50 protein-coding genes and 1 pseudogene (1 of these 51 cut by a window edge) are annotated in these 56479 nt (G+C 72.1%); 19 read left to right on the forward strand and 32 right to left on the reverse strand.

Going from position 1 to position 56479, the window contains the following annotated elements; genetic code table 11:
* Positions 1-161 precede the first annotated feature (161 nt).
* A complete protein-coding gene (locus BMY97_RS22880) occupies positions 162-551 on the forward strand; it encodes a YybH family protein (RefSeq protein WP_091619389.1) in 390 nt (129 codons plus the stop codon).
* Between the two features lie 12 nt (positions 552-563).
* Here BMY97_RS22880 and BMY97_RS22885 read toward each other — a convergent pair whose 3' ends face one another.
* The 5 genes from BMY97_RS22885 to nadD are packed head-to-tail and all read right to left on the reverse strand — an operon-like array spanning position 564 to position 3785.
* Positions 564-1412, reverse strand: a complete 849-nt coding sequence (locus BMY97_RS22885; RefSeq protein WP_091619391.1) for a DegV family protein — start codon at positions 1410-1412, stop codon at positions 564-566.
* A 4-nt stretch (positions 1413-1416) separates the two neighbouring features.
* Positions 1417-2139: a diglucosylglycerate octanoyltransferase gene (gene octT, locus BMY97_RS22890; protein WP_091619393.1), complete on the reverse strand. Its 723-nt coding sequence runs from the start codon at positions 2137-2139 to the stop codon at positions 1417-1419.
* A 3-nt stretch (positions 2140-2142) separates the two neighbouring features.
* Positions 2143-2757, reverse strand: coding sequence for a histidine phosphatase family protein (locus BMY97_RS22895; protein ID WP_091619395.1), 615 nt, complete (start codon positions 2755-2757; stop codon positions 2143-2145).
* Positions 2754-3155 (reverse strand): ribosome silencing factor, encoded by a 402-nt coding sequence (rsfS, locus tag BMY97_RS22900; RefSeq protein WP_091619398.1) that lies wholly within the window; start codon positions 3153-3155, stop codon positions 2754-2756. Before rsfS ends, BMY97_RS22895 begins: the two co-directional genes overlap by 4 nt.
* 54 nt (positions 3156-3209) lie before the next feature.
* Entirely contained in the window at positions 3210-3785 is a 576-nt protein-coding gene (gene nadD, locus BMY97_RS22905; RefSeq protein WP_245787454.1) for a nicotinate-nucleotide adenylyltransferase, read from the reverse strand.
* Between the two features lie 353 nt (positions 3786-4138).
* On the opposite strand from nadD, the gene BMY97_RS22910 reads away from it, so the two are divergent.
* The 3 genes from BMY97_RS22910 (at position 4139) to argS (ending at position 9451) form a co-directional block, all read left to right on the forward strand.
* A complete protein-coding gene (locus BMY97_RS22910; protein ID WP_091619402.1) occupies positions 4139-6247 on the forward strand; it encodes a RecQ family ATP-dependent DNA helicase in 2109 nt (702 codons plus the stop codon).
* 118 nt (positions 6248-6365) lie between these two features.
* Complete coding sequence (locus BMY97_RS22915) at positions 6366-7655, forward strand: MFS transporter (RefSeq protein ID WP_091619833.1); 1290 nt, start codon at positions 6366-6368, stop codon at positions 7653-7655.
* A gap of 68 nt (positions 7656-7723) precedes the next feature.
* Positions 7724-9451: an arginine--tRNA ligase gene (gene argS / locus BMY97_RS22920; protein ID WP_091619403.1), complete on the forward strand. Its 1728-nt coding sequence runs from the start codon at positions 7724-7726 to the stop codon at positions 9449-9451.
* A gap of 1 nt (position 9452) precedes the next feature.
* On the opposite strand, the gene BMY97_RS22925 is transcribed toward argS, so the two are convergent.
* Complete coding sequence (locus tag BMY97_RS22925) at positions 9453-10715, reverse strand: FAD-dependent oxidoreductase (protein WP_091619405.1); 1263 nt, start codon at positions 10713-10715, stop codon at positions 9453-9455.
* A gap of 92 nt (positions 10716-10807) precedes the next feature.
* Here BMY97_RS22925 and BMY97_RS22930 point away from each other — a divergent pair, with 92 nt between their 5' ends.
* Positions 10808-11428, forward strand: a complete 621-nt coding sequence (locus BMY97_RS22930) for a TetR/AcrR family transcriptional regulator (protein ID WP_091619407.1) — start codon at positions 10808-10810, stop codon at positions 11426-11428.
* Here the strand turns inward: BMY97_RS22930 and BMY97_RS22935 are convergent.
* A complete protein-coding gene (locus BMY97_RS22935; RefSeq protein WP_091619409.1) occupies positions 11418-11996 on the reverse strand; it encodes a TetR/AcrR family transcriptional regulator in 579 nt (192 codons plus the stop codon). The two genes, BMY97_RS22930 and BMY97_RS22935, sit on opposite strands and share 11 nt — an antisense overlap.
* Before the next feature lie 58 nt (positions 11997-12054).
* Between BMY97_RS22935 and BMY97_RS22940 the strand changes: the two genes are divergently transcribed.
* Positions 12055-12771 (forward strand): SDR family oxidoreductase, encoded by a 717-nt coding sequence (locus tag BMY97_RS22940; RefSeq protein ID WP_091619411.1) that lies wholly within the window; start codon positions 12055-12057, stop codon positions 12769-12771.
* Between the two features lie 37 nt (positions 12772-12808).
* Here BMY97_RS22940 and proB read toward each other — a convergent pair whose 3' ends face one another.
* From proB to BMY97_RS22965, 5 genes are all read right to left on the reverse strand, one after another.
* A complete protein-coding gene (proB, locus tag BMY97_RS22945) occupies positions 12809-13918 on the reverse strand; it encodes a glutamate 5-kinase (protein WP_091619413.1) in 1110 nt (369 codons plus the stop codon).
* Positions 13915-15432, reverse strand: coding sequence for a GTPase ObgE (obgE, locus tag BMY97_RS22950; protein WP_091619415.1), 1518 nt, complete (start codon positions 15430-15432; stop codon positions 13915-13917). Before obgE ends, proB begins: the two co-directional genes overlap by 4 nt.
* A 113-nt stretch (positions 15433-15545) precedes the next feature.
* Positions 15546-15812: a 50S ribosomal protein L27 gene (rpmA, locus tag BMY97_RS22955; RefSeq protein WP_091619418.1), complete on the reverse strand. Its 267-nt coding sequence runs from the start codon at positions 15810-15812 to the stop codon at positions 15546-15548.
* A gap of 44 nt (positions 15813-15856) precedes the next feature.
* Complete coding sequence (gene rplU, locus BMY97_RS22960) at positions 15857-16171, reverse strand: 50S ribosomal protein L21 (RefSeq protein WP_091619835.1); 315 nt, start codon at positions 16169-16171, stop codon at positions 15857-15859.
* 182 nt (positions 16172-16353) lie between these two features.
* Positions 16354-19899, reverse strand: a complete 3546-nt coding sequence (locus BMY97_RS22965; RefSeq protein WP_091619420.1) for a translation initiation factor IF-2 N-terminal domain-containing protein — start codon at positions 19897-19899, stop codon at positions 16354-16356.
* A 519-nt stretch (positions 19900-20418) separates the two neighbouring features.
* Between BMY97_RS22965 and BMY97_RS22970 the strand changes: the two are divergent.
* A pseudogene (locus BMY97_RS22970) lies at positions 20419-21860 on the forward strand (S8 family peptidase).
* Positions 21861-21886: 26 nt separating this feature from the next.
* Here BMY97_RS22970 and BMY97_RS22975 read toward each other — a convergent pair.
* The 6 genes from BMY97_RS22975 to ndk form a co-directional block, all read right to left on the reverse strand.
* Entirely contained in the window at positions 21887-22714 is an 828-nt protein-coding gene (locus tag BMY97_RS22975; protein WP_091619422.1) for an ABC transporter permease, read from the reverse strand.
* 61 nt (positions 22715-22775) lie between these two features.
* On the reverse strand, positions 22776-23579 hold the full coding sequence (locus tag BMY97_RS22980) for an ABC transporter permease (RefSeq protein ID WP_091619425.1): 804 nt from the start codon (positions 23577-23579) through the stop codon (positions 22776-22778).
* Positions 23579-24520, reverse strand: a complete 942-nt coding sequence (locus BMY97_RS22985; RefSeq protein ID WP_091619428.1) for an ABC transporter ATP-binding protein — start codon at positions 24518-24520, stop codon at positions 23579-23581. The genes BMY97_RS22980 and BMY97_RS22985 overlap by 1 nt, the downstream gene beginning before the upstream one ends.
* 50 nt (positions 24521-24570) lie before the next feature.
* Complete coding sequence (locus BMY97_RS22990; RefSeq protein WP_425425316.1) at positions 24571-27933, reverse strand: phosphodiester glycosidase family protein; 3363 nt, start codon at positions 27931-27933, stop codon at positions 24571-24573.
* Positions 27934-28031: 98 nt separating this feature from the next.
* Positions 28032-28748, reverse strand: a complete 717-nt coding sequence (locus BMY97_RS22995; protein WP_091619430.1) for a maleylpyruvate isomerase family mycothiol-dependent enzyme — start codon at positions 28746-28748, stop codon at positions 28032-28034.
* Positions 28749-28832: 84 nt separating this feature from the next.
* Complete coding sequence (ndk, locus tag BMY97_RS23000; protein ID WP_091619433.1) at positions 28833-29243, reverse strand: nucleoside-diphosphate kinase; 411 nt, start codon at positions 29241-29243, stop codon at positions 28833-28835.
* A 163-nt stretch (positions 29244-29406) separates the two neighbouring features.
* Here ndk and BMY97_RS23005 point away from each other — a divergent pair, with 163 nt between their 5' ends.
* On the forward strand, positions 29407-29982 hold the full coding sequence (locus BMY97_RS23005; RefSeq protein WP_091619436.1) for a hypothetical protein: 576 nt from the start codon (positions 29407-29409) through the stop codon (positions 29980-29982).
* A gap of 51 nt (positions 29983-30033) precedes the next feature.
* Here BMY97_RS23005 and BMY97_RS23010 read toward each other — a convergent pair whose 3' ends face one another.
* The 4 genes from BMY97_RS23010 to folC all read right to left on the reverse strand — a co-directional run bounded on the left by BMY97_RS23010 (position 30034) and on the right by folC (position 34965).
* A complete protein-coding gene (locus BMY97_RS23010) occupies positions 30034-31587 on the reverse strand; it encodes an alkaline phosphatase D family protein (protein ID WP_091619439.1) in 1554 nt (517 codons plus the stop codon).
* Positions 31588-31691: 104 nt separating this feature from the next.
* Positions 31692-32765 (reverse strand): aldo/keto reductase, encoded by a 1074-nt coding sequence (locus BMY97_RS23015; protein WP_091619441.1) that lies wholly within the window; start codon positions 32763-32765, stop codon positions 31692-31694.
* 185 nt (positions 32766-32950) lie between these two features.
* Entirely contained in the window at positions 32951-33367 is a 417-nt protein-coding gene (locus BMY97_RS23020; protein WP_091619445.1) for a DUF4233 domain-containing protein, read from the reverse strand.
* The gene (gene folC / locus BMY97_RS23025) at positions 33364-34965 is read right to left on the reverse strand and encodes a bifunctional tetrahydrofolate synthase/dihydrofolate synthase (RefSeq protein ID WP_177231518.1); all 1602 of its coding nucleotides are present in this window, start codon (positions 34963-34965) and stop codon (positions 33364-33366) included. Before folC ends, BMY97_RS23020 begins: the two co-directional genes overlap by 4 nt.
* Positions 34966-35157: 192 nt before the next feature.
* Here folC and BMY97_RS23030 point away from each other — a divergent pair, with 192 nt between their 5' ends.
* Both BMY97_RS23030 and BMY97_RS23035 read left to right on the forward strand, forming a co-directional pair.
* Positions 35158-35781: a class I SAM-dependent methyltransferase gene (locus tag BMY97_RS23030; RefSeq protein ID WP_091619447.1), complete on the forward strand. Its 624-nt coding sequence runs from the start codon at positions 35158-35160 to the stop codon at positions 35779-35781.
* Positions 35782-35911: 130 nt separating this feature from the next.
* Positions 35912-36799: an SGNH/GDSL hydrolase family protein gene (locus BMY97_RS23035; RefSeq protein WP_091619451.1), complete on the forward strand. Its 888-nt coding sequence runs from the start codon at positions 35912-35914 to the stop codon at positions 36797-36799.
* Positions 36800-36996: 197 nt separating this feature from the next.
* On the opposite strand, the gene BMY97_RS23040 is transcribed toward BMY97_RS23035, so the two are convergent.
* Positions 36997-39627: a valine--tRNA ligase gene (locus BMY97_RS23040; protein ID WP_091619454.1), complete on the reverse strand. Its 2631-nt coding sequence runs from the start codon at positions 39625-39627 to the stop codon at positions 36997-36999.
* Between the two features lie 59 nt (positions 39628-39686).
* Here BMY97_RS23040 and BMY97_RS23045 point away from each other — a divergent pair, with 59 nt between their 5' ends.
* From BMY97_RS23045 to BMY97_RS23060, 4 genes are all read left to right on the forward strand, one after another.
* Entirely contained in the window at positions 39687-40025 is a 339-nt protein-coding gene (locus BMY97_RS23045) for a hypothetical protein (RefSeq protein ID WP_091619457.1), read from the forward strand.
* Between the two features lie 107 nt (positions 40026-40132).
* Positions 40133-40570, forward strand: a complete 438-nt coding sequence (locus BMY97_RS23050; RefSeq protein WP_091619459.1) for a MarR family winged helix-turn-helix transcriptional regulator — start codon at positions 40133-40135, stop codon at positions 40568-40570.
* Positions 40571-40659: 89 nt separating this feature from the next.
* A complete protein-coding gene (locus tag BMY97_RS23055) occupies positions 40660-41985 on the forward strand; it encodes an MFS transporter (RefSeq protein WP_091619842.1) in 1326 nt (441 codons plus the stop codon).
* 53 nt (positions 41986-42038) lie between these two features.
* A complete protein-coding gene (locus tag BMY97_RS23060) occupies positions 42039-44351 on the forward strand; it encodes an FdhF/YdeP family oxidoreductase (protein WP_091619462.1) in 2313 nt (770 codons plus the stop codon).
* Between the two features lie 11 nt (positions 44352-44362).
* Here the strand turns inward: BMY97_RS23060 and BMY97_RS23065 are convergent, their stop codons facing one another.
* From BMY97_RS23065 to BMY97_RS23075, 3 genes are read right to left on the reverse strand one after another with little or no spacing between them, the layout of a single operon-like run.
* Entirely contained in the window at positions 44363-45814 is a 1452-nt protein-coding gene (locus tag BMY97_RS23065) for an LCP family protein (protein ID WP_091619465.1), read from the reverse strand.
* A gap of 56 nt (positions 45815-45870) precedes the next feature.
* The gene (locus BMY97_RS23070; protein WP_091619467.1) at positions 45871-46617 is read right to left on the reverse strand and encodes an SDR family NAD(P)-dependent oxidoreductase; all 747 of its coding nucleotides are present in this window, start codon (positions 46615-46617) and stop codon (positions 45871-45873) included.
* Entirely contained in the window at positions 46614-47036 is a 423-nt protein-coding gene (locus BMY97_RS23075) for a VOC family protein (RefSeq protein WP_091619471.1), read from the reverse strand. The genes BMY97_RS23070 and BMY97_RS23075 overlap by 4 nt, the downstream gene beginning before the upstream one ends.
* Before the next feature lie 73 nt (positions 47037-47109).
* On the opposite strand from BMY97_RS23075, the gene BMY97_RS23080 reads away from it, so the two are divergent.
* Positions 47110-47793 (forward strand): GntR family transcriptional regulator, encoded by a 684-nt coding sequence (locus BMY97_RS23080; RefSeq protein ID WP_091619473.1) that lies wholly within the window; start codon positions 47110-47112, stop codon positions 47791-47793.
* Between the two features lie 358 nt (positions 47794-48151).
* On the opposite strand, the gene BMY97_RS23085 is transcribed toward BMY97_RS23080, so the two are convergent.
* The 4 genes from BMY97_RS23085 to BMY97_RS23095 form a co-directional block, all read right to left on the reverse strand.
* Positions 48152-49408, reverse strand: coding sequence for an MFS transporter (locus tag BMY97_RS23085; RefSeq protein WP_177231500.1), 1257 nt, complete (start codon positions 49406-49408; stop codon positions 48152-48154).
* Complete coding sequence (locus BMY97_RS23090) at positions 49408-49932, reverse strand: ArsR/SmtB family transcription factor (RefSeq protein ID WP_091619476.1); 525 nt, start codon at positions 49930-49932, stop codon at positions 49408-49410. Before BMY97_RS23090 ends, BMY97_RS23085 begins: the two co-directional genes overlap by 1 nt.
* 80 nt (positions 49933-50012) lie before the next feature.
* Positions 50013-50159: an MFS transporter small subunit gene (locus BMY97_RS47150; protein ID WP_177231501.1), complete on the reverse strand. Its 147-nt coding sequence runs from the start codon at positions 50157-50159 to the stop codon at positions 50013-50015.
* A complete protein-coding gene (locus BMY97_RS23095) occupies positions 50159-51511 on the reverse strand; it encodes an L-lactate MFS transporter (RefSeq protein ID WP_091619478.1) in 1353 nt (450 codons plus the stop codon). Before BMY97_RS23095 ends, BMY97_RS47150 begins: the two co-directional genes overlap by 1 nt.
* 111 nt (positions 51512-51622) lie before the next feature.
* On the opposite strand from BMY97_RS23095, the gene fdhD reads away from it, so the two are divergent.
* Complete coding sequence (gene fdhD / locus BMY97_RS23100; RefSeq protein ID WP_091619481.1) at positions 51623-52447, forward strand: formate dehydrogenase accessory sulfurtransferase FdhD; 825 nt, start codon at positions 51623-51625, stop codon at positions 52445-52447.
* A 4-nt stretch (positions 52448-52451) separates the two neighbouring features.
* Here fdhD and BMY97_RS23105 read toward each other — a convergent pair whose 3' ends face one another.
* Complete coding sequence (locus tag BMY97_RS23105) at positions 52452-53042, reverse strand: TetR/AcrR family transcriptional regulator (protein ID WP_091619484.1); 591 nt, start codon at positions 53040-53042, stop codon at positions 52452-52454.
* Between the two features lie 100 nt (positions 53043-53142).
* On the opposite strand from BMY97_RS23105, the gene BMY97_RS23110 reads away from it, so the two are divergent.
* Positions 53143-54114, forward strand: a complete 972-nt coding sequence (locus BMY97_RS23110) for an SMP-30/gluconolactonase/LRE family protein (RefSeq protein WP_091619488.1) — start codon at positions 53143-53145, stop codon at positions 54112-54114.
* Here the strand turns inward: BMY97_RS23110 and BMY97_RS23115 are convergent.
* On the reverse strand, positions 54111-55472 hold the full coding sequence (locus BMY97_RS23115) for a carotenoid oxygenase family protein (RefSeq protein WP_091619490.1): 1362 nt from the start codon (positions 55470-55472) through the stop codon (positions 54111-54113). The genes BMY97_RS23110 and BMY97_RS23115 overlap by 4 nt on opposite strands.
* A 68-nt stretch (positions 55473-55540) precedes the next feature.
* Between BMY97_RS23115 and BMY97_RS23120 the strand changes: the two genes are divergently transcribed.
* Positions 55541-56233, forward strand: coding sequence for a TetR/AcrR family transcriptional regulator (locus BMY97_RS23120; RefSeq protein WP_091619493.1), 693 nt, complete (start codon positions 55541-55543; stop codon positions 56231-56233).
* A gap of 81 nt (positions 56234-56314) precedes the next feature.
* Positions 56315-56479, forward strand: the start of a protein-coding gene (locus tag BMY97_RS23125; RefSeq protein ID WP_091619848.1) for an alpha/beta hydrolase. Its footprint extends 717 nt past the window's final position; the window shows 165 of its 882 coding nt (coding positions 1-165); its start codon is at positions 56315-56317; the stop codon falls past the right edge of the window.

The following is a 56479-nucleotide window of genomic DNA, read 5'->3' on the forward strand; positions in this document are numbered from 1 at the left end:
GGGTCTGTGGACAAGCGGCCTGGTGGGGACAACTCGACCCGGGGCAGGCGTGCGGACGGGGGTTTCGTCGGTATGGGGTGGGAGACTGGGCGGTCACCTGTGCGGAGTTCTCCGCGCCGGCCCGGACCGGACGGCGCCGCACCGGAGGAAGGGACCTCGCCATGGCCACCGACGAACAGCGGATCCGCACTCTCATCGAGAGCTGGGCCGAAGCCGTCCACTCGGGCGACCTCCCCGGTGTCCTCCGGGACCACGCCGAAGGCCTCGTGATGTTCGACGTCCCGCCGCCCCAGGAAGGGGTTCGCGGGATCGACGCCTACTCCGCGACCTGGCCGCCGTTCTTCGAGTGGCAGGCGCGGGGAGCGTCGTTCGAAATCCTGGAGCTGGAGGTCACCGCGGGCCAGGAGGTCGCGTTCGCCTGGGCACTCCTGCGCTGCGGCACCCCGCAGGACCCGCCCGGAAACCGGTTACGGCTGACGATCGGGCTGCGCAAGGAAGGCGACCGCTGGCTGGTCACGCACGAACACCACTCGTTCCCGCACACCGACTGAAAACAAGAGCGGCTAGGACGCGCGCTGCACGACCACCCCGAGCACCCCCGGCCCGGTGTGCGCGCCGATCACCGCGCCGATCTCCGAGACGACGCAGCCGCCCGAACAGCCCGGGATCTTCTCCTCGAGGCGGTTCGCCAGGTCGACGGCGCGCTCCGGCGAAGCGAGGTGGTGCACGGCCAGCTCGACCGGCCCGTCGCCCGCGGCCTGGACGGCCAGCTCCACCAGGCGCCCCATCGCCCGGTTCATCGTGCGCACCTTCTCCAGCGGCAGGATGCGGCCCTCGGCCATGTGCAGCACCGGTTTCACCGCCAGCGCGGTGCCCAGCAGCGCCGCCGCGGGCCCGATCCGGCCGCCGCGGCGCAGGTGCTCGAGGGTTTCGACGACGAACAGCGTCGACGAGTGCCGGGCCGTCTCGGCCGCGGCCGCTTCGACCTCGGCCGGGGAACCACCGCCGGCGGCCACGACCGCGGCGTGCAGGGCGGCGAAGCCCAGGCCCATCGCCGTGGTCCGCGAATCGACCACGCGCACGCGGTCCGGCCCGACCTCCTGCGCCGCCAGCACCGCGGCCTCCCAGGTGCCCGAAAGCTCGCTCGAGAGGTGCACGGAGACCACCGAATCGGCGCCTTCGGCCAGCGCCGCGCGGAACTCGGTGACGAACTCGGCGGGCGTCGGCCTCGACGTGGTGACGATCTTGCGCTCTCCCAGCGCCTCCGCGAGCGCCGCGGGGCCCATTTCCTTGCCGTCGAGGGAAACCACGCCGTCGACGAGGACGTGCAGGGGCACCACCCGCACCGCGTGCCGCTCGGCGAAGCCCTCGGGCAGGTGGGCGGTGGAGTCCGTGACCACGGCGACCGACACGCCGTCAGCCTACGTCGCTCAGCGCCGGGGCCATCAGCTTCGCCATCGCCGCGCCGACCGCCGCGTGACCGGCCCAGCCCCAGTGCATGCCGTCCGGGTTTCCCGCGCCGCTCAGCACGTGCTCGCCGACGACACCGGCCAGATCGAGCAGCGGGACGTCGGCGCGCGCGGCCCACGAAGCCATCGCCGCTTCGGCGCCCGGGCGCGCAGTGTGTACGCCGCCGTACGCGGCAGCCCGGTGCACGGACGGCAGCATCCCGAAGATCGGCAGCTCCGGCCGCAGCGCGCGCAACGCGGTCACAGACTGGTCGAGGTAGTGCACCGTCAGCTTCGCGGGCAGGACCGCCGGACGGCCCCGCAACGCGACGGAAAGCTTCGGCTGCGCGGCGAGGTAGGCGCCGCGGACGACCCGGCGCACGCCGTCGGGCCGCAGGTAGCGCAGCCCCTGGCGCAGGTAGGTCGGCAGCGGCGACGGCAGGGTGTCCATGCTCCCGATCGCGAGCACGATCGCGTCGACGTGGTGCAGGTCGGCCCACACGCGCGGGTCGCCGGTCAGCGACCACCACACATCGCGGGCGGTCCAGCCGATGCCCGCGACGAGATCGGCGTGCCCGCCCAGACCGGCGGCGGCGACGTTCGGCCACAGGCGCGGGTCATCGGCGGGACAGGGCCCTTCGGGACCGTGGAAGCTCAGCGAATCGCCGAAGACGAGCAGGTGCGGCGCCATCGATCAGCCGGTGATGCCCGCGTTGTACGCGTGCAGCCGCCACTTCCCGTCACGGCGGCCGAGCTCCACCCAGTGGCAGTTCATGATGCCGCCCAGCGACGGCCAGATCTCGACCGGCAGGCCCAGCAGCTTCGCCGTGAGCGCGACGATCAGCCCGCCGTGCGAGGCGAGCAGCACGGCGTCGCCGACGTCGGAGTTGGGCTGCAGCAGGTCGTTGACGACCTCGCCCGCGCGCCCGGCGACGTCCACTCGCGACTCCCCGCCGGGCGGCGCCCAGGCGGCGTCGGTGCGCCAGCGGTCGCGCTCACCGGGGTACGCGGCGTCGACCTCGGGTCCGGTCATGCCCTGCCACTCGCCCAGGTGCGTTTCACGCAGGCGCTTGTCGATGCGCAGCGGGACGCCGATGGCCTCGGTGAGCACGGTGGCGGTGTCGGTGGCGCGCCGGAGGTCCGACGCGATCACCAGGTCCGGGGAGAACCGCGCGAGCGCGGGGACGGCGAACCGCGCCTGGTTCCAGCCGACCGGGGTCAGCGCGGAGTCCAGGTGCCCCTGCATGCGGCCGGCGGCGTTGTAGTCGGTCTCGCCGTGGCGCCAGAGGAGCAGCCGTCGGGGGCTCACGCGTCCAGGCCGTCCGCGTCGTCTTCGGCCGGGGGCTGGTCGAGCCCTTCGACCTCGATGCGCGGGCAGTCCTTCCACAGCCGCTCCAGGCCGTAGAACGAGCGCTCCTCCTGGTGCTGGACGTGCACGACCACGTCGACGTAGTCGAGCAGGACCCAGCGGCCCTCGCGGGCGCCTTCGCGGCGGACCGGCTTGTGCCCGCCGATCCGCAGCTGCTCCTCGACGTTGTCGACGATCGCGCCGACCTGGCGCTCGTTGGGCGCGGAGGCGATCACGAAGGCGTCGGTGATCACGAGCTGCTCGGACACGTCCAGCACGACGACGTCGCTGGCCTTCTTGTCGGCGGCCGCGTGTGCCGCCGCCACGGCCAGCTCTCGTGCCTGGGACGTCGCTGCCACGGTGCTCCTTCAGGGTTCGGGGTACGCCCGACGAGGGTACCCGTGCCCCTGAAGTCACTCACCCTGGTCCTTGCGGTAGAGGTCCTTCTTGGCGATGTAGCGCACCACGCCGTCGGGCACGAGGTACCAGACGGGCTCGCCGCTCTCCACGCGCTCGCGGCACGCGGTGGACGAGATCGCCATGGCCGTCACCTCGACGAGACTGACCTTCCCGCTGGGCAGGTGGCGGGAGTTGAGCCGGTAGCCGGGCCGCGTGACGCCGATGAAGTGCGCGAAGTCGAAGAGCTCGTCGGCCTTGTGCCAGGTCAGGATCTGCTCCAGCGCGTCGGCGCCGGTGATGAAGAACAGCTGGTCCTCCGGGTACTCCTCGTGCAGGTCCCGGAGCGTGTCCACGGTGTAGGTCCGGCCGCTGCGGTCGATGTCGACGCGGCTGACGGAGAACACCGGGTTGGACGCGGTGGCGATCACCGTCATCAGGTACCGGTCCTCGGCGCGGGTGATGCGGCGCGCGGTCTTCTGCCAGGGCTGTCCCGTGGGCACGAAGATGACCTCGTCCAGCGCGAAGCGCGACTGGACCTCACTGGCCGCGACGAGGTGGCCGTGGTGCACAGGGTCGAACGTGCCGCCCATGACCCCGATGCGGCGTGGTGACATAACGCGTGAGCCTATACGCGCGGGCGCGCGGGGGCCTGCCGCTCGGCTTTGAGGCGCGATGGAGGTGGCGCGGTGCACGGCCCGGCCTCCCCGCTCCCCGGGAGAAGCCGGCCGCGCACCGCACCCGGCGGTCAAGGGGGTCCATCGCCGGGCGACCCGCCGCCTCCCCCGAGAGGGACCGGTCGCCCGGGAGAGTCGCGAGCCCGGCCGTCCTTACGCGGGTCTCGATGGTGATTGGAGTCACAACACGGTGGGTTTCCGGGTGTGAGCGGACCGTTCACGACACCGCCGGTTCCCGGACTGTCGGGGTGATGGGGTAGACCGGGGGCGTGGACACCACCGAAGCCCTGCGCGAACGCGCCGAGACCCTGCTCCGTGCGCTCGCGGGCGACAACGCGACCCTGCGCGAGGACCAGTGGACGGCGATCGAGGCGCTGGTCGCGCACCACCGGCGCGCGCTCGTCGTGCAGCGCACCGGCTGGGGCAAGTCGGCGGTGTACTTCCTGGCCACGGCCCTGCTGCGGGAAGAGGGCGCGGGCCCGACAGTGATCGTCTCGCCGCTGCTCGCCTTGATGCGCAACCAGATCTCGGCCGCCGCGCGGGCCGGGATCCAGGCGGCCACGATCAACTCCGCGAACGCGCAGGAGTGGGACCAGGTGCAGGCCGCCGTCGTCGCGGGCGAGATCGACGTGCTGCTGGTCAGCCCCGAGCGGCTGAACAACCCGGACTTCCGCGACACCGTCCTGCCCAAGCTCACCGCGAGCGCCGGCCTGCTGGTGGTCGACGAGGCGCACTGCATCTCCGACTGGGGCCACGATTTCCGGCCGGACTACCGGCGGCTGCGCACCCTGCTGGGCGACCTGCCCGACGGCGTGCCGGTGCTGGCCACCACCGCGACGGCCAACGACCGGGTCGCCACGGACGTCGCCGACCAGCTGGGCATCGGCAACGGCGGCGACACGCTGGTGCTGCGCGGCCCGCTCGACCGGGAGAGCCTGCGGCTGGCGGTGGCGGAGCTGCCCACCGATCAGGCCCGGCTGGCCTGGCTCGCCGAGCACCTGGCGGAGCTGCCCGGGTCCGGGATCATCTACACGCTCACCGTCGCGGCGGCCCACGACGTGGCGGCGCTGCTGGGCGAGCGCGGCTACCCGGTCGCGGCGTACACCGGCAAGACCGACCCGGCCGACCGGCAGGCCGCGGAAGACGACCTGCTGGCCAACCGCGTCAAGGCGCTCGTCGCGACCTCGGCACTGGGCATGGGGTTCGACAAGCCGGACCTCGGATTCGTGGTGCACCTGGGCGCGCCGTCCTCGCCGATCGCGTACTACCAGCAGGTCGGTCGTGCCGGGCGCGGGGTCGAGCGGGCCGAGGTCGTGCTGCTGCCCGGACGTGAGGACCGGGCGATCTGGGCGTACTTCGGGTCGCTGGCGTTCCCGGACGAGCTGCGCGTCTCGCAAGTGCTGGAGTCGCTGGCGTACGCCGACCGTCCACTTTCGACAGCCGCGCTGGAGCCGACGGTCGAGCTTTCGCGCTCGCGGCTGGAAATGGTGCTGAAGGTGCTGGACGTCGACGGCGCCGTGCGGCGGGTGCGCGGCGGGTGGGAGAGCACGGGGCAGCCGTGGGAGTACGACCGTGAGCGGTACGCGCGGGTCAGCTCCGCGCGGACGGCCGAGCAGGACGCGATGCTCGGCTACATCGCGACCACGGGCTGCCGGATGGAGTACCTGCGCCACCAGCTCGACGACCCGGAAGCCGTGCCGTGCGGCCGGTGCGACAACTGCACGGGGCAGCACTGGGACACCTCGGTGTCGGAGGAGGTCGCGGGCGCGACACGCGAACGGCTGGACCGGCCGGGCGTCGCGGTGGCCCCGCGCAAGCAGTGGCCGAGCGGGATGAGCGGCCTCGACGTCCCGCTGTCGGGCCGCATCGCGGCGGGCGACCAGGCCGAGGCCGGACAGGTGCTGGGCCGGCTGACCGACGTCGGCTGGGGCTCCCGGCTGCGTGAGCTGCTGGGCCCGGGCGCGGCCGACGTCGAGGTGCCCGAGAACGTGTTCCAGGCCTGCGTGAAGGTGCTCGCGGGGTGGCAGTGGGCGGAGCGACCGGTGGCGGTGGTCGAGGTGCCGTCGGTGACGCGCCCGCGGCTGACGCACAGCTTGGCCGCGAAGCTGTCGGAGGTCGGGCGGCTGGAGTTCCTCGGCTCGCTGGAATCGGCCGGCCCGCCGCCCCGGCAGGCCAACAGCGCCCAGCGGCTCGCCGACCTGTGGCGCCGCCTCAGCCTGCCCGAAGACGTCGCCGCCCGCGTCGCCGCGACCGCGGGCCCGATCCTGCTCGTCGACGACGTCATCGACACCGGGTGGACGATGACCCTGGCCACCCGGCTGCTGCGGCGGGCCGGGGCGAAGGCAGTGCTGCCGTTCGCGTTGGCGAGCACGGCCTGAAGCGCCCGGGAAGCCGCACACCGGCAGCCCGCCCGGCGGGAAAGTCCCGCCCGGATCTACCGATTCCGGAGTCTTTCTGGCAAAGTGCCGTTCCACGCTCGTGGACGTGGAGGTCACCATGGCCGGACCGACGACGGATGTGCAGGCACGACACCGGCTCCCGGTGCGCAAGCTCTTCGCCGCCAGCGCGGGAAACGCCCTCGAGTGGTTCGATTGGACGGTCTACGCGACGTTCAGCATCTACTTCGCGGGCGCGTTCTTCCCGTCGGGCAACGACACCCTGGCCCTGATCAACACCTTCGGCACGTACGCGCTGGCGTTTTTCTTCCGGCCGCTCGGCGGGGTGCTGCTGGGCCGGTTCGCCGACGTGCACGGCCGCAAGCCCGCGATGATCCTCACCATCGTGGTGATGGCGGGCGGCTCGGTGGCGATCGGCGTGCTGCCGACGTTCGAGCAGGTCGGCTGGCTCGCGCCGATCCTGCTGCTGCTCGCCCGGGTGGCGCAAGGGCTTTCGCTCGGCGGCGAGGTGTCGAACGCGTCGGCGTACCTCGGGGAGATCGCGCCGCCGAAGCGCCGCGGGCGGTACTCGTCGTTCTTCTACATCTCCACCGGCTCGGCCGTGCTGGTCGCGACCGTGCTCGGCTTCGTGCTGGCGCGCACGATGGACAAGGCGGAGCTGACTTCGTACGGCTGGCGGATCCCGTTCCTGCTCGGCGGGGTGCTCGGGATCATCGGCCTCTGGCTGCGCCGTAGTCTCGCCGAGACCGAGCTGTTCGAGAAGAACAAGGCTGCGGCGAAGCGCGTCGAACGGCCGTTGCGGACCACCCTGACCCAGCACCCGAAGGCCGTCGGCCAGCTCATCGGCTTCACGATGCTCTCGACCCTTTGCTACTACACATTTTTCAGCGCGCTCACCTCTTTCGCGGTGAAGACGCGCGGGGTCAGCGACGTCGACGCGTTCCTCGCGCTGTCGATCGCCACGGCGCTGTTCGTCCTGCTGCAGTACCCGATGGGCGCGCTCGCCGACCGGGCCGGGCGCAGGCCGCAGCTGCTGGTCTGGGCCGGGGTGACGGCGCTGGTGATCGTCCCGCTGTCCTACCTCGTGCGGCCGGGGCTCGGCGGGGTGCTCGTGATGTTCTGCGTCGGGCTCGCGCTCTACACGGCGATGACGTCGCTGGCGCCGGCGATCATGAGCGAGCTCTTCCCCACCGAGCTGCGCGGGCTGGGCATCGGCGCCTGGTACAACCTCACCGTCGCCGTTTTCGGTGGCACCGCGCCACTTGTGCTGAGCTCGCTCTCCGCGGCCGGCGCGTCCGTGGTGTTCTTCTGGTACGTCGCGGTCGCCGCCGCCATCGCGTTCTTCGTGATTTTGCGGATGCCCGAGACCAAGGGCAGTGAGCTGCGGTAATCCCCTCGGTCCCGCGCGGGGCGGGTCGCTAGGCTTCAGCGACTCGACCGACGCGAAGGAGGGACACCATGCAGGCGACTGAGGTGAGCGAGGAACTGGCGCGACGCGTGGTGGACGCCATCGGCCGCGCCCTGGACGTCGAGATCGCCCCGGAGGACGCGCTGATCGCCGTCTCCACCCGCGAGGGCGTCGATTACCAGTGCAACCTCGCGATGAGCCTGGGCAAGCGGCTCGGCCGGCCGCCGCGCGAGGTCGCGGGCCTGATCGTGGCGCACCTGGAACTCGACGGCGTCGCGGAGCCTCCGGAGGTCGCCGGGCCCGGGTTCCTGAACTTCGTGCTGCGCAAGGAATGGCTGGAGCAGCGCGTGACGGCGCTGGGCGGCGACGACCGGCTCGGCGTCGCGCCCACGGCCGCGCCGCGGCGGATCGCGCTCGACTACAGCAGCCCGAACGTCGCCAAGGAGATGCACGTCGGGCACCTGCGCTCGTCGGTGATCGGCGACGCGATCGCGCGGCTGCTGCGGTTCGCGGGCCACGAAGTGCTGCCGCACAACCATCTCGGCGACTGGGGCACGCCGTTCGGCATGCTGATCGAGCACCTGCTGGACGAGCCGCCCGCGGGTCGCAGCGGCATCGGCGACCTCAACGCGTTCTACCAGGCCGCGCGCCGGAAGTTCGACTCCGACGAGGCGTTCGCGACGCGTTCTCGTGAGCGCGTGGTCAAGCTGCAGAGCGGCGACGCCGAGACGCTCGCCGTGTGGCAGGAGCTGGTCGACGAATCGACACGGCACTTCAACGAGGTCTACCGGCTGCTCGGCATCACGCTCACCGACGCCGACGTCTACGGCGAGAGCTTCTACAACCCGTACCTCGGCAAGGTCGTCGACGAGCTCGAGGCCGACGGGCTCACCGAGCTCAGCGACGGCGCCGTTTGCGTGTTCCCCCAAGGCTTCCACAACCGCGAGGGCGACCGGCTGCCGTTGATCGTCCGCAAGCGCGACGGCGGCTACGGCTACGCGGCGACGGACCTGGCGACCGCGAAGTACTGGACGACCGAGCGTGGCGCGACCGATCTGCTGTACGTCGTCGGCACGCCGCAGGCGCAGCACTTCGCCATGCTGTTCGCCGTCTGCCGCGCGGCGGGCTGGCTGGACGGCGTGCGCGCCGAGCACATCGGCTTCGGCTCCGTGCTCGGCGCGGACGGCAAGGTGATGCGCACGCGGGCCGGCGAGACGACCAAGCTCGCCGACCTGCTCGAAGAGGCCGTGACGCAGGCCGCGGCCGTGGTCGCCGAGCGCAGCGAGCTGGGCGCGGACGAGCAGCGGGCGGTGGCGCGGGCCGTCGGCATCGGCGCGGTTAAGTACGCGGACCTCTCCGGCGACCGTGAGCGCGACTACGTGTTCACGTGGGACCGGATGCTGGCCAAGGAGGGCAACACCTCGGTCTACCTGCAGTACGCGCATGCGCGGATCGAGTCGATCCTCGCCAAGGCGGGTGCGCAGCCGGCGGAGGCGCCCGTGCTGCTGGGTGAACCGGCCGAACGCGCGCTGGCCCTCACCCTGCTTCGCTTCGGCGAAGCCTTGCGTGCCGCCACCTCGGGATACGCGCCGCACAAACTGTGCACCTACCTGTACGAGACGGCGGTGACTTTCTCGCGCTTCTACGAGCAGTGCCCGGTCCTCGCCGCCGCGACGCCGGAGCTGCGCACGTCGCGCGTCCAGCTCGCCACGCTGACCTCGCGAACGCTGGTGCTCGGCCTGGGCCTGCTCGGCATCGAGGCCCCGCGCCGGCTCTGACTCACGATTCGCCGTGTTCGGCGAACATGCGGCGCTTCAGCGCGGGCACCGAGCCGACGACCGCGAACATGCTGCGGGACATCGCGCGGGCGAAGCGGTTCTCGGTGACGAAATCCTCGGCGCTGCGGGCCGAGGCGCGCACCGCCTGAAAGCCGTACTCGCGCATCCGGTGCTCGTAGTCGGCGACGGCCGCGCTGCCGTCCGAGGCACCGATCAGGTTGCGGCACAACAACTGCGCGTCCCGCAACGCCGTGTTGGCGCCGATCCCGCGGAACGGCGTCATGCTGTGCACGGCGTCGCCCAGCAGGGTCACCGGGCCGGTTTCCCACGGTTCGACCGGCACCGAGGTCTTGATCGGCAGCCGGCTCACGGTGCCCTCGGGTGAGAGCTCCACGAGCCGCGACAGGCCCGGGTGCCAGCCCCGGATCTGGTCCAGCACCACGGCACGCAGCCCGGCACCGTCCAGTTCGGCCAGTCCGGCCGGGAGGCGCCGGGCCGACGCGCCGTACGCCCAGGTCACGTAGCTGCCGGTGTTGTCGAACAGCACCGGGTCGACGGCCGCGGTCTCGTCGTTCACCTCGGCGCCGGCGAACTCGTGCGGCGCGGTGAACATCGCGCGGCCGCGCGGCGGGAGCACGAAGTTCGGCCCCGCCGTCAGCCGGGCGGGCACGAGGCCCCGGGTCTCGGCGGTCAACGGGTACTTGCCGACGATCGCGGTGATCCCGGTGTCCACCCGCCCGGCGTGCGGCAGCAGCTGCGCGCGCACGCGTGAATTCGCGCCGTCGGCCCCCACGACCAGGTCCGCCTCGGCCGTGGTGCCGTCCGCGAAGAAACACGTGACACCCTTCGGCCCGGTTTCGTAGCGGACGAACTCCTTGTCGTACCAGAGGATTCCGTCGAGCCCGGTGGAAAGCACCTGGTGCAGCGAAATCCGGCTGACGGAGTGGTGCGCGGCCGCCGGGTCCGCCCCCGTCTCCTCGTCGATCACGGCCAGCTCCCGCAGCTGCTCGGTGACGAACGCGAAGTCGCCGGTCCCCTTCCCGCGCGTGGCCAGGAACCGCTCCCACGCCGGCGCCGGCAGGCATTCGTGCAGCGCGGCCGAGCCGTGCGGGTTGATGTGCAAGCGGTAGCCCTGCAAACGCTCGGTGCGGGTGCGGCTGCGCTCGTACACCGCGACCTCCATCCCGGCCGCCGCCAGTCCGTGCGCCAGGCACAGCCCGCCGGTCCCCCCGCCGATCACAGCCACCCTCAGGTTCTCGCCCATGGTCACTCCCCTTCGTCGTGGCGTCCATAATTATCCGAATGGATGATTAAGTCAACCATGAAGATGATTGAGTCACCGGCTAGGCTGAGCCCGTGCCCGAGAACAGCCCCCGCCGCTCCCCCCGCCCCGGTGAACGCCGGCGCGACCGCGAACGCACCCGGGCGCGGATCCTCGAAGCGGCGAAAGCGGAGTTCGGCGCCAAGGGTTACGCCGCGGCGCGCGTGGGCGAGATCGCCGACCGAGCGGGCGTCAACAAACAGCTGATCTCGTACTACTTCGGCGGCAAGGAAGGCCTGTACAACGAGCTGAACAGCCCGGTGTACCAAGGATTCTCCGCGCTCGCGGCGACGGACCGGCCGCTCGCGGAGGTCGCGGCCGACTTCGTGCGCACCGGCCTCGCCGACACCGATCTCGGCCGGCTCTTCCTGTGGGAGAACCTCACCGACGGCGCGCCGGACGCGGTCGGCGTGGCGGCGCAGCGCGAGTTCCTGCGCGGCCAGGTCGACTACGTGCGCGCCCGGCAGGAGGCCGGCGACTTCCCCGAGGACGTCGACCCCGCGGCGCTGATGCTGATGCTGATGGCGGCGGCGAGCGCGTCGCTGGCGTTCCCCCGGGTCGCGCGCGCGGTCACCGGCCGGGACCCCGCGTCACCCGAGTTCGCCGAGGACTACGCGGAGCAGCTCGCCCGGGTCGTGCGGCACCTCAAGCGGTAGCGAGCAGCGCCACCAGTTCGTCGGCCAGCTCCGGGCCCAGCGGCTCGTGCGTCGCCAGCAGCCGGTACCAGAGCGTGCCGAAGACGACGTCGAGCACCGTGCCCCGCGCGACGCCGTCCGGCAGCTCGTCCCGATCGACCGCCCTGGCGACGATGCGGTCCAGCACGTCGCGGCGGCGCGACAGGAAGTCCTCACGGAAGCGGTCGCCGAACACCGGGTCGAGCTGAGCCTGGGCCATCAGCGCCCGCAGCGTGTCCGCCACCGGTTGCTTCCGGCCGAGCGCGAACGTGGCGACCAGGAACTCGCGCAGGTCCTCGGCGAACGAGCCGTGGTCGGGCACCGGCACGATCAGGTCGGCCTTGGTCGCCAGCGCCTCCATGAGCACGTCGGCCTTCGACGGCCACCACCGGTAGACGGTCTGCTTGCCCGCACCCGAACGCGCGGCGATGCCCTCGATCGTCAGGCCGGCGTACCCGACCTCGACGATCAGCTCCAGGGTGGCGACGAGGATCGCGTCCCGGCTCTGCGCACTGCGCTTGCGGCCGGGGCGGGAAGGCTGGTCGGTCATGGGAAACGATGGTAGCGTAATTCGAGACGAGACGTCACGGTTCGAAATAGGAGAACAGATGAGCAAGCACACGGCCCTCGTCGCTGGGGGCACCTCGGGCATCGGGCTGGCGACCGCGCGGAAGCTGCGCGAGCGGGGCTACGACGTCCACATCACCGGGCGCGGCAAGGAAAAGCTCGACGACATCGCGGCCACCGACCCCGGCCTCACCGGCCACCAGGCCGACGGCGGGGACGCCGCCGCGATGACGGCAGTGGCCGAATCGCTCGGTCAGGTCGACGTGCTGGTGATCAGCCTCAGCGGCGCCGAGGGCGCGGGCCCGATCGCCGAACTGGACCTGGACCGGCTGCGCCGGGCCTTCGACGCGAAGTTCTGGGCCCACCTCACCACGCTGCAGGCGGTGCTGCCGCGGCTCGCGCCGACCGGGTCGGTCACCCTGCTCACCGCCATCAGCGCGCGCACCGGAATGCCGGGGACCACGGGGCTCGCGGCGATCAACGGCGCGTTGGAGGCCACCGTCAAACCGCTGGCCGCGGAGCTGGCCCCGATCCGCGTCAACGCCGTCTCACCCGGCGTCGTCGACACGGCGTGGTGGAGCAGCATGCCGGCGGAGCAGCGTGAGCCGTACTTCGCGCAGCTCGCCGCGGCGCTGCCCACCCGGCAGGTCGGGACGGCGGAGGACGTGGCCGAGGGCGTGGTGTTCATGGCCACCAACCCGAACGTCACCGGCACCGTGCTGGAGACCGACGGCGGTGCGCGGCTGATCAGCCTCTGACGCGACCGGTTCAACGACCCCTGCTTCAACGACCGCTTCAACGACGCAGCGGCACCAGGTCGTCGGCGTGGACGACCTCGCGGCGGAACTCCGCGGGCAGCTCGGGGGTGGAGCGGCCGATCAGCCCGGGCAGCTCGCCCGCGTCGAACGCGACCACGCCGCGGGCCACCGGAATGTCCTTGGTGTCCACCAGGTCCACGACGTCACCGGCTTGGAAATCGCCCTCCACGCCGATGATGCCGGCGGCCAGCAGCGAACGGCGGCGGCGCACGATGGCGGTCACGGCACCGTCGTCGAGGCGGAGGCGGCCGGACGCGTCGGCGGCGTAGCCGAGCCAGAAACGGCGCGCGGACAGGCGGGTGTCGGCCGGGGCGAAGGCCGTGCCGACATCCGCCGGGCCGAGGGCGCCCGCGGCGTACGCGGCGGCGGCGAGCAGCACCGGGATGCCCGCGCCCGCGGCCGTGCGCGCGGCCGCGAGCTTCGAGACCATGCCGCCGGTGCCGAGGCCGGAGGAGGACATGCCGACGCTGATGCCGTCCACATCGGACTCGCTCAGCACCTCGGTGATCCGGCGGGTGGCGCCGTCGCGCGGGTCTCCGTCGTACAGTCCGTCCACATCGGACAGCAGGACCAGCGCGTCGGCGCCGATCAGGTGAGCCACGAGGGCGGCCAGCCGGTCGTTGTCGCCGAAGCGGATCTCCTGGGTGGCCACGGTGTCGTTCTCGTTCACCACCGGCACCGCGCCGAGCGCGAGCAGCCGCGAGAACGTGCGCTGTGCGTTGCGGTAGTGCGAGCGGCGCACCACGTCGTCGGAGGTCAGCAGCACCTGCCCGACGGTCAGCGAATAGCGGCCGAACGACTCGGCGTACGCGTGGGCCAGCGCCAGCTGCCCGACGCTCGCCGCCGCCTGCTGCGTCGCGAGGTCACGCGGGCGCTTGCCCAGCGACAGCGGCGCGAGACCCGCGCCGATCGCGCCGGAGGAGACCAGGACGATCTGGGCCTCGCGCGCGACGCGGGCGGCGATGGCGTCGACCAGCGCGTCCAGCCGCGCCACGTCGAGCCCGCTGCCCGCGGTGGTCAGCGCCGAAGACCCGACCTTGACGACGAGCCGGCGCGCCTCGGCGATCTCCTGGCGGGTGCCGCTCACCGGTCCAGCTCCACCGAATCCTCGCTGAAGCCCGTGTCCGGGCCCGATGCGTCGAAGTCCTCGCCGGGCGCGTCGAATTCGGAGCCGCCGTCGGGCCCGTCGCGGCGGATCCGGCGGGCCTCCTTGCGGTCGGTCGCGCCGATGCGCTCGTTGCGCTCCAGCCGCACGTCCGTGCCGCGCCCGGACAGGTGCACGTGGACGTCCGGAGTCGAGGGCTGCCACTCGAACTGCACGTCGCCGACCGTGACCGGGCTGCCCGGCCGCGCGCCGAGCTTGGCCAGCTTGTCCTCGACGCCGAGCCGGTTGAGCCGGTCCGCGAGGTAGCCGACGGCCTCGTCGTTGGTGAAGTTGGTCTGCCGGATCCAGCGCTCGGGCCGGGTGCCGCGCACGATGAACGCGCCCTCTTCGGCCGGGTCGGCCTCGACGGTGAACCCGCTGTCGTCGACCGCCATCGGCCGCAGCACGATCCGCTCCGCCTCCAGCACCGGCTGCGCCTCGCGGTACTCCTCGACGACCTTCGACAGCGCGAAGGTCAGCTCGCGCAATCCCTTGCGCGACGCCGTCGACACCTCGAACACCTGGAGCCCGCGGGCCTCGAAGTCCGAGCGGACGAACTCGGCCAGCTCCGCGGCCTCGGGCACGTCGATCTTGTTCAGCACCACCACGCGCGGCCGCTCGTCGAGCTTGCCGCCGAGGCCCGGGGTGTACTTGGCCAGCTCGGACTCCAGAGCGTCCACATCGGACACCGGATCGCGGCCCGGCTCCAGCGTGGCGCAGTCGACCACGTGCACCAGCACGGCGCAGCGCTCGATGTGGCGCAGGAAGTCCAGGCCGAGGCCCTTGCCCTCGGACGCGCCGGGGATCAGGCCGGGCACGTCGGCCATGGTGAACGCGGTCGAGCCGGCGGTGATCACGCCGAGGTTCGGCACCAGCGTGGTGAACGGGTAGTCGGCGATCTTCGGCTTCGCGGCGGACAGCACCGAGATCAGCGAGGACTTGCCCGCCGAGGGGAAGCCGAGCAGGCCGACGTCGGCCACCGAGCGCAGCTCCAGCACCAGGTTGCGGCTCTCCCCCGGCTCGCCGAGCAGCGCGAACCCGGGCGCCTTGCGGGCCTTGGACGACAGGGAGGCGTTGCCGAGCCCGCCGCGGCCGCCCTGGGCCGCGACGAAGGTGGTACCGACGTTGACCAGGTCCGCGACCAGCTCACCGTCCTCGGTGAACACCACGGTGCCGGCCGGGACGTGCATCTCCAGCGCGTCGCCGGCCGCACCGTTGCGGTTGCTGCCCTGGCCCATCTTGCCGTTGCCGGCGCGGGCGTGCGGGCGGAAGTGGAAGTCGAGCAGGGTGTGCACGTTCGGGTCGACGACCAGGGTGACGTCGCCGCCGTTGCCGCCGTTGCCGCCGTCCGGGCCGCCGAGCGGCTTGAACTTCTCGCGGTGCACCGAGGCACAGCCGTTCCCACCGTCGCCGGCGGTCAGGTGGATCACCGCGCGGTCCACGAACCGGGACGCCATGACAAGCCTCTATTCACTCGCGAAAAAAGTACCGAACAAAACAAACGAGGGGTGGGGCCGGATATTCCGGCTCCACCCCTCGTTCGGAGAATCGTGCGTGTCGAAAGCCTGGATCAGGCGTCGACGGACTCAGACACGACGATGTTGACCGTCTTGCGGCCACGCTTCGTGCCGAACTCGACCGCACCGGCGGCGAGGGCGAACAGCGTGTCGTCGCCGCCACGGCCGACGTTCACGCCGGGGTGGAACTTGGTGCCGCGCTGGCGGATCAGGATCTCGCCGGCGTTGACTTCCTGGCCGCCGTAGCGCTTCACGCCCAGTCGCTGGGCGTTGGAGTCGCGACCATTGCGGGAGCTGGACGCACCCTTCTTGTGAGCCATCGCTCAAGCCTCTTTCTGAAGACAGACTACGAAGATCCGAAGAACTACAGGGAGATACCGGTGACCTCGACGCGGGTCAGCTTCTGCCGGTGACCCTGGCGCTTGTGGTAGCCGGTCTTGTTCTTGAACTTGTGGATCCGGATCTTCGGACCCTTGGTCTGCTCGACGACCTTGCCGGTGACCGAGACCTTCGCCAGTGCGTCGGCGTCCGTGGTGACCTCGCCACCGTCCACGAACAGCACGGCGGGGAAGGTGTGCTCGGTGCCCGGCTCGCCCTCGAGCTTCTCGACCTCGACGACGTCGCCGACGGCCACCTTGTACTGCTTGCCGCCGGTCTTGACGATCGCGTACGCCGACACGGAAGTCTCCTGCATTGATCTCGGCCCGGTAACTACTGGGCATTCGGGTGGGGGCTGGCGCGGACGGCCCGCCGTGACGGCGGTCCAGGTTCTCGCGCAGCGATCCGCTCTGGTGGCGGACCGTAGTACAGGCTACGTGAGGTTCCCCGGTGGATGGACACCGGGGTCCCCTACGTGGTGGTTCAGCTCTGCTCCGAGGCGTGCACCGGCGGACCCGCCGGACGCGAAGCCGTGCGGCGCGGACGGCGCCGGGTGCTGCGCGCGGCCGGGGCCGGCACTTCGATCTCGGATTCGGGCGCGGCGGACTGGTCCGCCCCGCCCGAAGTCTCACGGTGGGTCACCGGCTGCTCGGCCGGCTCGGGCTCCGGCGTGGCGGCCACGACCGGCTCCTCCTGCGGCACCTCGACCTCGTCGGCCGGGCTGGTGACCGGCTGCCCGGCCACCTCGACGGCCGGCTCCGGGACCGCGGGGGCGGCCTCGTGCACCTCCGACGCCTCGGCGGTGCCGGTCCGGCCGGTGCCGGTCGGGGCGGTGCCGGTCCGGGCGGTGCCGGTCCGGGCGGTGCCGGTCCGGGCAGTGCCGGTCCGGGCAGTGTCGGTCTGGCCGGTGCCGGTCGGGGCAGTGCCGGTCTGGGCAGTGCCAGTCTGGCCGGTCTCGGTCCGGGCGGTCTCGGTCTGGCCGGTCTCGGTCTGGACAGTGTCGGTCTGGCCGGTGCCGGTCGGGGCGGTGCCGGTCTGGGCGGTGTCGGTGGCCTCGGGCGAGTGCTCCTCGGACTCCGGCTTTGCCGCCACGACCTTCGCCGCGTTGGCCATCGCCTGCACTGCCGTGACCACGGACTCGCGCTGCTCCGGGGTCGGGGCCGGCTGCACCGGCTCGGTCTTGGGCTCGGCCTGCTGCGGGCTGTCCTCGCCCTTGCCGCGGCCGCCGCGCGACCGGCGGGAGCTCTTGCTCTCGCCACCGCCGCCGTGGTTGTGGCCGTTGTTCCCGCCGTTGCCGTTGCCGCCGCCGGCGGTGCGCTGCGGCTCGGTCGAGACGACCACGCCGCGGCCCTTGCAGTGCTCACACGGCGTGGAGAACGCCTCGAGCAGCCCGGTGCCGATCTTCTTGCGGGTCATCTGGACCAGGCCCAGCGAGGTGACCTCGGCGACCTGGTGACGCGTGCGGTCGCGGCCCAGGCACTCGGTCAGCCGGCGCAGGACCAGCTCGCGGTTGGACTCCAGCACCATGTCGATGAAGTCGATCACGATGATGCCGCCGATGTCGCGCAGCCGGAGCTGGCGGACGATCTCCTCCGCCGACTCCAGGTTGTTGCGGGTCACCGTCTCCTCGAGGTTGCCGCCCGAACCGGTGAACTTGCCGGTGTTGACGTCGATCACCGTCATCGCCTCGGTGCGGTCGATCACCAGGTAGCCGCCCGAGGGCAGCCAGACCTTGCGGTCCAGCGCCTTGGTGATCTGCTCGTCGATCCGGTGGTCGGCGAACGCGTCGCCGGTCCCGGTGTAGCGCTTGAGCCTGCCGATCAGGTCCGGCGCCACGTGCTCGACGTAGGAGTGGATGGTGTCCCAGGCCCGGCTGCCCTGGACCTCGAGCTTCGCGAAGTCCTCGGTGAACAGGTCGCGCACGACCTTCACCAGCAGGTCGGGCTCTTCGTAGAGCATGGTCGGCGCGCCGCCCTTCTTGGGCTGGCCCGACCCGGCCTTCTCCTTGATCACGTCCCACTGCGCCTTGAGGCGGCGGACGTCGCGGTCCAGCTCCTCCTCGACGATGCCCTCGGAGGCGGTGCGGATGATGACGCCCGCGTCCTCCGGGACGATCCGCTTGAGGATGTCCTTGAGCCGGCGCCGCTCGTTCTCCGGCAGCTTGCGGGAGATGCCGGTGGCCCCGCCGGCCGGCACGTAGACCAGGAAGCGGCCGGGCAGCGAGATCTGCGTGGTCAGCCGGGCGCCCTTGTGCCCGACCGGGTCCTTGGTGACCTGCACCAGGACGCTGTCGCCGGTGGAGAGCGCCTGCTCGATCTTGCGGGCCTTGCCCTCGAGGCCGGCGGCGTCCCAGTCGACCTCGCCGGCGTACAGCACGGCGTTGCGGCCGCGGCCGATGTCGATGAACGCGGCCTCCATGCTCGGGAGCACGTTCTGCACCCGGCCGAGGTAGACGTTGCCGACGATCGAGCCGGTGCCCGAAGACGTCACGAAGTGCTCGACCAGCACGCCGTCCTCGAGCACGCCGATCTGCGTCGAGTCGCCCTTCTCGGCGACGACCATGGTGCGCTCCACCGCTTCCCGGCGGGCCAGGAACTCGGCCTCGGACAGGATCGGCGCGCGGCGGCGGCCCGCCTCGCGGCCGTCGCGGCGGCGCTGGCGCTTGGCCTCCAGCCGGGTGGACCCGCGGACGCTGCGCACCTCGTCGCGCGCCGGGCGCTCGGCGGGCTGCTGCTCGGCCTTGGCCTGGCGGACGTGGGTGACGGTGTTGGGCGGGTCGTCGGTGCCCGAGCCGTCGGAGCTGTCGTCGTCCCCGCCCTTGCGGCGGCGACGGCGGCGACGGCGCTTGTTGCCGCCGTCGGAGTCGTTGTCGGAGTCGGCGTCGCCGGAGCTGTCCTCGGACTCGGCGCTCTCGGCTTCGGCGGGCTTGTCGTCCTCGTTCGTGTCGCCACCACGGCCGCGCTTGCGGCCCTGCGGGCGTTCCGGCTGCTCGTCGGCGGCCTCGTCTTCGCCCTCGCCCGAGCCCTCGTCGCCGCCCTTGCCACGGCCACGGCCCCGGCGGCCCCGACGACGGCGGCGGCGGCCGGCGGCCTCGTCGCTGTCGTCGTCATCGCGGTTGTCGCGGTCGTCCTGCTCGTCCGCGGTCTCTTCGGCCTGGTCCTCGTCGGCGGGCTCCTCGACCACGCCGAAGACCGGGCCCGGCTTGGAGCGCTTGGCCGGCGCTGGCTCCGCCTCCGGCGGCAGGAACACCGGCGACGGCGCGGCGAACACCGGCACGTGGACCGGGCGCTTGCGGCGGCCGGTGGGCCGCTCGGCCTGCTCGGCCGGCTCCGTGGCGGACGGCTCGGCCTGCGCTTCGGCGGCTTGCTGCCCGGCGGCCGACCGGCGGCCGGACTCCGGCTCGGCGGCCTGCTGCCCGGTCGCCGGCTGGGTGCCGGTCTTGCCGGTCGACTGGGTGCCGGCCTGCTGCCCGGCGGTCTCCTGGTTGCCGGCGGGCTGGTCGCTGAACGGCTGCCCGGCGGCGCGAGAAGCCCCGCGGCGCACGGTACGGCGGCCACCGGACTTGGCGGGCGCCTCGACAGCCGGGGCGTCAGCGGCTGCTGCGTCGGAGGACGGGGCTTCGGAAGCGTGGGCGTGGGCGGCCGCAGGCGAAGCTTCGGTGACCGGGGCGTCAGCCGCGCGGGTTTCAGCAGCCGGGGTGTCAGCAGCCGAGGCTTCAGCAGCCGGGGCGTCGGCAGCCGGGGTGGCCGCGGGCTCGGCCGCGGCGGGCTGCCCGGCCTCCTCGCCGGTGGAGTCGGCGGAGAGCGCCTCGGCGAGGCGGATCGCGACCTCACGGGTCACGCTGGACTGCGCACTGCGCGGGCTCTCACCCAGCTCGGTCAGCTTGGCGAGGATCTCGCGGCTGTTGGAGCCCAGCAGCTTGGCGAGCGCGTGCACACGAATGCGCGGCGGAAGCTCCCCCAGCGGGCTGGTGGTGGGTGCGGCGGTGTTCCCGCCGGCCTGGTCGGCGGGTGTATCCGCGTTCGACATGTTTCTCCTCCGCCCCCGGGCGCGTCGGCCGGTTTGCACCGGTTGACGACGCGGCCGCGCAGGGGCCCTTTCTGTTTCGTGCCCGCCAGGTGGTGTCCACCGGCGGGAATCCTTGCCAACAGCCATGCGGTCCACCGGTCGGCGGGACACGCATGGCAAGGTCTGCTCGGCGGTGCGCCGGTCTGGCTCGCAACCCCGCAGGCCACCCACCACGACGTCGAGCTGCCCGGCCTCCCGGGTGCGACGCACGTAGTGCCGGTCCGGCACTCCACCGGGCCGCTCAGGACGCGGGCGGGATGCCCGTCGCCGAAGCGGCCGACTGCAGTATCCCACACCGGGGTGTGCACCCGGTGTACTCGGTGCCACACGCAGGCGAGCAGGCGTGCCGCGGTCATGCACCCGGGCGAACTTCGGCGCAGCGCTTGTCCCGGTGCCGCGCCGGTGGCTACCGTGCGGCTCGGGCACGTGCGCGCAGGTCGCCGCGGTGCCCGGCGTTTCCTGCGTCCGGTGGGAGGTCCGGTGTCCCTGCTGGCGCGGCCGCTGCGGGCGGCCGTGTGCACCGTCGTGGCGCTTTCCGGGTGCCTCGCCGCCGGCCCGGCCGCGGCCTCGGCCGGGGACTCCTGCGCCCCCGGGGCCCGGGTGCTGCGCTACGTCGTCGCGTTCGGCCGCGGCACGCCCGAACCGGACGCGCGCGAGCAGCTCGCGACCGCCTGCGGGGACACGACCGTGTACTACCCGCAGATCGCTGTGGCGGTGGCCACGTCGGCGGATCCGGGGTTCCCCGCGAAGATCGGGGCAGACCGGGCATTCAGCGCACAAGGGACGAGGCTGGCGGAGCAGCGCGCGACCGGCGCCGACCCGGTCCGGCCGGCGCTCGCCCCGCTCTCCCCCACCGACCCGGCCCGGGTGCCGTCCGCCGACCTGACCGGCGAGCAGTGGGACATGCGCGCGATCAACGCGGCCGCGGCGCACCGGATCACCGAGGGCCGCCGTGACGTGGTGGTCGGCGTGCTGGACTCCGGCGTCGACCCGCGCCACCCGGACCTCGCGGGCGCGATGGACGCCGGGGATTCCGCGGGCTGCCTGACCGGCGCCGCCGACCCGCGGCCGGCGGCGTGGCAGCCCACCACCTCGGTGCACGGCACGCACGTGGCGGCATCATCGCGGCGGCCGACGACGGCAAGGGCGTGACCGGGGTCGCGCCCGGCGTGCGGATCGCGTCGGTCAAGGTGATCGACGACCGCGGCAACGCCGACCCGGAAGCCGCCGTCTGCGGGCTGATGTGGTCGGCCGCGCACCACCTGCCGGTGACCAACAGCAGCTGGTTCGTGAACCCGTGGTCCCTCTCGTGCGTGCGCGGCGATGACAACGGCGTGGTGCACGAGGTGCTGGCGCGGGCGGTGGAGTACGCGACTTCGGCAGGCACCCTGAACGTCGCGGCGGCGACGAACGAGGCGGTCGACCTGACCCCCTCGCCGCATTCGGGCGTGCCCTCCGCCCCCAGCCGGTGCGAAGCGCTGCCGGCCGGGCTGCGTGACGTGGTGGCGGTTTCCGCCGTCGGCGCGGACCGGGTGAAAACGGGCTACAGCTCGTACGGCCTCGGCGTGGTCGATGTCACCGCTCCCGGCGGGGACGCGGGCCAGTGCGTGGTGTCCACCGTGCCGGGCGGGTACGCGCCGCTGTGCGGCACCTCGATGGCGGCGCCGCACGTGGCCGGGGTGCTGGCGCTGCTGAAGTCCGTCCATCCGGCCGACTCACCGGCGGACCTGCGCCGCGCCCTGGAGGCCCGGGCCTCGCCCCTGGCCTGCCCGGACGACTACGACCTGACCGGCGACGGCGCGCAGGACGCGTACTGCGCGGGCTACGACAACTACAACGGCTTCTACGGCCACGGCATGGCCGACGCGCTGGCCGCGGTGGAGACGCCGACGATGGGGCCGCCCGACCCCGCCGCGCGGTGAGCACGCCGGCCGGATGAGCGAGCGGCTCAGGTGAGCAGCAGCTTGGTGATCCTCCTCGTGGAGCCCCAGACCCCGAGGCCGGCCAGCACCAGCAGATAGGCCAGGTTGGCGAGCAGGCTCCAGGACAGGACACCCGACGCGAGGCCGCGCATCAGCTCGATGCCGTGGTACAGCGGGAAACAGCGGACCACCCACTGCAGCGCCCCGGGGTAGACCGAAAGCGGGAAGAACGTGGTGGAGAACAGGAACATCGGCATCAGCACGAGCTGGATGTAGTCGAACTGCGAGGGCGACTTCAGGAAGCTCACCAGCGTGATGCTGATCGCCGAGAAGGCGAACGACACCAGCAGCGAGACCGGCAGGAGCAGCAGCGCCCACCACGACGTGAGCAGGCCCATCGCACCCGTGACGGCCATGAAGGCGACCGAGTAGATGCCGCCGCGCAGCATGGCCCAGCCGATCTCGCCGAGCGCCACGTCGAGCGGGCCGATCGGGGTGGCGAGCATGGCGTCGTACGTTTTCGCGTAGCGGAGCTTGAAGAACAGGTTGTACGTGGACTCGAAGACCGCCCCGTTCATCGCCGACGACGCGAGCAACGCGGGCGCCACGAAGGCGACGTAGCTCATCGGCCGCCCGTCCGGGCCCGCGACGCTGGTGACGAGCTTGCCGAACCCGACCTGGAACGCGACCAGGTAGAACAGCGGCTCCAAGGCCCCGGACAGCAGGATCATCCAAGACCGGCTGTAGACCGTGAGCGCCCGTTCGATCAGCGCGCTCGCCCGGCCGCTGTACAAGCCTGGTGGCAGGACGCGCAGCATCAGGCCGCGCCGCTCCGGGACATCGAGCAGGGTCATCGGTTCACCGGCTTTCGGGACGGGCGCGCAGCGGCGGCCTGGGACAGCTCCGGCTCGGGCATCAGTTCACCAGCCGTTGCCGGAAGAAGCGGTGGGCCAGCGCCCAGCCGCCCAGCACCAGCACGGCCAGGTAGGCCGCGTGGCCGAGCGCGGGCCAGGCGCCGACCCCGCCGAGGGTGACGGCGCGCGACAGCTGCGTGCCGTGCCACAGCGGGGAAATCCAGGCGAGCCAGCGCAGGTACAGCGGGATCTGGGTGATCGGGAAGAAGGTCCCCGAGAACAACGTCATCGGGATGACCACGAAGCGGAAGATCAGGCCGAACCGGGTGCCCTCGTCGAAGGTCTTGGCGGCCAGCGCCGCCATCGGGGCCGAGCAGGCGAGGCCGGTCAGGGTGCCCGCCAGGATCACGGCCAGCGCGCCGAAATTCGCCCAGGCGCCGAAGAAGACGGCGACCAGCGCGTAGATCGAGCCGGCCAGCGTGAGCTTCAGGGTGCTCCAGATCAGGTGCCCGCCGAGCACCTGGCCCGGTGACACCGGCGTGGCCGTGACCGCCAGGTAGTCCTTCTGCCACTTGAACCCCGACAGCACGGGGTAGCTCGAATCGCCGACGCCCATCTGGGCGGAGCCGGCGACGAGCAGGGCCGGCGCCACGTACTGCAGGTACGACACGCCGCCGGTGGCCGGGCCCGCCTGCACCTGCGAGCCGAAGCCCAGCCCCATCGCGGCGAGGAACAGCACCGGCTGCAGACCGGTCGAGTACAGCGTGGCCAGCCAGTAGCGCCGGTACCAGGTCCAGTGGCCCTCGACGCGCAGCCAGGCGCCGTGCCAGCGGCCGACGACGCGGCCGGTTGCGGGTGCGGTCATCAGTCCACCAGCGTCCGGCCGGTGAGCCGGAGGAACACGTCCTCCAGCGAGCTGCGGCGGACCAGGCTGGACAGCGGCCGCAGGCCACGCTCGTGCGCGCGCTCCAGCGTGTCCTCGCCGGCCGGGGTGTAGAGCAGCACGCGGTCGGGCAGCACCTCGACGCGATCGGCCAGGTCCTCGACCCGGCGCGCCGCCGCTTCCTGCTCGCCGGCCGGGAACCGCAGCTCGACGACCTCCCGGGTGGAGTACCGGGCGATCAGCTCCGCGGGCGAGCCCTCGGCGGCGATCCGCCCGGAGTCCATCACCACCAGCCGGTCGCACAGCTGCTCGGCCTCGTCCATGTAGTGCGTGGTGACGATCAGCGTGGTGCCCTGCGCCTTGAGCCGGAACAGCCGGTCCCACAACAGATGGCGGGCCTGCGGGTCGAGGCCCGTGGTGGGCTCGTCGAGCAGCAGCAGCTCCGGGTCGTTCACCAGCGAGCGCGCGATGGTGAGCCGCCGCTTCATGCCGCCCGAGAGCGAATCGACCGGTTTCTCGGCGCGGTCGCTGAGCTGCGCGAACTCCATCAGCTCCTCGGCCTTGCGCCGCACGTGTGCCCGCGACAGCCCGAAATACCGGCCGTAGATGTGCAGGTTCTGCCGCACGGTCAGCTCGACGTCGAGGTTGTCCTCCTGCGGCACCACGCCCAGCCGCGCGCGGATCCGCGGCCCGGCCACGTCCGGGTCCTGGCCCAGCACGCGCAGGTCGCCCTCGGTGCGCGGCGACACGCAGGCGATCATCCGCATGGTGGAGGACTTCCCGGCGCCGTTGGGCCCCAGGAAGCCGAACGCCTCGCCCGGGCGCACCTCCACGTCGATGCCGCGGACCGCTTCGAAGTCACCGAACCGCTTCACCAGCGCCTTGGCCTGGACCAGTGGCGGTTCTGTCGCTGTGTCTCCCACCCCGCAGACACTAGGACCCACCACCGACAGTTTTCGACCGCTTTAGCCGATCATCGGCCGACGGTGACCGGGAAGACCCGCGAAACCCCGTTCACCGCCACGGAAATCCGCGCGACGCCCGGATGCAGCGCGGTCAGCGAACCCGTCGCCGGATCGTAGGAGACGACGTCCCACGGCAGCGGCGGCCACGGCCCGATGTGCACGCCGGAGCCGCTCCAGTCCGCGCTCACCGGGTACGCCACCGGGACCACGCGCCCGCCCTGGGTCAGCGTCGCGCGCAGCTCGGCTTTCTGGCCGGGCCGCAGCGACGAGGGCCCGGTGACCGACAGCGTGTCGACGTTCGGCCGCGTTTCGAATCGCACCGGCTGCGCGCGGTCCGCCGGGTCGACCCGCACCAGCGTCCAGCCGACGAAGCCGCCGTCGCCGGGCGCCGCCGCCGGGGTCTTGCCCGAGTTGCCGTTCACCAGGTACGGCACGCCGTCGGTGCGCGACAGGCTGAACACGCCCGCGTGCGACGCGATCGAGGCCGCCTGCTTGCCGGAAGCCTGCTCGAAATCGGTGAGCCAGCTGGTCAGCAGGTCGGCTTCCTTGCGGTCGCCCAGCTGCGAGTTGCCGGTCGGGCTCGGGTCCTTCACCGGGTGGTGCATCGCGACGACGACCCCGCGGATCGAGGGGTCCCGCTCCGCGCCGTCGAGCGCGTCGCGCAGCATCCGCACCTGGTCGAAGCCGCCCGCGCGCAGCGATCCGCGCGAGGAGTCCATCAGCACCAGGCGGATCCCGTGCACGTCCACCACCTGGTGCGTCACGCCGAACGCGGCCTGGAACTGGGCCAGCCCGTCGCCGGCCTCGGCCTCGTGGTTGCCGGGCACGTAGTACCACGGCACCTTGCCCGCCAGCTCCTCGTCGATGACCTTCCGCGCCAGCGCGAAGTCCGGTGCCGTGCCGCGGTCGACCAGGTCGCCGTTGATCAGCACCAGGTCCGGTTCGGCCGCGACCGCCTCGCGCATCGCCCGCCGCGCCTGCGCGACCAGCGGGCCGTCCGGCGCGTCGGCGGTGAATTGCGCGTCGCTGACCACCGCGATCCGCAGGCCGCCCGAGCCGAGCGTGCCGTCGGTGACCAGCGCGGGGTCGTGCACCGGCGGGTCCGCCGGCACCGTGGCCGACGGCGCGACCTCGAAGGTGAGGTCGTCGAACACCAGCCGGCCCGAGTACTGCTGGTCCGGCACGTTCTCCACGGCGTAGAAGCGGGTCAGCGCCTGCCCGGCCGGCAGCCCGGCGGGCACGGTGGCGGTGACGTAGCGCCAGCCGGTCCAGTCCACGCTCAGCGACAAGTCCACAATGGACGCCACGTTCGCCGCGTCGTGCAGCTCCGCGCGCAACCAGGCGCCCTTGCCGTCGCCGTCGACCCACAGCCCGATCTTCTGCGTGCCGGCCGGGACCGGAATCGGCGTCGCCGCGTTGATGTACGCGGCGCGCGTGGCGTTCGTGCCGGTCAGGCGGTAGTCGAGGGCGAGGCCCTGCCCGCCGTCACGCCCCGGCGCGGCCGAGAGCGCGGCGCCGACCACGGCCGGGTACACGCTGGCACTCCAGCCCGCCGGACCGTCCAAAGGGGACGCGATCTGCGGCACGGTGCCCACGGAAGCGGCCAGGTGCGCGGTGAGCCCGGCCGCGTGCACCGTGATCGCCGACGCGCCCGAGGCGGCCAGCGCGGTGACGGCGAACCTGTCGGCCGACGGCTCCACCTTGACCACCGCGGGGTCGTAGTCCAGCTTCACGTCGCGGGGTTCGAGCCAGGTGCCGTAACCGTCGGCGTCGTAGCCGTAGACCTGGAACGTGCTCTTCGCGCCGGCGCCGGACAGCGCGACCTGCCCGGTGCTCGTGCCGAGCCGCACCGGGGTGCCGAGCACGGAAAGCCTGGTCCGGCCCGAAATCCGGCCGGCTCGGGCGGTGACGTCCAGGTCCGTTCGCGCGTCCGGGTGCAGCAGATCGGCGTGCGCGGTGAAGACGTTGTCCGTGACGCTGCCACGCCACGGGTTCGACGTGGTCCAGCGCGGGCTGGCCGCCACGGCCGCGCCGGTCTCGTCGTGGCCGTCCGCGACCAGCACGCGCGAGAGCCCCGACAGGACCCTGGTGGCGTTCTTGGTGTTCTGCGCGGGCGCCGGCGCGAAACCGGTCAGCCGGCCGCTGCCCGGCACGGTGGCGACGCCGATGCCGTTGGGCACCAGGCGTTCCCCGCCGTCCGACGGCGAGTTGCGCACGCTCGGCGCGGCCTCGCCCTCGTCGCGGGCGAGCAGGGTGGACGAGCCGCCGCCGTCGAGGTTGATCGCGTCGTCGGCGCCGAGGGCCTTCATCTGACGGGCCAGTTCCAGCTCGGTCATCCCGCGGCTGTCGGCCTGGCGGCCGTCGATGGTGACGAGCCACATCCGCCTGCCGTCGGCGGAAAACCCGACGGCCGTGCGCGGCGCGAGGGTGACGTCGTCGACCGGCTGCGGCCGGCCGTCCTTCAGCAGCGCCTCGTTGCCGCCGACCGCGACGGCGATCTTCCCGGCATCCGAGCGCGGCGCGTACGAGACGCCGACGCGGTCGCCGACGTGCAACGCGCTCACCGTGTCCGCCCCGGCCTCGCGGCCCAGCAGAACCGTGCTGCCGGCCGGGATCGGGCCGTCCGCGGGCGCGGTCCGCACCTGCGTGACCACGCCGTCGCGGATCTCGGCTTCGGCCACACGCTGGGCGCCCGCCACGGAGGTCGTGCGCGCCGACGCGCCCCAGAGCGGGGTGTAGACGCCGAGCGCGCCGGGGCCGAGGACGGGGCTGTTGAAGTTGGTCGCGGGGACGGCGCGGCCGTCCGGCATCGTGACAGTGGCCTCGAGGAAGATGTCCGCGAGCTTCGCCTTGCCCTCGTCGGTGATGGCGGCGGTGGTGTTGTGCCCGGCGGCCGGCGCGGTCTGGAGCTGCCCGTGGTCGATGCCGACGCCGATCGGTGCGCCCGTGGCGGAGATGTCGAAGAAGTCGCCGTTCACACCCGCGACCGCGCCCGTGCGCGCGACCTGCTGCGAGAGCGGCGTGCGCGCGGAAACCGTGCCAGGGCTCAGGTACGTCGGCTTCAGCACCTTGCCGGACAGGTCGACGCTCAGCGTGTCGCCGCGGATCCAGCCCTTCGGGTCGAAGCGGTCGAACTGCGTCAGGTCCAGACCAGGCGCGACGGTCGTTTTGGCGCTGCTGGTGACGAGCCCGTCGTCCGGCGTCGATGCGGCGTACGTGACCGGTGCCTCGCGGGCCGAAGACGCGGCGGGCGCGCCCTCGACCGGCGGCGGGCCGAGCGGCGCGGCGAGGGGGTCCGCGACAGCCGTGGCCGGGATCGCGGTCAGGACGCAGAGCAGCGCGCAGACGAGCACGAAAGGCGACTTCTTCACTTGGTACCCCAGTATCGAGTGAGTGACTTCGCCCAGAAAAGTCCACCGGCGGGACCGGCGGAAGGCTTCGCGGGTGAACGTCGCCTGAATGGCTCAGGTCAGGGCGTGAGCGGAGCCCGCAGGAACGCCGTGGCGAGCGCTTCGTCGCCGGTGATCCGCGGTTCGGCCGCGGGGCGCTTCCACAGTCGCAGCAACAACTGCTGCGCCGGGGCCTCGACGGTGGCGGCGGCTTCAGCCTCGCCCAGCGCGGGCGGCTCGCCCGGAACCAGCGTCCAGGACTGCCCGGTGTCGGTGGCGCGAAGGGTGATCGGCGCGGGCAGCGAAGGGACGGCGTGCCAGCGCGTGATCCGCGGCAGCATCGCGCCCAAGACCTCGTCGATGCCGTCGGCGGCGATCAGCGGGTCCAGCTCCGGGGCGGGGCCGCGGGCGGCGTCGACGAGGTGCACCGCGGTCTCGTGGACCTGGCGGCGGAACCAGAACGCCTTGGTCTTTTCGGTGCCGCCGAAGTGCCAGCACCGGGCGGCCGGATCGGCCTCGGCGAGGGCGTCGAGCAGCAGCGCCGCGCTCTCGGCGTACCACTGCGCGAGGTCCGCGGGCGGCGCGCTCTCGAACGCCTGGCGCTGCGGCTCGCCGGTGCGGACGATCGTGGCCGCCCAGCGGTGCACGTTTCCCAGGTGCGTGCCGAGGCCCGCGCGCGTCCAGTCGCCGCAGGCCGGGATCAGCTCGTCCGGTTCGCCCGCGCGCAGTTCGGCGGCGAACGCTTCGGTGAGCGTGCGCAGATGCGGCAGGTACGCGGAGGGCGGCAACGCGGTCATCGGTGGCCTCACCGGGAGAAGTGCTTGTGGGGAAAGGGAAAGCCGGGGCGGAGCGCTCGGCCCCGTCCCGGCTTCAGTCCCGGCTCACAGGTCCGGGAACCACAGCTTCAGCTCGCGCTCGGCCGACTCCGGCGAGTCGGAGCCGTGCACCAGGTTGTACTGCGTCTCCAGGGCGAAGTCGCCGCGCAGGGTGCCCGGCGTGGCCTTCTCGACCGGGTCGGTGCCGCCGGCCAGCTGGCGGAACGCGGCGATGGCGCGCGGGCCCTCGACGGCGAGCGCCACGACCTGGCCCGAGGTGATGAACTCCAGCAGGTCGCCGAAGAACGGGCGCTCCTTGTGCTCGGCGTAGTGCTCCTCGGCCAGCGAGCGCTCGACCGTGCGCAGTTCGAGGGCGGCCAGCTTCAGGCCCTTGCGCTCGATGCGCGAGACGACCTCGCCGACGAGGCCGCGCGCGACGCCATCGGGCTTGACGAGGACCAGCGTGCGTTCAGTCACGACGGTGTTTCTCCTTGTAAGGATTCGTGTTAACGGGTGCCGAGCCTAACCGACGGGCCCGCGAGGTCCGCCCCGGCGTGCTGTTACATCGGAAGTGCATGCGTCACAGTTCGATTTGTGGTCTGATGTGCCCCGCTACCCGGTATGACCCGAGGGGGACTGGATGAAGAGCGTGATTTGGTGGTCCATCGGCTTGCTGTTCGGGCTGGGGCTGATGGCGATCGGCCTGTTCGGCACCATGAGCGACAGCGACATCGTGCTGTGCGGCAGCGAAACCATGCAGCCGGGCGAGACCTGTGAAACGACCACCTACGGCCAGAAGTCCAGCGAGACCTACGAGGAGAAGCTGCAGGAATCGAAGGACGACAAGGCGAGCTTCGAGGGCGGCGGCCGGTGGGTCACGTTCGGGATCGGCGCGGGGATCGGCGCCCTGTGCGGCTGGCGGCTGGTCGTCGCGATCCGGCGCAAGGCCAGGCAGGGGTCCGGCACTGCTGCCGCGGCCGTGGAGTTCGGGCAGGGGTCCGGCGCGGTCGGCCCGACAGTGGCGCCCGGGCAGCAGCCCGGCTTCGGCCCGCCGCCGGGATACCCGCAGCAGTTCCCGCAGCAGTTCCCGCAGCAGCAGGGATATCCCGCCGCGCAGAACCACCAGCCGGGATACCAGCAGCAGGGATTCCCGCCGCCGCAGGGGTTTCAGCAGCCTCCGCCGCCGGGATACCAGAACGGGCCGTACCAGCAGTAGCGGCCCGGCCGCCCGGGTCCGGTGTCGCCGGAACCCGGGCGCCCGGTGTGCTCAGCGGCCCTGCGGCTGGAACGTCTTCGACCACAGCGAGGCGCCCGTGCCGTCCCGCAGGTCGACGGTCAGGTCGCCGCTCGCGCCGTCGACGTTCAGCTCGCCGAAGTGCTGGAACCCTTGTGCGGGCGAGGAATTCTGCGTCACCGGGGCGTGCACGAACACGGCCTCGGGCCCGAACGTCGGGTCGAGCGCGTTGGGGCCGAACGCACCGGCGTTGAGCGGGCCGGAGACGAACTCCCAGAACGGGTCGAAGTCGCCGGCCGCGGCCCGGTCCGGCGAGTAGTGGTGCGCGGCGGTGTAGTGCACGTCGGCGGTCAGCCAGACGACGTTGCGCACGCGGCGGCGCGAGATCTCCCGCAGGACCCACGCCAGCTCCGTCTCACGGCCGCCGGGCGCGCCGGGCCGGTTGTTCGCGACGGCCTCGATCGCCGTGCCGTCCGGCACCACGAGCCCGATCGGCATGTCGGCCTGCACGATCTTCCACGTCGCGGTGCTGCGGCCGAGCGCGTCGGCGAGCCAGCGCGCCTGCCGGTCGCCGAGGATGTGGCCGGGTTTCGACTGGTCCGCGGTGTTGGCGTCGCGGTAGGTGCGCATGTCGAGCACGAAGACCTCGACCCGGCTGCCGTGGCGGAACCTGCGGTAGACGCGGCCGTCGACGGCCTGGCGCCGGTCGATCGGGTGCCATTCGTGGAACGCCTGGAACGCACGCGGGGCGAGCACGTCCACCCGCTTCTCGGTGTATTCCGGGCGGTCGTTCATCACCTCGCCCGGGTACCAGTTGTTCGAGACCTCGTGATCATCCCACTGGACCACGCTGGGCACCTCGGCGGCGAACCGGCGGAAGTGCTCGTCGAGCCGGTTGTAGGCGTGCTGGCCGCGGAACTCGTCGAGGGTCTCGGCGACCTTGGACTTCTCCGGCGTCACGACGTTGTGCCAGACACCGCCGCCGCCGGGCAGGGTGACGGATTCGGTGAGCGGGCCGTCGGCGTACACGGTGTCGCCGCTGTGCAGGAAGAGGTCCGGGCGGCGGTCGGCCATGGCGCCGAAGATCGTCATGCCGCCCAGGGCCGGGTTGATGCCGTAGTTCTGGCCCGCGACGTCGCCGCTCCAGAGGATCCGCGTGTCGGCGCGGCCGAGCGGCGCGGTGGCGAAGCGGCCCGTCACCGCCTCGCTCGCGGTGCGCCCGTCGAGGTCCACGGCGGTGACGCGGTAGTGGTAGCCGGTGCCCGGCCGCAGGCCCGCGAGGCGCACCTTGCCGGTGCCGCCGGTCGCGGGCGAGACAACCGGCCCGGCGACGCGGCGGGCGTCGCGAAACGACGGGTCGCGCGCGATTTCCACCATCAGCCGCGCCGGCCGGTCGGCCCGCGACCAGACGATGCCGGAGCCGGTGGTGACGTCACCGGACGCGACGCCGTGGGTGAGCACCGGGCGGCCGCGGCGGATCAGGGGCGCAGCCGCCGCCGTCCCGGGCAGGAGCAGCCCGCCGGCCAGTGCGGACGTGGCGAGCCCGGCTTTGAGCAGCATGCGGCGGGAGTGGGTCGATTCGGTCATGCCGGACGTTCTATCCCGCCCTCACGGCGCGGTGGCCAACACTGCCTGTCGCCGGGGTGAACGCCGCGAGGGCGGGGAAACGCCGGTTGTGGACACTGTGGTGCCTAGGCCCAGTTCCGGATGCCCGGCGCGTAGCCCGCGGGCTTGTCGCCGACCTTGAGGCCCGGGCTGACCAGCCAGTTCTGATACGCCGGGGTGAACATGCGGTACACCGACGCCGGCGGGATCGCGCTCGCTTCGTCGAGGAGCGTGCGCAGTTCGGCGGGGATTTCGAAGTCGAGGGCCGCCATGCTGGTGGCGAGCTGGGCGGCGCTGCTGGCGCCGACGATCGCGGAGGCGATGCCCGGCTGGGTCGCCACCCAGTTGATCGCGACCTGGGCCATCGTCACGCCGAGCTGGGCCGCGACCTCCTCCAGGGGCTTCAGCAGCTGCCATTCGCGGTCGGTCCAGGTCTGTGCGTCCGGCGCAGCGAAGCGGCCTTCGGCCCCGTTGCGGTACTTGCCCGTGAGGAACCCGCCTGCCAGCGGGCTCCACGCGGTGACGCCGAGGCCCAGCGTCTGGCCCATCGGCACGTGCTCGGTCTCGATCTCGCGCTGCACCAGCGAATACGGCAGCTGCAGGTTGATCACGGGCGTGAGCGCGTTGGCCTCGGCGAACGTCTGGGCCCGCGAGGCGTACCAGCTGGGCACGTCGGACAGCCCGGCGTAACGGATCTTGCCCGCGCGGGCGAGGTCGTCGAACGTGCGCATGACCTCCTCCACCGGGGTGAGCCGGTCCCAGGTGTGCAGCAGGAAGAGGTCGGCGTGGTCGGTGCCCAGCCGGCGCAGCGACGCCTCCAGCGCGCGGATCATGTGCTTGCGCCCGTTGCCGCCCGCGTTCGGGTCGCCGTCGGCCACGCTGTTGGTGAACTTGGTGGTGAGCACGACGCGGTCCCGCACACCGGCTTCGGCGATGAGCTTGCCGAGGATGGTTTCGCTCTCCCCGGCGGTGTAGAAGTCCGCCGTGTCGATGAAGTTGCCGCCTTCCTCGAGGTAGCGGCGGAAGATCGGGCGGACCTCGTCCTCGGTCTTCCCGTAGGCGGCGTGGAAGCCGCCGGTGCCGAAGTTCATCGTGCCCAGTGCGAGCCTGCTGACGCGCAGCCCGGAGCGGCCGAGGAGGTAGTACTGGTCGAGTGCCATGGAAAGTGCTCCTGTGCAACGGAAATCCTGTGGTCCGTTTCAGGTAACCCGGACTTTTCTGGACCGGCAAGTCCACTCAGTGGTGGCCACCCGCGGGGACCACGAAGCGACGGCGCGGCTGCCGGGGGCGTCTTCGCGCCTGTCGGACGACGTCGTCGCTGTAGGTCGCCGGGAAGTGCCGGGCGTCAGGCCTGGGGCTGCTGGCTCATCAGGGTGCCCGCGGCCATGCGGCGGGCGACGTCGCGGCGCAGCCACAGCAGCCACAGGTACACGGCCAGGAAGACCACGCCGATGATCGCGATCGCGGGCAGGGCGCCGGCCATCGCGATCAGGCCCAGTTGCAGCACGAGCACCACGGGCAGGGCCCAGACGCGCTTGATCATCCCGCACAGCACCACCAGGACCAGCGCGATGGCGAGCACCGACCAGCCGAGGAAGCTGGAGATGCCGTCGCCGAGCTTGTTGATCACCGGCAGCGCGAGCGCCACGGTGATCGCCTCCAGGATCAAGGTGCCCGCGACGACGCCGCGGAAGCCCTTCATCGGGTCCTTGGGCGGCGGGGTGACCGTCTTGGCCGCCGGGGTTTCGGGGGTCTCACTCATGACGGCTCCTTCCCGAACAGCGTGCGCGCGTCGCCCGCCGTGACGACCGAGCCGGTGACCAGCACGCCGCCGCCGGCCAGCGGCTCCTCCGGGTCGTCGGACTGCTCCACCAGGCCGATCGCGGTCTCCACCGCCGTCTCCAGGTCCGGCTCGGCGAGCACGCGGTCCTCGCCGAAGATCGAGATCGCCTGCTCGTTCAGCTCGTCGAGCGGCATCGAGCGCAGGGCCGAGTTCCGGGTGATCACCACCTCGGACACCACCGGCTCCAGCGCGTCGAGGATGCCCCGCGCGTCCTTCTCCGCCATCACCGCGACCACCGCGACCAGGCGGCGGAACGCGAACTCCTCGGCCACCGTGGTGGCCAGCGCCCGGGCGCCCATCGGGTTGTGCGCCGCGTCGATCAGCACCGTCGGCGCCGCGCGCACGCGCTCCAGCCGGCCCGGGTTCTCCACCTCGGCGAACGCTTCGCGCACGGCCTCGATGACCAGCTGCTTGTCTTTGCCCGCACCGAAAAACGCCTCGACGGACGCGAGCGCGAGCGCCGCGTTGGCCGCCTGGTGCGCGCCGTGCAGGGGCAGGAAGATGTCGTCGTACACGCCGCCGAGGCCCTGCAGCTTGAGCAGCTGGCCGCCGACCGCGACCTCGCGCTCCAGCACCCCGAACTCGCTGCCCGCGCGCGCCACCGCGGCGTCGACCGAGACCGCGCGCTCGAGCAGCACGTTCAGCACGTCCTGGTCCTGCTCGGCGATCACCGCGACGGAGCCGGGCTTGATGATCCCGGCCTTCTCGCGGGCCGCGTCCACAGCCTTCGGGCCGAGGTACTCGACGTGGTCGATGCCGATCGGGGTGATCACCGCGACGTCGCCGTCCGCGACGTTCGTGGCGTCCCAGGCGCCGCCCATGCCCGCCTCGACCACGGCGGCCTCCACCGGCGCGTCCGAGAACGCGGCGAACGCCATCCCGGTGAGCACCTCGAACTTGCTCATCGGCACGCCGTCCTCGCTCGCGCCGTCGACCATCGTGACGTACGGGGCGACGTCGCGGAACAGGTCCACGTACTTCGCGGCGGAGATCGGGTGCCCGTCCAGTGCGATGCGCTCGGTGACGAGCTGCAGGTGGGGGCTGGTGTAGCGGCCGACGCGCAGGCCCATCCGGGTCAGCAGCGCGTCGATCATGCGCGAGACGGAGCCCTTGCCGTTGGTGCCGGCGACGTGCAGCACGGGGTACCCGCGGTGCGGCTCGCCCAGCAGTGTGACCAGCGCCTCGATCCGCGCCAGCGAGGGCGCGATCTTCGTCTCCGGCCAGCGCTGGTTCAGCTCCGCCTCGACGGCCATCAGCTCACGGCGCGCCTGCTGCCCGTTCGGGTCGGACGGCTGCTCCTCGACGCCCTGGTCGTCCAGCTCGTGCAGTTCGGCGTCCTCGGCCCCGAGCAGGTCGGGCACCGGGCCGGTGGCCAGGTTGTCGCCCAGCTGCCCGATGCCGCCGATGCCGCCGCGCGAGCCGCCGCCCACGGTGTACGCGGCGTCGGGGGCGTCCAGGTCGGGGTCGATGTCGTCGGATTCGCCGTGTTCGTCGGAGGCATGGGCGCGGGCGCCCAGCTCGTCGACACCGGCGAAGCTGTCCGGATCCGCGAGGTCCCGGCGACGCCCCCGGCCGCCTTCGAAATCACCGTCGAGCTCTTCGTCCCCGAACGGCTCGTCCTCACCACGCGGCACGCGACCGCTCCCCTCGACACCCTGGTTCACCTGACCAGACGAGTCTACGTGCGCGGTTCCTGGCAGTCTCGGGCCATGCCGTTCGACCACAACCACCACTACCACCCGCTCCTGCTGGCCCAGCTGCCGCCGGGGCCGGGGCGGGCGCTCGACGTCGGCTGCGGCAGTGGGCGGTTCGCCCGCCGCCTGGCCGCGGCCGGGCTGAGCGTGGACGCGATCGACCGGTCCGCGCCGATGATCCGGCTGGCCGGGGCCACCGGCTCCCCCGGGCCCGGCGAGATCGACTTCCGCCGCGCCGACATCACCACCCAGCCGCTGCCCTCCGAGCACTACTCGTTCATTTCCTGTCTGGCCTCGCTCCACCACGTGCCGTTCGAGACGGTGACGGCCCTGCGCGAGGCGCTCGAGCCCGGCGGCGTGCTGGCGGTGCTGGGGCTGGCGCGGCCGAGCACGATCACCGACCACGCGCGATCGCTCGCGGCGGTCCCGGTGAACGCCGCCGCCCGGCTGATCGCCTACGCCGCCGATCGGCTCAACGGCGGCGTGGACGCCCTGCCGCCCGCCCCCGTGCACCTGGAGTTCCCGCGGTTCACCGAGGTCCGGGCCGATTCGCAGCGGCTGCTGCCCGGCAGCACGGTGCGGCCGCTGCTGTTCTGGCGCTACCTGCTGACGTACCGGAAACCGTTGGGAGACGGGTGATCCACTGCCGCGCTTCACCCCATTGCCGGGTGAAGTGCGGCGCGACCACCCTTTCGGCGGCAGGCAACCGGCGCCGGGCTGGGCAAACGTGAACGGTGTCCGTGATCCCGGCCCGGAGAACGAGGTCCTGATGCGTCTCACCCGGCTCGTTTTCGCCGCCCTCGCGGCGGTGGCCCTGCTCGCCGCCTCGGCCACCGCCGCGTCGGCCGCTCCCCGCTCGACGCACTACCGCCACTACGTCGCGCTCGGCGATTCGTACACGGCGGGCCCGCTCATCCCGCTGCTGCGGCTCGACCCAGTGGGCTGCGTCAAGTCGACCGGCAACTACCCGGCGATCCTCGCCGCCCGGCTGCAGGTGGACACCTACACCGACATCAGCTGCTCCGGCGCCGACACCTCGGACATGACGCAGGCGCAGAGCGTGCTGCTCGGCACGAACCCGCCGCAGCTGAGCGCGCTGCGGGCCGACACCGACCTGGTGACGCTCGGCATCGGCGGCAACGACTCTGGCGTCTTCGGCACCCTGGTCGGCACCTGCCCCGGGCTGCGCGCGAGCGACCCGACCGGCAACCCGTGCCAGCAGCACTTCACCTCGAACGGCGTGGACACCATCAAGGCGAAGCTGGGGACCACACAGCAAAACGTCCGGACGGTGCTGGCCGGGATCCACGCGCGCTCACCACAGGCGAAGGTCGTGGCGGTCGGCTACCCGCGGATCGCACCGGAATCCGGCTACTGCCCGGACACCCTGCCCTTCGCCGACGGGGACTACGCCTGGCTCTCCAGCGTCGAGGAAGCGCTGAACTCGGCCATCCAGAACGCCGTGGCCGCCGACGGCACCGCGTCCTATGTGGACACCTTCGGCCCGTCGGCCGGGCACGACGCGTGCGCCGGTGGCGCCGCGTGGATCAACGGCAAGGACACGCTGCTGCTGGCCGCCGCCGCGTACCACCCGCTGGCCCGCGGGATGGCCGGGATGGCCGCGGTGATCGCCGGACAGCTGAACTCCACCAGCTGAACTCCGCTCGCCAGACCCCGACCGCCCTCACCCACCAGGCCTACTGAACCCACACGCGAGATCGCCGCCGCCGTCTGGACCGAGCGATTCCGCCCGGCCCCTCGGGCCGGGCGGAATCGGGAGGGAAGACGGCGGCTCAAGGGCGATCTCGCCGCCTCGGCGGAGCCGAGGCAGACAACACAGCGGTGGCTGAGACCTTATGAAGGCAGAGCCGCCAGGCGAGCCGTAATACGGTCGATCTCCGCCACCGCGGTCTCGCGGCGCAGCTTGATCTTCTCGATCACCGGAGCCGGGGCCTTGGCGATGAAGGACTCGTTGCCGAGCTTGCCCTCGGTCTGCGAAAGCTCCTTCTCGGCCACGCCCAGGTCCTTCTGCAGACGCTTGCGCTCGGCGGCGACGTCGACGGTGCCGGACAGGTCCAGCTCCACCGTCACGATGCCGGTGGCCAGCGCGACCTCCAGCGAGGCGCTCGCGGAGAAGCCCTCCTCCGCCGGGGTCAGGCGGACCAGCGAGCGGATCGAGTCCTCGTGCCCGGACACCTCGGCGAAGCCCGCGCCCGCAACCCGCGCAGCCACCTTCTGCCCCGGCTTCAGGCCCTGGTCGGCGCGGAAGCGGCGGACCTCCGTGACGAGCTTCTGCACGTCGGCGATCCGGGCGTCGGCCACCGCGTCCGCGTAGCCCTCGAACGGCTTCGGCCACGGCGCGATCACCAGCGACTCGCCGCCGGTCAGCGCGATCCACAGCTTCTCGGTGATGAACGGGATGAACGGGTGCAGCAGCCGCAGCACCGTGTCCAGCACGTGCCCGAGCACCGACCGCGTGGCCGTGACCCGCGCGTCGTCGCCCTGGTACAGCTGGACCTTCGCCAGCTCCAGGTACCAGTCGCACAGCTCGTTCCAGGTGAACTGGTAGAGCGCGGCCGCCACCTTGGCGAACTGGAAGTCCTCGAACAGTCCGTCCACTTCGGACACCAGGGCGCCGAGGCGGCCGAGGATCCAGCGGTCGGCCTCGGTCAACGCGGGCGCGGCGGGCAGCCCGGCCGACACCGAGGCGCCGTTCATCATCGCGAACTTGCTGGCGTTCCACAGCTTCGTGCCGAAGTTGCGGGAGCCGGCGGCCCACTCGTCGGCCAGCGCCATGTCGCCGCCCGGGTTCGCGCCGCGGGCGAGGGTGAAGCGGGTGGCGTCGGCGCCGTAGGCGTCCATCCACTCGAGCGGGTCGATCACGTTGCCGCGCGACTTCGACATCTTCTTGCCCTGCGCGTCGCGGATCAGGCCGTGCAGGTAGACGTGGTCGAACGGCTGGACGCCGGCCATCTCCTGGACGCCGAACATCATCATCCGCACGACCCAGAAGAACAGGATGTCGTAGCCGGTGGACAGCACGCTGGTCGGATAGAACTTCCGCAGATCGGCGGAATCGGCGGGCCAGCCCATGGTCGACATCGGCCACAGGCCCGAGGAGAACCAGGTGTCCAGCACGTCCGGGTCCTGCGTCCAGCCCTCGCCCGCGGGCGGCTGCTCGTCCGGGCCCACGCACACGACCTGGTCGTCCGGGCCGTACCAGACCGGGATCCGGTGGCCCCACCACAGCTGGCGCGAGATCGTCCAGTCGTGCATGTTGTCGACCCAGTCGAAGTAGCGCTTCTCCAGCTCGGCCGGGTGGATCCTGGTCCGGCCGTCGCGCACCGCGTCGCCCGCCGCGCGGGCCAGCTCCTCGACCTTCACCCACCACTGCAGCGAAAGCCGCGGCTCGACCACCGTGTCGCACCGCGAACAGTGGCCCACGGCGTGCACGTACGGCCGCTTCTCGGAGACGATCCGGCCCTGCTCCCGCAGCGCCGCGACCACCGCGGGCCGCGCCTCGAACCGGTCCAGGCCCTCGAACGGCCCGGGCACGGTGACCTCGGCACGCTCGTTCATCACGGTCAGCATCGGCAGGTCGTGCCGGCGGCCGATCTCGAAGTCGTTCGGGTCGTGCGCCGGGGTCACCTTCACCGCGCCGGTGCCGAACTCGGGGTCGACGTGCTTGTCGGCCACGATCGGGATCCTGCGGCCGGTCAGCGGCAGCTCGACCTCAGTGCCGACCAGGTGCGCGTACCGCTCGTCGTCCGGGTGCACGGCCACGGCGGTGTCGCCCAGCATGGTCTCCGCGCGGGTGGTGGCGACCACGATCGCGTCGGCCCCGTCGCCGTAGCGGATGGAGACGAGCTCGCCGTCGTCGTCGCTGTGGTCCACCTCGATGTCCGAAAGCGCGGTCTGGCACCGCGGGCACCAGTTGATGATGCGCTCGGCGCGGTAGATCAGGCCGGCGTCGAAGAAGTTCTTGAACACCGTCTGCACGGCCTGGGACAGGTTCTCGTCCATGGTGAAGCGCTCGCGCGACCAGTCGACGCCGTCGCCGAGCCGCTTCATCTGGCCCAGGATCTTGCCGCCGTACTCGGCCTTCCACTCCCAGACGCGCTCGACGAACTTCTCCCGGCCCAGGTCGTGACGGGACAGGCCCTCGCCGGCGAGCTGGCGCTCGACCACGTTCTGCGTCGCGATGCCGGCGTGGTCCATGCCGGGCAGCCACAGCACCTCGTAACCCTGCATCCGGCGACGGCGGCTCATGGCGTCCATCAGGGTGTGGTTGAGCGCGTGGCCCATGTGCAGGCTGCCGGTCACGTTCGGCGGCGGCAGTACGATCGAGAACGGCGGCTTGTCCGACGTGGCATCGGCCGTGAAGTACCCGGCCGCTACCCAGCGGTCGTACATGGGTGCTTCTTCGGCGGCCGGGTCCCAGGCGCCCGGAAGGTCGGTGGTCTGCTGCGGAGCGTTCTCGGTCACAATGGACAAGTCTACGAACCCGCTCCGGCGGGGTTACGCAGGGGGAAAGGGGTACCCGGATGACACGCCCGGAAGAGCCGGACGACCGGATCGAGACGCATCCGGACCTCATCGACCCGAACTGGCAGAAACACGCCGAAGTGGATGCCTGGCTGGGCGCGAAGAAGGAGATGAAGAAGCGCCGCAAGCGTGAGCGCCGCACCGGCGCGCCGCAGCGGTACGGCGCCCAGGCCGCGCCGAGCCGCTGGCCGGGCATCCTCGCCGTGACGGGCCTGATCGTGCTGCTGGTCGCCGCGATCGTCGTGCACCAGGTCCAGGGCGTCGGCGTGAACGAGCAGTCGGTGCAGTACGTCTTCGGCCTCGGCGCGCACACGCTGCCGGTCACGCACCTGTACTGAGCTTTCGCCGCGAAGGCCTCCTTGCCCGCGCCCGGCGCCGGCAAGGGGGCCTTCGTCGCGTCCGGGCCATTTTGCACAGGCCGGGCTACACAGTCTAGACTGTGGATATGGCCACCGTCCCCGCTCACGTCGCCGAGTCCGCCGGCTGGATCCGCGGCGTCGTCGGCCAGCTGCACCGGCGGCTGCGGCAAGTCGACAACGCCGAGATCCTCACGCCTTCGCAATCGGCGGTGCTGAACCGGCTCGACCGCGAAGGACCCGCCACGCAGGGCGAACTCGCCGCGGCCGAGCACGTGCGGCAGCAGTCGATGGCCGCGACGCTGGCCGCGCTCGACGAACTCGGCTACCTCAGCCGCACGCGTGACCCGGCGGACGGGCGGCGCAGCGTCGTCAGCCTGTCCGGGCTGGGCACCAAGACCGTGCGCGGGATCCACCAGCACCGCAACGAGTGGATCGCGAACGCGCTGGTCGCCGAGCTGAGCGGCGAAGAGCTGGAGACCGTCCGCCGAGCACTGCCGCTGCTGCAGCGGATCGCGCAGCACTGACCCCCGAAACCCCGAACGAAGGAGCCGTGACGAGCACCGCCACCAGCACCGCACCCGCCCGCTTCGGTTTCCGGCTCGTCACCCCGCTGGTGGCGAGCGCGGTGCTGAACCCGATCAACTCCACCCTCATCGCCGTCGCGCTCGTGCCGATCGGGCAGAGCTTCGGCGCCGGGCCGGGCCGCACGGCCTGGCTGATCTCCGCGCTCTACCTGGCCACGGCCGTCGGTCAGCCGGTGGTCGGGCTGCTCGTGGACCGTTACGGCGCCCGCCGGGTGCTGCTGTCCGGCGCGGCCGTGGTGATGGCCGCCGGGATCGCCGGGCTGGTGCCGGTCTCGGTCGGCTGGCTGACCGGCGTCCGCGCGGTGCTCGGCATCGGCACCTGCGCCGGCTTCCCCGCCGCGATGGCGGTGCTGCGCAAGCACGCCGACGCCGCCGGCCAGGGCGTGCCGGCGCGGGTGCTCTCGGTGCTGTCGCTGTCCTCGCAGACGGTCATGGTGATCGGCCCGACGCTGGGCGGGGTGCTCATCGGGCTGTTCGGCTGGCCGGCGATCTTCGCGGTGAACATCCCGCTCGCGGGTATTTCGTTGCTGCTGGCCGTCTTCTGGGTGCCGAAGGACGCACCGGCCCGGCCGGCGGGCGAGCGGCCGGAGCCGATCGACGTGCTCGGCATCGTGCTGTTCTCCCTCGCCCTGCTGGTGCTGCTGTGCTACCTGATGGCGCCGGGCATCGGCGACCTGTGGCTGCTCGCGGTGGCCGCCGCCGTCGGCGCCGCGTTCGCCCGGCGCGAGCTGCGCGTCCGGCACCCGTTCATCGACCTGCGGATGCTCGCCGCGAACCGTGCGATCCTGCGCACCTACCTGCGCCAGTCGCTGAGCTTCATGGCGATCTACGCGATCATGTTCGGCTACGTCCAGTGGCTGGAGGAGGGCCGCGGGTTCACCGAGTCCGTGTCCGGCCTGCTGCTCCTGCCGATGTCCGCGGTCGCCGTCGGCGCGGCGGCGATGTCCGGCCGCGCGACCGGCGTCCGGGCCCGGCTGCTGGTGGTCGCCGTGGCGCTGCTCGGCGGCTCGGTGACGCTGCTGTTCGTCACCGACCGGACCTGGCTCGGCGCGCTGCTGGGCCTGGTCGCGTTGTTCGGCCTGGCCCAGGGCCTGACCAGCGTCGCCAACCAGACCACGCTCTACCGCGAGGCCCCGGCCGAGACGATGGGCACGGCCAGCGGGCTCTTCCGCACCGCCCAGTACCTCGGCGCCATCGTGGCCGCCACCGTGATCGCCCAGTGTTATGGCGGGCACGCCGACTCCGGCGGCCTGCACCGGCTGGGCCTGGTGCTGATCGTGGTCAGCGCCCTGCTGCTGGTCGTGACCGTGGCCGACCGCGGGCTGCGGCGCACGGCACGGGCCGAGCGCTCATGAAAAAACGCGATCCGGCTTGGGGAAACGGACCGGCAAGGCGCACGATGTGGGGCATGACCCGTGAAGCGCCGACGAATGACGTGGACGAGACCCGCCTCGAGGTGGGCAAGCCCAAAAGCTGGGCCGCCGGCATACCGGGCGTCGCGGTCTCCCTCGCCCGCGGCGTCGAGCAGATGGGTGTCGTGCGCACGGCCCGCACGCTGCGGCTGCTGAACCAGCGCGACGGCTTCGACTGCCCCGGCTGCGCCTGGCCCGAGCCACGGCAGGTCGACGGCGAGAAGCGCAAGCTGGCGGAGTTCTGCGAGAACGGCGCGAAGGCGGTCGCCGAAGAAGCCACCAAACGGCAGGTCGGGCGCGAGTTCTTCGCCGCGCACGCGGTCGCCGACCTGGCCGGCAAGACCGACTACTGGCTGGGCCAGCAGGGGCGCGTCACGGAGCCGTTCGTGCTGCGCGAGGGCGCCACCCACTACGAGCCGATCTCCTGGGACGACGCGTTCGGCCTGGTCGCCGACGAGATGACCGCGCTGGCCAGCCCGGACGAGGCGATCTTCTACACCTCCGGTCGCACCAGCAACGAGGCCGCGTTCCTGTACCAGCTGCTGGTGCGCTCGTTCGGCACCAACAACCTGCCGGACTGCTCGAACATGTGCCACGAGTCCTCGGGCGCCGCGCTGACCACGAGCACCGGCATCGGCAAGGGCTCGGTGTCGCTGGCCGACATCCACCACGCCGACCTGATCGTGGTCGTCGGGCAGAACCCGGGCACCAACCACCCGCGCATGCTCTCGGCGCTGGAGCAGTCGAAGGGCAACGGCGCCAAGGTGATCGCCGTCAACCCGCTGCCCGAGGCCGGCCTGATGCGGTTCAAGAACCCGCAGAACGTGCGCGGGGTGGTCGGCGAGGGCACGCCGCTGGCCGACGAGTTCGCGCAGATCCGCCTCGGCGGCGACCTCGCGCTGTTCCAGGCCGTGGGCCACCTCCTGCTCGCCTGGGAGGAGGAGGCGCCCGGCACGATCGTCGACCGGCAGTTCGTGGAGAAGTCCACGCACGGCTTCGAGGACTACGCCAAGAACCTGCGTGAGCTGGACTGGCCCGAGACCGAGCGCGCCACCGGCCTGCCGCGCGAGCAGATCGAGCACATCGCCCGGATGATCGCGACCTCCGAGCGCACCATCTACTGCTGGGCGATGGGGCTGACGCAGCACAAGCACGCCGTGCCGACGATCTCCGAGGTCGCGAACCTCGCGCTGATGCGCGGCATGATCGGCAAGCCGGGCGCGGGCCTGTGCCCGGTACGCGGCCACTCGAACGTGCAAGGCGACCGCACGATGGGCGTCTGGGAGAAGATGCCGGAGCCGTTCATGGACGCGCTCGACGAGGAGTTCGGCATCAAGGTGCCGCGCGAGCACGGCTGGGACACCGTCGACTCGATCCGCGCGATGCTCGACGGCCGCGGCAAGGTGTTCTTCGCGATGGGCGGCAACTTCGCCGCGGCCACACCGGACTCCGAGCGGACCGAGCAGGCCCTGCGCTCGTGCTCGATGACCGTGCACGTCTCGACCAAGCTCAACCGCTCGCACGTGGTGCACGGCCGCACGGCGCTGATCCTGCCGACGCTCGGCCGCACCGAGCGTGACGTGCAGGCCTCGGGCCCGCAGTTCGTCACCGTCGAGGACTCCATGTCGCAGGTGCACGCCTCCCGCGGGCGGCTCGCGCCGGCGAGCGAGCACCTGATCTCCGAGGTGGCGATCATCTGCCGGCTGGGCGAGCGGCTGTTCGGCGCGGGCCACGCCGTGCCGTGGCGCACCTTCGAGGCGGATTACGACCTGATCCGCGACCGCATCGCGGCCGTGGTGAAGGGCTGTCAGGACTACAACCGGCGCGTGCGCGAGCCGGACGGCTTCGTCCTGCCGCACCCGCCGCGCGACTCGCGGGAATTCACCGGCACGGCCACCGGCAAGGGCACGTTCACCGTCTCCGAGCTGGAGTACCCGCAGGTGCCCGCGGGCCGGCTGCTGCTGCAGACGCTGCGCAGCCACGACCAGTACAACACCACGATCTACGGCCTCTCCGACCGTTACCGCGGGATCGAGGACGGCCGCCGCGTGGTGTTCGTCAACCCGGACGACCTGGCCGAACTGGGCATCGCCGACGGCGAGATCGTCGACCTGGTCTCCGAATGGCGGGACGGCGATCGCCGGGCGCCGCAGTTCCGCGCCGTCTCGTACCCGACGGCCCGCGGTTGCGCGGCGGCGTACTTCCCGGAGGCGAACGCGTTGGTGCCGCTCGATTCCGTCGCCGAGAAGTCGAACACCCCGGTGTCGAAGGCGATCGTGGTGCGGCTCGAACCGCACCACCACGACTGAGCGCCTCCTGCTCAGTCGACGCAGTTCTCCCCGGCCGAGGAGATCGGCGCATCGCTCGCCCCGGCCGCGCCACCACCACTGTCGGCGGCGCCCTGGCCGTCACCACCGCCCGCGGCCGCGCCCGGACCGGAGTAGACCTGGCCGAGGATGACCTGGATGTGCCCGGCCGGCACGTCCGCGGACTCGGCGGTGGTGAGGCCGCCCAGCAGCTTCGCGACCTGCGCGCCCTGGGCTGCGAGGTCCGCGCCGTACCGCACCACCGAAGTGCGGCGGGCCGGGGCGTTGCCCGTCTGGCCGGGGGTGAAACCCTTGTCCTTCAACGCCGCCGCGACGCGGGCAGCCAGGCCGCTCGCGTCGCCCGCGTTCGACACGTCCACGGTCGGGCCCTGCCCCGCCGGTGCCCCGGGCGGCGCGGCCGCGGGCGGGGCGCCGATCAGCCCGGCCGCGAACGCCTTGACCTGTGCGGGATCCACCTGCACGGCCGTCCACGTCGGATGCTGCCTGTTGTAGCGGTAGTCGGGGTTGGCCACCGGGATGGTGGAGAACTGGATGCCGCCGCCGGTGATCCCGTGCAGCTGGCCGACGAAGTCCAGCAGGTTCCACGAACTGTCGATGACCACGGACTTCTTCACCGCGTCGATCAGCGCGCCCAGCTTGCCCGGGTCGGTGAGCGTGCCCGCGGAGAGCACCTCGTGCGCCAGCGACGCGAGGAAGACCTGCTGGCGCACCACGCGGTCGAGGTCGCTGCGCGGGAGGTTCTTGCGCTGGCGGACGAACGCGAGCGCGTCGGCGCCGGAGACCTTCTGCGGCCCCTTCGGGAAGTTCGCGCCGGAGTCCTCGTCCTTCGTCGCCTCCTTGAGGCACACCGGCACCCCGCCGACGGCGTTGCTGATGTCGTAGAAGCTCAGCAGGTTCACCTCGGCGAAGTGGTCGATGGTCACGCCGGTGAGGTCCTCCACCGCCTGCCGGGTCGCCCGGCGCCCGGCGGTCAGGGACGCCTCCCTGATCTTGTCCTTGTCCGTCTCGCCCGCCGCGCGCAGCCGCGAAGCCTCGGCCGCCTTGGCCTTGCCGAACGCGGAGTTGATCTTGTCCGGCCCGCCCGCCATCTGGACGTAGGAGTCGCGCGGGATGGAGAACGCCTTGATGCTCTCCTGCCCGTTCGGGATGCGCAGCACGATCAGGGTGTCGGTGAGGTCGTCGCCGTTGGGCCCGGCGCGCAGCTCCTCCAGCACGTTCTTGGGCAGCGGGTTGCCCTGCATGTCGTCGCGCGAGTCCCGGCCCACCAGCAGGATGTCGAGCGAGCCGTCGGCCGGCTGCTCACCGGGCGTCGTCGGCGCGCCGCCGCCGAGCACGTCGCTGCGCGTGACCTCGTCGAGGGAGCTCAGCGTCGAGTAGCCGTAGGCCGTGCCGGCGAACGTCACCAGTGCCAGCGCCGAGACGGCGATCTTTCCTGCTATCCGCACACCCCTACCGACGCGTCCGGTCCCCCGTTTGCTGCATCGGTGACCCAGCTCACAGCTCAGCGCAGGTAGGAGGCGCCGTTCAGGTCGAGCACCGCGCCCGACGCCCAGGTCGCCCCGGCCGAAGCCAGGTAGACGACGGCGTCGGCGATCTCGGCCGGCTCCGCGACGCGGCCGAAGGGGCTCTGCCCGCGCACCTCGTCGGTGATCCGGTCGGCGACCCGCTCGGTGGCGGTGAACCCGGGAGCCACCGACGTCACCGAGATCCCGTGTGGCGCCAACGCCACCGCGAGCGACTGGCCCAGCGAGTGCAGCGCCGCCTTGCCCGCCCCGTACGCCGGGTAGTCCGGCTCGCCGCGAAAAGCCCCGCGCGAGCCGACATTCACGATCCGTCCCGGCGCGCCACGGGCGATCAGGTGCCGCGCGACGCAGTAGGAAAGGTTGGCGGCGCCGAACAGGTTGACGTCGAGCGTCTCCCGCCACACCCGCTGCCAGTCCGCATAGGACACTTCCGGCACCGGCGTGGCGGTCGCCGGCGTGGTGCCGACGGCGGCGTTGTTCACCAGCACGTCGACGCCGCCGAGGCCTTCCTCGGCGGCATCCGCGATCCGTTGCACCGCTTCGGGTTCGGCGAGGTCACCGGAGACCAGGACGTGCCCGGTCCCGGCGAGTGACGCCAGCGCCTCCTCGGCGGCCGCGGCGTTCGATCCATAGTGGACGGCCACCCGGTCGCCCCTGGCCGCGAAGGCGGTGGCGATCGCGCGGCCGATGCCGCGGGACGCGCCGGTGACCAGCACGCCGCTCATCGGGCGAACAGCTGCGACTCGTCGCGGAACGCCTTGAACTCCAGGGCGTTGCCCGCGGGATCGTGCAGGAACATCGTCCACTGCTCCCCCGGCTCCCCGGCGAAGCGCTGGTACGGCTCGATCACGAACTCCGTGCCCGCCTCGCGCAGCCGGCCGGCCAGCACGTGGAACCCCTCGACGTCGAGGACCAGGCCGAAGTGCGGCACGGGCACCTCGTGGCCGTCCACCGGGTTGCGGCCGGCCTCGGCGCGGGCCCCCGGGACGACGTGCGTGACCACCTGGTGGCCGTGGAAGTCCCAGTCGACCCAGGCGCCGGCCGAGCGGCCCTCGGCGAGGCCGAGCACACCGCCGTAGAACGCGCGGGCGCGGCCGAGGTCGTCGACCGGGATGGCGAGGTGGAAGGCGGGACGGGCGGCCATGGTGCTCCTCGGGTCGGCGAACGGGGCGTGTTTCACCTTGATCTGACGATGTCCGAATGTCAACATTAGCTTCATGGACGTCACACCGCTGGGGAAAGCCGCCCGCCGCGGCCTCGCCGAGGAGGCCGCGGACCGCGTGCGCGACGCGATCTTCGCCGGGCATTTCGCGCCGGGCGCGCCGCTGCGGGAGGTCGAGCTGGCCGCGTCGCTGGAGATCAGCCGCGGCTCGGTGCGCGAGGGCCTGGCGCAGCTCGAACGCGAAGGCCTGGTGCACGGCGGCTGGCACCGCCCCACCACCGTCGTCGAAGTGACCCCCGCCGACGTCGAAGAGGTCTATTCCGTCCGCGCGGCGCTCGACCGCCTCGCCGCGACCACCGCCCGCTCGGGCGCGACCCCCGGCGATCTGGCCCGGCTGGACGAGCTGGTGGACACGATGGCGGCGGAAGTCGCCCACGCCGACGGCCCACGCCTGCTGGCCCTCGACATCGCCTTCCACGACCACGTCTACGCCGCCGCGGGCAACCGCCGCCTCACCGACGCGTGGCAGGCCGTGCGCTCGCAGGTGTACCTGTTCCAGCTCCAGCGCGTGTCCCTCAGCCACGACCACTACCGCTCACGCGTGGTGACCGAGCACCGCGAACTGGCGACCCTCCTGCGCGACGGCGACCCGGACGCGCTGGCCCGGGTCGCCGAGGAACACGTCGACTCCGCGCGCCGCAGCCTGCTCACGGACTTGGCAAAATCCCGCCGAGCCTGACGGCCGTCAACCGTCCACGGAGGACACCTCGGACGGTCGCGCCGGCTCGCGCTGGTCATACCCGAGACCACCACCGCCATCACGACGAGCCGACGCCCCGGACGCGCTGACCCGGGTCGCCGAGGAACACGTCGACTCCGCTCGCCGCAGCCTGCTCACGGACCTGGCGAAATCCCGCCGAACCTGACGGCCGTCAACCATCCACGGAGGACACCTCGGACGGTCGCGCTGGTCACCCGCGACCACCACCATCACCGCGGCGTTCCACGATCTGACCAGAGTTGCCGAAGAACACGTGAACTCCGCGCGCCCCAACCTGCTCACAGACCTGGCAAAGCCACGGCGAACCTGACGGCCGTCAACCATCCACAGAGGACACCTCGGACGGTCGCGCAGCGGCCGCGGCCAGTGCTGCCTCGATCCGGCGGTTGCTGGTCATTCCCGCGACCACCACCGTCATCACGGCCAGTACCCCGGCGGCGGCCAGGTACGGCGCGCGCAGCCCGGCGACCGACGCCAGCCAGCCGCCCAGTACGGCGCCGACCGGGCCGGCCGAGATGGAGACCAGGCGGGACGCGGCGCCTACTCGGCCCATCAGCCGGGCCGGGACGATGGCCTGGCGGACGGACCAGCCGAGCACCATCGTCGCCGCCATGGCGCAGCCGCAGAGGACGAAGGCGGCGCCGACCCCGACGCCGTTGCTCGCGAATCCGACGACCAGCATCGCGGCCACCTCGGCCACCGCCGTGACCGTGAGCGCGGTTCCGGTGCCCAGCCGTTTCTCCAGCGGCCCGGCCAGGAACGCGCCGATCAGGCCGCCGAGCGCCTCGGCCGCGAGCAGCAGGCCGTAGCCCACCGAGTGCAGGCCGAGCACATCGCGCGCGTACAGCGCGAGCACGGCTTCTGCGCCCGCGTAAGCAAAGTTGCCGACGGCGGGCCGCAGGGCGAGGCCCAGCAGGACCCGGTCCCGCAGCACGTACGACGCCCCCTCGCGCGCGTCGGCCCACAGGCTCCGGCCCGGCTCCCGCGGGGGCGGCGGCACCTTCGGCAGCGACCGGATCAGCAAGGCGCTGCCCACGAACGACACCGCGTCGACCACGAACGGCAGCGTGCGCCCGACCGAGAACAGGAAGCTGCCCGCGGGCGGCCCCAGGAACTGCCCGGCCGCGGTCGACGCACCACGCAGGCGGCTGTTCGCCTTGCGCAGCAACGTCCGGTCGCGCGCGAGCAGATCCGGCAGGTACGCCTGCGCGGCCGTGTCGAAGAACAGCTCCCCGACCCCGAGCAGGAAAGCCAGCAGCAGCAACGCGGGGATGCCGATCAGCCCCATCGCCCCGGCCACCACCGTGACCAGCAGCAGCAGGGCCCGCGCGGCGTCCGCGAGCCACATCGTGCGCCGCCGGTCCCAGCGGTCCACCAGCGCGCCGCCGACCAGCCCCAGCAACGGATACGGCAGCAGGGCCGCCACCGTCACCAGGCTGACCACCACGGGGTCGCTGCTCAGCGCGACGGCGAACAGCGGCAGCGCGGCCAGGTACGCGCCGTCGCCCAGTGAGGAAACCGTTGCGGCCGACCACAGGCGCCCGAAGGCGCGCGGCATCTTCGGCTCGGTCATCAGGCGCCCCCGGGGCGGAAGAACGCGATCGCGGCGGTGGCCGCGGGCTCGTCCGGGTCACGCGCGTCCCGCAGCTCGTCGAGCAGCGCGCCGAGGCGCCGTTCGAACTCCGCGAACTGGGTCTCGCCGATCCGGGTGTGCTGCATCCGCACCCACCGCGGCGAGCCCTCCGGCGCCGCCTCCAGGTCGGCGAGCGCGTGCCGCATCAGCACGTCCGCCTGCCCCGGCCCGGGTTCCGGCAGCACGATCCGGCGCGCGACGTGCGCGTAGTACCGCTCCACGACCCCGCGCACCTTCCGCGTGCGCACGACGTGGATCAGTCCGGCGCGCTCCAGCACGCGCACGTGGTAGCTCGAACTGCCCTTCGCCAGGTCGAGCCGCTCGGCGATCTGCGTGATCGTCGCCGGCCCGTCGCGCAGCACCGCGAGCACGCGGTGGCGCACCAGATTGCTGACCGCCCGCAGCTGGTCCGTGGTCCGGACGTGGACGGCGTCGTCCGGCGGTGTGTAGTCGTCCCCAGTCATGGGAGTCAATGGTCAACGAGTCTTGACCATTAGTCAAGCGGAAAGCCCCCGGACGGATCCGGGGGCTCCGCGGGCCGCGCTCAGCCGCCGAAGAGGTCGACGACCTTCAAGATCAACTCGTACACCCCGTAGAGGAACGGCACGAGCACCCACAACCACGCGATCACGAGCAGCGCGGTCCGGGCGCCCGAACGCGTCACGGCGGGCTCTTCCGAAGATGCGGTCATCACGCCTCACTCCCCACCTGGTCGCGGCCCACCGGCTCGTGGAACTTCTCCTTGACCGGCCGGACGAACTCGTTGGCGATGAAGCCCACCACGAGCAGCGCGATCATGATGTAGAACGACGTCGAGTACAGGTCCGGGCCGGACTTGCCGGCGGACTTCTCGCTGTCCGCGATGCCGTCGACGATCAGCGGGCCGAGCACGCCGGCCACCGACCACGCGGTGAGCAGCCGTCCGTGGATCGCGCCCACCTGGTAGTTGCCGAACAGGTCCTTCAGGTACGCCGGGAGCGTCGCGAAGCCACCGCCGTAGAAGGAGAGGATCAGCATGGCGCAGAGCACGAACACGACCTTCGACGAGTTCGTGGTCAGCGCGATGACCAGGTACAGCAGGGCGCCGACGCCGAGGTAGAAGCGATAGATGTTCTTACGCCCCACCAGGTCCGAAGTGGACGACCAGACGAACCGGCCGAGCATGTTCGTCAGCGACAGCATCGCGACGAACCCGGCGGCCGCCGCGGTGCCGACCGGCGTCGAGGTGTTCTTGAAGAAGTCCCCGATCATCGGCGCGGCCTTCTCCAGGATGCCGATGCCCGCGGTCACGTTGAGGCACAACACGATCCACAGGCACCAGAACTGCGGCGTCTTGAGCGCGTTGGCCGCCGAGACGTTGCCGGCGGAGATCATCGCCTTGGCCTGCACGGCCTTCGGCTCGAAGCCCCGCGGCTTCCAGCCCTCGGCCGGCACGCGCACGATCAGCACGCCCATGGTCATGAACACCGCGTACACGAGGCCGTGGATGAGGAACGCGGTGGCGATGTCGCCGGTGGTGGGCGCGGTGCCGAGCATCGCCGACGACCACGGCGAGGCGATCAGCGCGCCGCCGCCGAAGCCCATGATCGCGATGCCGGTGGCCATGCCCGGCCGGTCGGGGAACCACTTGATCAGCGTCGACACCGGTGAGATGTAGCCGATGCCGAGCCCGATCCCGCCGATGCCGCCGTAGCCGACGACCACGAGCCAGAACTGCCCGGTCGCCACGCCGAGCGCGGAGACCAGGAAGCCGGCGCCGAAGCACACGGTCGCGACGAACATCGCCCAGCGCGGGCCGTTCTTCTCGACCAGGGTGCCGCCGAACGCCGCCGACAGCCCGAGCATCACGATGCCGAGCTGGAACGGCAGGCCGGACTGGGTGCCCGAGAGGTGCATCGTCTTCTCGAGCGGGGTCTTGAAAACGCTCCACGCGTAGGCTTGGCCGATCGACAGGTGGATCGAAAGCGCCGCCGGCGGGACCAGCCAGCGCGTCCAGCCGGGCGGTGCGACGATACGAGAGCGGGCCAGGAAGCCGATGGCCATCGTCAGACTCCTCCGAACTGTGGGTGGTTCAGGGAATGTATTACCAAATTCCCGGCGTTGCACCGTCTGAATGTCGTACGTTCGGGCCGGGTTGCGAGGAGAGGTGGACAAATGGGTCGGGTCACCGTGCGCCGTCCGGTGCGCAAGATCACCGCGGACGGTGAGCGGCGGCGGCCGGATTCACTGGCCGCCGAGGAGCCGCTGGAGCTGCGCGTCGGCGGGAAAGCGCTGGCAGTGACCATGCGCACGCCGGGGCACGACGTCGAACTGGCCCACGGTTTCCTGCTCTCGGAAGGCGTGCTCGGCTCCCGCGAGGACGTCTCCACGGCCCGCTACTGCGACGGCGTGGACGATCAGGGAAGAAATACTTACAACGTCCTGGATGTGACACTCGCACCTGGAGTGGCTCCACCCGAGACGGGTGTCGAGCGGAACTTCTACACCACCTCCTCGTGCGGCGTCTGCGGCAAGGCCGCGCTGGACGCGGTGAAGCTGCGCAGCCGGTTCTCCCCCGCCGAGTCCACCTTCGCGGTGAAGACCGACGTGCTGGTGCGGCTGCCGGACCGGTTGCGGGAACAGCAGAAGGTGTTCGCCTCGACCGGCGGGCTGCACGCCGCCGCGCTGTTCGACCCGGACGGCGAGCTGCTGGTGGTCCGAGAGGACGTCGGCCGGCACAACGCCGTGGACAAGGTGCTCGGCTGGGCGCTGCAGTCCGGCCGCATTCCCGCGCCCGGCCACGGATTGCTGGTCTCCGGCCGGACCTCCTTCGAGCTGGTGCAGAAGGCCGCGATGGCCGGCATCGGCCTGCTCGCCGCGGTGTCCGCGCCGTCCTCGCTGGCCGTGGAGCTGGCGGAGGAGAACGGCATGACGCTGATCGGCTTCCTGCGCGGCGACAGCTTGAACCTCTACACCGGCGACCACCGGGTGCTGACCTGAGCCGTCAGTCCGGCCACAATGTCCTGACGGCGTCCGGGAAACCGGCCACCCCACGCGGGCCGAGCAGCGCCAGGTTGAACAGGAAACCGGGCAGGATCGACAGGATCACCTGGGCGAGCGCGTCCGCGGGAGCCCCGGCCCAGGCCCCGTCCCGCTGCCTTGCGCGGACGAGTGCGGCCACGTCCTCGCTCATGGCCGTGGCCGCCGCCTCCAGCCGCCGGGCCAGCTCCGGGTTGCGCAGGGCCTCGGACCAGACCATCAGCGCCATGGCGGCCAGCTGCCGGTCGCGGTGCCGTTCGGTGACCGCGGTCAGCAGCTCCGCCAGCACCTGACCGACCCCGCGCTCGCCGTCGCCGCGGGCCAGCGCGGTGCTCAGCACCTCGGCGACGTCGTCCAGGTTCTGGGCGGCGACGCCGACGATCAGGTCCTCCTTCTTCGGGAAGTACCGGTAGACCGCGCCCGCGGACTTGCCGGCCTCGGTGAACACGTCCTGCATGGACGTGCGGTGAAAACCGTTGCGGACGAAGCACCTCCGCGCCGCCGCCAGGATCTCGGCGCGCTGATCGTCCTTGTACTGCCGGCTCACCCGCGGCATGGCCCCGTCCTTCCCCACCGGTTTGACACCCGGTGCGGCCGAGCCTACCGTAGAAAAAAAGCGGACGTCCGTCCTCTTTTATCCGCGAAGGAGGATCGCCATGCCGATCACCCCCGTCCCGGCCGTCGCCCTGACCCCGGTCGCGCGCTTCCCGAAGGGCTACTTCCTGGAGAACCTCGTGGTCCGCGCCGACGGTTCCGTGCTGATCACCACGGTCATCCAGCAGGAACTCTGGCTCGTGCCGGGCACCGCACCGGCGACTCCGGTGCTGGTGCACCGCTTCGACTTCCCGGTCACCGGCATCGTCGAAGCCGGGCCCGACGTCTTCCTCGTCAGCGTGACCGCGGGCTACACCACCCACGAATCGCACCTGGTGCGGATCGACCTCAACGGCTGGACCCCCGGCGAAGCCATTGCCCCGGAGGTCGTCCTCACGTTCGACGACCGGGTCCGCGCCCTCAACGGGAGCTGCCTGCTCGGCCCCCGGGTGCTGGCCGTCGCGGACTGCTTCGCCGGGCTGATCTGGCGGGTCGACCTGGACGAGGGCGCGCGGCGCGCGACCGCCCGGGTCTGGCTGGCCCACGACACCATGGCGGACGATCCGGACGGCGAGGTCGCGCCGCCGCGGCAACCGGGCGTCAACGGGGTTCGCTACAGCGCGCGGACCGGGTACCTCTACTACACCTCGACCGCGCAGAAGGTGTTCATGCGCGTCCCGGTCGACCCGGCGACGCTCGATCCGGCCGGCGGTCCCGAGTTCGTCGCCGCGATCGACAACGCGGACGACTTCTGCCTCGACGAAGAAGCCGGATTCGCTTACGTCACCAGGCATCGCGCCAACACCCTCGACCGGGTGCCGCTCACCCCGCGCCGTGGCAGCGAGGTCCGCCACCTCGCGGGCGACCCGTTCGACGAGCTGCTGATCGGGCCGTCCAGCGCCGCCTGGGGCCGTGACCCCGGCCGGGTCATGTACGTGACCACGGACGGGGGCACCACCGCGCCGCCCGACGGGATCGTCCGCGAGGCCACCCTGCTGCGCGTCGAACTGAACCCGCGGCCCGGGCGATCCTAAACGGACGGAACCCAGTTGCCGTGGAAACCGTGCGGCACCCGGTCGGGCAGGTGCACCGTGGCCACGGTCTCCAGCGTCGCGGCGTCCAGCAGCGCGAGTTCACTGCGGTGCGTGGCGGCGTCGAACACGAAGCCCATCAGCACGCCCTCGTCCTCGGCAGCGTCCACATGGGACGGGATGAACACGAACTCCCCCGGCAGGCGGCCGGCGCCGAACGAGAGCGTCGACGCGGATCCCTTGGCCAGGTCGTGTTTGTACAGCGCGCCGGAGCCACTGAACCCGTTGCCGGCCGCCACCGCGTAACCGTAACGGTGCTGCCGCCCGACCAGCCGCTCGTCGACCCGCGGGAACTCCTGGCCGTGCTCGTCGAGGCGGTCTTCCAGCACCTTCCCGGCGGAGAGGTCGACGGTCCACCGGTCGAGGGTCGGCGTGCCCTCCTCGGGGCCGTGCAGCTCCCGGTCGAACATCTTCGGGTGCCGGACCACGTCGAGCACCACCCGGTCGCCGGCGTCGTGGGCGTTGAGCGGGTGGAAGACGTAACACGGCTCCACGTCGAACCAGCGGACGTCGCCGTTGTCCCCCTCGCGCGGCGTCACCCCGACCCGCGCCGGGTAACGCGGGTTCCAGCGGTACGGCAGTGCGCTGACCCCGCGCCCGGCCATGGCGCGCAACGGATCCGGGGCGCCCACCGCCACCGGCGTCTGGTCCGGCGCGAAGGTGACCGGCAGGTCGTAGAACACCACATACCGCTCGGTGAGGGAGAAGTCGTGCATCATCGGCGCGCCGGTCACCTCGATGTCGACGGTCCGGCGCGCCCGGCCGTCGGTGCCGATCACGCTGTACTGCACCCGGTTCCCGAGCCCGAAGCGGTACGAGACCGCGTGCAGTTCGCCGGTGCGCGGATCACGCTTCGGGTGGGCGGTGTAGCCACCGGGCAAGGTGCCGTCGAAGTCGCACGGGCCGATCGTGTCGAGTTCCTCGGTCAGCTCCCACTGGGGCAGCCCGCCCTCGATCAACGCGAGCGTGCGGCCGGCGTGCCCGATCACGTTGGTGTTGGCGCCGGGTCCGGTGCTCGCGGCGGCCTCGCGCTCCCCCAGCACCCCGGCGAGGTGCGGGGTGCGGATCCAGCGGTTGCGGTACCACTCGGCGCGGCCTCCGCGCAGCCGGACGCCGTGGACCATGCCGTCGCCGAGGAACCAGTGGTAGGTCTCCGGGTCGGTGCCGGCGGGCGGATTGGGGCCGTTGCGCAGATAACGGCCGTCGAGGTACTCGGGGATGTGCCCGGTGACCTCGAGCCGCGTGCTCGTGTGCTCACGGCCGACCGGGGCGAAGTTGTCTTCGAGGAACTGGGTGGCCATCGTCGCCTCCTGAGACATAACCTTGTTATAATTACGAGGTATAACAGAGTTATGCGATACTGGCAAGCATGACCGGGAAGCCTCGCGGCAGTGATGTGAAGGAGCGGCTCGTCGAAGCCGCGGTGCGCCTGCTCGCCGACAGCGGCCCCGAAGCGCTCCAGGCCCGCAAGATCGCGGCCGAGGTGGGAGCGTCCACAATGGCCGTCTACACGCACTTCGGCGGGATGGCGGCCTTGCTGGACGCCGTGGCGTGGGAGGGATTCCGGCGCCTGAGCGCCAATCTCGCGGCGGTGACGCCCACCGAAGACCCGGTGGCCGACCTCCTCGCGATGTCGCTGGCGTACCGGCACACGGCGAGGCAGCACCCGGAGCTCTTCGCGGTCACCTTCGGCCGCTCGAAAGGCCGGAGCCTGGCCGAGATCGTCGCCTCCGATGACCCGAACGAGGGAAGCGCGGCGTTCGGCTACCTGCTGCGCGCCACCGAGCGCGCGATCGAGGCCGGTCGCTTCCACGGCGAGCCGTTCCCGGCCGCGGCACAGCTCTGGAGCGGGGTGCACGGGTACGTCACGCTGGAGACCGCCGGGCACTTCGGGCAACGTCGGCAGGATGTCGAGGACATCTTGGTGCCACTGGGGGTGACCCTGGCGATCGGGCTCGGGGACACTCCGGAGGCAGCCCGCCGATCCGGCGAGTCCGGCCTGGCCGGCTGGCACCGGGCGGAAGTGCGCAGCAGCATGAGGGAGGACGAAGGCAACGCCTGAGCGCCGAGCCGCGTCCTAACGGGTGTGGGGGACGGAGACCAGGTGCGCGAAACGGACGAACCCGCGACGAACCGGCGGTGGATGAGCCGCCGGTCGGCGCTGATCGCGGGTGCCTCGGGACTCGGCGTGGCCGGGCTGGCCGTGGGGACGGCCACCGGCGCCGTGCCGTTCAGCCAAGCGCTGCAACGGGTGCTGGGCGTCGCATCGTCCACTCCGGTCACCCAGCTCGGCAGCAGGCGGGTGGAG

The organism is Amycolatopsis saalfeldensis (assembly GCF_900110575.1).
Lineage (GTDB): Bacteria > Actinomycetota > Actinomycetes > Mycobacteriales > Pseudonocardiaceae > Amycolatopsis > Amycolatopsis saalfeldensis.

Coding starts and splice junctions, on each gene's coding strand:
- BMY97_RS22880 (WP_091619389.1), top strand. CDS start 162: ATGGCCACCGACGAACAGCGGATCCGCACTCTCATCGAGAGCTGGGCC.
- octT (WP_091619393.1), bottom strand. CDS start 2,139: ATGGCGCCGCACCTGCTCGTCTTCGGCGATTCGCTGAGCTTCCACGGT.
- nadD (WP_245787454.1), bottom strand. CDS start 3,785: ATGGGCGGCACGTTCGACCCTGTGCACCACGGCCACCTCGTCGCGGCC.
- BMY97_RS22915 (WP_091619833.1), top strand. CDS start 6,366: ATGGCCGGACCGACGACGGATGTGCAGGCACGACACCGGCTCCCGGTG.
- argS (WP_091619403.1), top strand. CDS start 7,724: ATGCAGGCGACTGAGGTGAGCGAGGAACTGGCGCGACGCGTGGTGGAC.
- BMY97_RS22925 (WP_091619405.1), bottom strand. CDS start 10,715: ATGGGCGAGAACCTGAGGGTGGCTGTGATCGGCGGGGGGACCGGCGGG.
- BMY97_RS22935 (WP_091619409.1), bottom strand. CDS start 11,996: ATGACCGACCAGCCTTCCCGCCCCGGCCGCAAGCGCAGTGCGCAGAGC.
- BMY97_RS22940 (WP_091619411.1), top strand. CDS start 12,055: ATGAGCAAGCACACGGCCCTCGTCGCTGGGGGCACCTCGGGCATCGGG.
- obgE (WP_091619415.1), bottom strand. CDS start 15,432: ATGGCGTCCCGGTTCGTGGACCGCGCGGTGATCCACCTGACCGCCGGC.
- rpmA (WP_091619418.1), bottom strand. CDS start 15,812: ATGGCTCACAAGAAGGGTGCGTCCAGCTCCCGCAATGGTCGCGACTCC.
- BMY97_RS22965 (WP_091619420.1), bottom strand. CDS start 19,899: ATGTCGAACGCGGATACACCCGCCGACCAGGCCGGCGGGAACACCGCC.
- BMY97_RS22975 (WP_091619422.1), bottom strand. CDS start 22,714: ATGACCCTGCTCGATGTCCCGGAGCGGCGCGGCCTGATGCTGCGCGTC.
- BMY97_RS22980 (WP_091619425.1), bottom strand. CDS start 23,579: ATGACCGCACCCGCAACCGGCCGCGTCGTCGGCCGCTGGCACGGCGCC.
- BMY97_RS22995 (WP_091619430.1), bottom strand. CDS start 28,748: ATGACCGCGTTGCCGCCCTCCGCGTACCTGCCGCATCTGCGCACGCTC.
- BMY97_RS23005 (WP_091619436.1), top strand. CDS start 29,407: ATGAAGAGCGTGATTTGGTGGTCCATCGGCTTGCTGTTCGGGCTGGGG.
- BMY97_RS23010 (WP_091619439.1), bottom strand. CDS start 31,587: ATGACCGAATCGACCCACTCCCGCCGCATGCTGCTCAAAGCCGGGCTC.
- BMY97_RS23015 (WP_091619441.1), bottom strand. CDS start 32,765: ATGGCACTCGACCAGTACTACCTCCTCGGCCGCTCCGGGCTGCGCGTC.
- BMY97_RS23020 (WP_091619445.1), bottom strand. CDS start 33,367: ATGAGTGAGACCCCCGAAACCCCGGCGGCCAAGACGGTCACCCCGCCG.
- BMY97_RS23030 (WP_091619447.1), top strand. CDS start 35,158: ATGCCGTTCGACCACAACCACCACTACCACCCGCTCCTGCTGGCCCAG.
- BMY97_RS23035 (WP_091619451.1), top strand. CDS start 35,912: ATGCGTCTCACCCGGCTCGTTTTCGCCGCCCTCGCGGCGGTGGCCCTG.
- BMY97_RS23045 (WP_091619457.1), top strand. CDS start 39,687: ATGACACGCCCGGAAGAGCCGGACGACCGGATCGAGACGCATCCGGAC.
- BMY97_RS23050 (WP_091619459.1), top strand. CDS start 40,133: ATGGCCACCGTCCCCGCTCACGTCGCCGAGTCCGCCGGCTGGATCCGC.
- BMY97_RS23060 (WP_091619462.1), top strand. CDS start 42,039: ATGACCCGTGAAGCGCCGACGAATGACGTGGACGAGACCCGCCTCGAG.
- BMY97_RS23070 (WP_091619467.1), bottom strand. CDS start 46,617: ATGAGCGGCGTGCTGGTCACCGGCGCGTCCCGCGGCATCGGCCGCGCG.
- BMY97_RS23075 (WP_091619471.1), bottom strand. CDS start 47,036: ATGGCCGCCCGTCCCGCCTTCCACCTCGCCATCCCGGTCGACGACCTC.
- BMY97_RS23080 (WP_091619473.1), top strand. CDS start 47,110: ATGGACGTCACACCGCTGGGGAAAGCCGCCCGCCGCGGCCTCGCCGAG.
- BMY97_RS23085 (WP_177231500.1), bottom strand. CDS start 49,408: ATGACCGAGCCGAAGATGCCGCGCGCCTTCGGGCGCCTGTGGTCGGCC.
- BMY97_RS23090 (WP_091619476.1), bottom strand. CDS start 49,932: ATGACTGGGGACGACTACACACCGCCGGACGACGCCGTCCACGTCCGG.
- BMY97_RS47150 (WP_177231501.1), bottom strand. CDS start 50,159: ATGACCGCATCTTCGGAAGAGCCCGCCGTGACGCGTTCGGGCGCCCGG.
- BMY97_RS23095 (WP_091619478.1), bottom strand. CDS start 51,511: ATGGCCATCGGCTTCCTGGCCCGCTCTCGTATCGTCGCACCGCCCGGC.
- fdhD (WP_091619481.1), top strand. CDS start 51,623: ATGGGTCGGGTCACCGTGCGCCGTCCGGTGCGCAAGATCACCGCGGAC.
- BMY97_RS23105 (WP_091619484.1), bottom strand. CDS start 53,042: ATGCCGCGGGTGAGCCGGCAGTACAAGGACGATCAGCGCGCCGAGATC.
- BMY97_RS23110 (WP_091619488.1), top strand. CDS start 53,143: ATGCCGATCACCCCCGTCCCGGCCGTCGCCCTGACCCCGGTCGCGCGC.
- BMY97_RS23115 (WP_091619490.1), bottom strand. CDS start 55,472: ATGGCCACCCAGTTCCTCGAAGACAACTTCGCCCCGGTCGGCCGTGAG.
- BMY97_RS23120 (WP_091619493.1), top strand. CDS start 55,541: ATGACCGGGAAGCCTCGCGGCAGTGATGTGAAGGAGCGGCTCGTCGAA.